This window comes from Pseudoduganella sp. OTU4001, from assembly GCF_038440195.1.
Classification (GTDB): Bacteria; Pseudomonadota; Gammaproteobacteria; order Burkholderiales; family Burkholderiaceae_D; genus Rugamonas.
Genome location: NZ_JASATG010000010.1, coordinates 112,007 through 164,783 on the forward strand (window position 1 = coordinate 112,007; position 52,777 = coordinate 164,783).

The 52,777-nt window shown below is 63.8% G+C and carries 63 protein-coding genes (2 of these 63 cut by a window edge); 29 read left to right on the forward strand and 34 right to left on the reverse strand.

Annotated features, from left to right (window positions below; all coding sequences use genetic code 11):
* The 6 genes from AAHE99_RS11735 to AAHE99_RS11760 all read right to left on the reverse strand — a co-directional run.
* Positions 1-132 carry the 5' portion of an EAL domain-containing protein gene (locus AAHE99_RS11735; RefSeq protein ID WP_342117420.1) on the reverse strand. The gene continues 3,489 nt to the left of window position 1, outside the view, so the window shows 132 of its 3,621 coding nt (coding positions 1-132); it begins with the start codon at positions 130-132; its stop codon lies off the left edge, out of view.
* A 35-nt stretch (positions 133-167) separates the two neighbouring features.
* On the reverse strand, positions 168-1,142 hold the full coding sequence (locus tag AAHE99_RS11740) for a sensor histidine kinase (protein WP_342117421.1): 975 nt from the start codon (positions 1,140-1,142) through the stop codon (positions 168-170).
* A 76-nt stretch (positions 1,143-1,218) separates the two neighbouring features.
* A complete protein-coding gene (locus AAHE99_RS11745; protein WP_342117422.1) occupies positions 1,219-2,106 on the reverse strand; it encodes an esterase/lipase family protein in 888 nt (295 codons plus the stop codon).
* Between the two features lie 3 nt (positions 2,107-2,109).
* Complete coding sequence (locus AAHE99_RS11750; RefSeq protein WP_342117423.1) at positions 2,110-3,717, reverse strand: GMC family oxidoreductase; 1,608 nt, start codon at positions 3,715-3,717, stop codon at positions 2,110-2,112.
* Complete coding sequence (locus AAHE99_RS11755; protein ID WP_342117426.1) at positions 3,714-4,211, reverse strand: hypothetical protein; 498 nt, start codon at positions 4,209-4,211, stop codon at positions 3,714-3,716. Before AAHE99_RS11755 ends, AAHE99_RS11750 begins: the two co-directional genes overlap by 4 nt.
* Before the next feature lie 65 nt (positions 4,212-4,276).
* Complete coding sequence (locus AAHE99_RS11760; protein ID WP_342117427.1) at positions 4,277-5,035, reverse strand: RNA methyltransferase; 759 nt, start codon at positions 5,033-5,035, stop codon at positions 4,277-4,279.
* A gap of 152 nt (positions 5,036-5,187) precedes the next feature.
* On the opposite strand from AAHE99_RS11760, the gene AAHE99_RS11765 reads away from it, so the two are divergent.
* From AAHE99_RS11765 to AAHE99_RS11795, 7 genes are all read left to right on the forward strand, one after another.
* Entirely contained in the window at positions 5,188-5,970 is a 783-nt protein-coding gene (locus AAHE99_RS11765; RefSeq protein ID WP_342117520.1) for an inositol monophosphatase family protein, read from the forward strand.
* A 153-nt stretch (positions 5,971-6,123) separates the two neighbouring features.
* Positions 6,124-7,545, forward strand: a complete 1,422-nt coding sequence (locus AAHE99_RS11770; protein WP_342117428.1) for a DEAD/DEAH box helicase — start codon at positions 6,124-6,126, stop codon at positions 7,543-7,545.
* A gap of 112 nt (positions 7,546-7,657) precedes the next feature.
* Positions 7,658-8,440, forward strand: a complete 783-nt coding sequence (gene otnI, locus AAHE99_RS11775; protein ID WP_342117430.1) for a 2-oxo-tetronate isomerase — start codon at positions 7,658-7,660, stop codon at positions 8,438-8,440.
* Between the two features lie 71 nt (positions 8,441-8,511).
* A complete protein-coding gene (locus AAHE99_RS11780) occupies positions 8,512-9,309 on the forward strand; it encodes a hypothetical protein (protein WP_342117431.1) in 798 nt (265 codons plus the stop codon).
* A complete protein-coding gene (locus AAHE99_RS11785) occupies positions 9,306-9,737 on the forward strand; it encodes a hypothetical protein (protein ID WP_342117432.1) in 432 nt (143 codons plus the stop codon). Before AAHE99_RS11780 ends, AAHE99_RS11785 begins: the two co-directional genes overlap by 4 nt.
* A gap of 54 nt (positions 9,738-9,791) precedes the next feature.
* Entirely contained in the window at positions 9,792-10,169 is a 378-nt protein-coding gene (locus AAHE99_RS11790; protein WP_342117433.1) for a TraR/DksA family transcriptional regulator, read from the forward strand.
* Positions 10,170-10,176: 7 nt separating this feature from the next.
* The gene (locus tag AAHE99_RS11795) at positions 10,177-11,076 is read left to right on the forward strand and encodes a universal stress protein (RefSeq protein ID WP_342117435.1); all 900 of its coding nucleotides are present in this window, start codon (positions 10,177-10,179) and stop codon (positions 11,074-11,076) included.
* On the opposite strand, the gene AAHE99_RS11800 is transcribed toward AAHE99_RS11795, so the two are convergent.
* The 3 genes from AAHE99_RS11800 to AAHE99_RS11810 all read right to left on the reverse strand — a co-directional run bounded on the left by AAHE99_RS11800 (position 11,073) and on the right by AAHE99_RS11810 (position 11,923).
* Positions 11,073-11,408, reverse strand: coding sequence for a hypothetical protein (locus AAHE99_RS11800; protein WP_342117436.1), 336 nt, complete (start codon positions 11,406-11,408; stop codon positions 11,073-11,075). The genes AAHE99_RS11795 and AAHE99_RS11800 overlap by 4 nt on opposite strands.
* Before the next feature lie 178 nt (positions 11,409-11,586).
* On the reverse strand, positions 11,587-11,742 hold the full coding sequence (locus AAHE99_RS11805; RefSeq protein ID WP_342117437.1) for a hypothetical protein: 156 nt from the start codon (positions 11,740-11,742) through the stop codon (positions 11,587-11,589).
* A complete protein-coding gene (locus tag AAHE99_RS11810) occupies positions 11,714-11,923 on the reverse strand; it encodes a hypothetical protein (protein ID WP_342117438.1) in 210 nt (69 codons plus the stop codon). Before AAHE99_RS11810 ends, AAHE99_RS11805 begins: the two co-directional genes overlap by 29 nt.
* A gap of 124 nt (positions 11,924-12,047) precedes the next feature.
* Between AAHE99_RS11810 and AAHE99_RS11815 the strand changes: the two genes are divergently transcribed.
* Positions 12,048-13,394, forward strand: coding sequence for an ATP-binding protein (locus AAHE99_RS11815; RefSeq protein WP_342117440.1), 1,347 nt, complete (start codon positions 12,048-12,050; stop codon positions 13,392-13,394).
* Positions 13,391-14,650, forward strand: a complete 1,260-nt coding sequence (locus AAHE99_RS11820; RefSeq protein ID WP_342117441.1) for an HD domain-containing phosphohydrolase — start codon at positions 13,391-13,393, stop codon at positions 14,648-14,650. The genes AAHE99_RS11815 and AAHE99_RS11820 overlap by 4 nt, the downstream gene beginning before the upstream one ends.
* Here the strand turns inward: AAHE99_RS11820 and AAHE99_RS11825 are convergent.
* The 3 genes from AAHE99_RS11825 to AAHE99_RS11835 all read right to left on the reverse strand — a co-directional run bounded on the left by AAHE99_RS11825 (position 14,613) and on the right by AAHE99_RS11835 (position 17,442).
* Positions 14,613-15,806 (reverse strand): ATP-binding protein, encoded by a 1,194-nt coding sequence (locus AAHE99_RS11825; RefSeq protein ID WP_342117443.1) that lies wholly within the window; start codon positions 15,804-15,806, stop codon positions 14,613-14,615. The genes AAHE99_RS11820 and AAHE99_RS11825 overlap by 38 nt on opposite strands.
* Before the next feature lie 6 nt (positions 15,807-15,812).
* A complete protein-coding gene (locus tag AAHE99_RS11830; protein WP_342117445.1) occupies positions 15,813-16,709 on the reverse strand; it encodes a M90 family metallopeptidase in 897 nt (298 codons plus the stop codon).
* Between the two features lie 97 nt (positions 16,710-16,806).
* Entirely contained in the window at positions 16,807-17,442 is a 636-nt protein-coding gene (locus AAHE99_RS11835) for a winged helix-turn-helix domain-containing protein (protein WP_342117447.1), read from the reverse strand.
* 218 nt (positions 17,443-17,660) lie between these two features.
* On the opposite strand from AAHE99_RS11835, the gene AAHE99_RS11840 reads away from it, so the two are divergent.
* The 3 genes from AAHE99_RS11840 to AAHE99_RS11850 all read left to right on the forward strand — a co-directional run bounded on the left by AAHE99_RS11840 (position 17,661) and on the right by AAHE99_RS11850 (position 20,223).
* Complete coding sequence (locus AAHE99_RS11840; protein ID WP_342117448.1) at positions 17,661-17,909, forward strand: hypothetical protein; 249 nt, start codon at positions 17,661-17,663, stop codon at positions 17,907-17,909.
* Positions 17,910-18,152: 243 nt separating this feature from the next.
* A complete protein-coding gene (locus AAHE99_RS11845; RefSeq protein WP_342117449.1) occupies positions 18,153-19,205 on the forward strand; it encodes an OmpA family protein in 1,053 nt (350 codons plus the stop codon).
* Between the two features lie 97 nt (positions 19,206-19,302).
* Positions 19,303-20,223 carry a YihY/virulence factor BrkB family protein gene (locus tag AAHE99_RS11850; RefSeq protein WP_342117450.1) on the forward strand — a complete coding sequence of 307 codons (921 nt, stop codon included), beginning with the start codon at positions 19,303-19,305 and terminating at the stop codon, positions 20,221-20,223.
* Here the strand turns inward: AAHE99_RS11850 and AAHE99_RS11855 are convergent.
* Together AAHE99_RS11855 and AAHE99_RS11860 are read right to left on the reverse strand one after the other, a co-directional pair.
* Complete coding sequence (locus tag AAHE99_RS11855) at positions 20,162-21,232, reverse strand: AI-2E family transporter (RefSeq protein ID WP_342117451.1); 1,071 nt, start codon at positions 21,230-21,232, stop codon at positions 20,162-20,164. The genes AAHE99_RS11850 and AAHE99_RS11855 overlap by 62 nt on opposite strands.
* 21 nt (positions 21,233-21,253) lie before the next feature.
* Positions 21,254-21,565, reverse strand: a complete 312-nt coding sequence (locus AAHE99_RS11860; protein ID WP_342117453.1) for a BON domain-containing protein — start codon at positions 21,563-21,565, stop codon at positions 21,254-21,256.
* A 155-nt stretch (positions 21,566-21,720) separates the two neighbouring features.
* On the opposite strand from AAHE99_RS11860, the gene AAHE99_RS11865 reads away from it, so the two are divergent.
* The 4 genes from AAHE99_RS11865 (at position 21,721) to AAHE99_RS11880 (ending at position 23,390) form a co-directional block, all read left to right on the forward strand.
* Positions 21,721-22,170 (forward strand): glycine zipper 2TM domain-containing protein, encoded by a 450-nt coding sequence (locus AAHE99_RS11865; protein ID WP_342117455.1) that lies wholly within the window; start codon positions 21,721-21,723, stop codon positions 22,168-22,170.
* A 12-nt stretch (positions 22,171-22,182) separates the two neighbouring features.
* Positions 22,183-22,335: a DUF3309 domain-containing protein gene (locus tag AAHE99_RS11870; RefSeq protein WP_342117457.1), complete on the forward strand. Its 153-nt coding sequence runs from the start codon at positions 22,183-22,185 to the stop codon at positions 22,333-22,335.
* A gap of 16 nt (positions 22,336-22,351) precedes the next feature.
* The gene (locus AAHE99_RS11875) at positions 22,352-22,699 is read left to right on the forward strand and encodes a hypothetical protein (protein ID WP_342117459.1); all 348 of its coding nucleotides are present in this window, start codon (positions 22,352-22,354) and stop codon (positions 22,697-22,699) included.
* 82 nt (positions 22,700-22,781) lie between these two features.
* Positions 22,782-23,390, forward strand: a complete 609-nt coding sequence (locus tag AAHE99_RS11880; RefSeq protein WP_342117460.1) for a Crp/Fnr family transcriptional regulator — start codon at positions 22,782-22,784, stop codon at positions 23,388-23,390.
* Here AAHE99_RS11880 and AAHE99_RS11885 read toward each other — a convergent pair.
* Genes AAHE99_RS11885 through AAHE99_RS11910 form a run of 6 tightly spaced genes read right to left on the reverse strand, consistent with a single transcriptional unit; the run spans position 23,387 to position 26,327 of the window.
* Positions 23,387-23,755, reverse strand: a complete 369-nt coding sequence (locus tag AAHE99_RS11885; RefSeq protein WP_342117462.1) for a hypothetical protein — start codon at positions 23,753-23,755, stop codon at positions 23,387-23,389. The genes AAHE99_RS11880 and AAHE99_RS11885 overlap by 4 nt on opposite strands.
* A 10-nt stretch (positions 23,756-23,765) precedes the next feature.
* Positions 23,766-24,158 (reverse strand): phage holin family protein, encoded by a 393-nt coding sequence (locus tag AAHE99_RS11890; protein WP_342117463.1) that lies wholly within the window; start codon positions 24,156-24,158, stop codon positions 23,766-23,768.
* Positions 24,158-24,460, reverse strand: coding sequence for a DUF883 family protein (locus tag AAHE99_RS11895; RefSeq protein ID WP_342117465.1), 303 nt, complete (start codon positions 24,458-24,460; stop codon positions 24,158-24,160). The genes AAHE99_RS11890 and AAHE99_RS11895 overlap by 1 nt, the downstream gene beginning before the upstream one ends.
* A 30-nt stretch (positions 24,461-24,490) precedes the next feature.
* Entirely contained in the window at positions 24,491-24,997 is a 507-nt protein-coding gene (locus tag AAHE99_RS11900; RefSeq protein ID WP_342117466.1) for a ferritin-like domain-containing protein, read from the reverse strand.
* A 15-nt stretch (positions 24,998-25,012) separates the two neighbouring features.
* Positions 25,013-25,927 (reverse strand): OmpA family protein, encoded by a 915-nt coding sequence (locus AAHE99_RS11905; RefSeq protein WP_342117468.1) that lies wholly within the window; start codon positions 25,925-25,927, stop codon positions 25,013-25,015.
* 13 nt (positions 25,928-25,940) lie between these two features.
* Entirely contained in the window at positions 25,941-26,327 is a 387-nt protein-coding gene (locus AAHE99_RS11910) for a DUF4398 domain-containing protein (RefSeq protein WP_342117470.1), read from the reverse strand.
* Between the two features lie 107 nt (positions 26,328-26,434).
* On the opposite strand from AAHE99_RS11910, the gene AAHE99_RS11915 reads away from it, so the two are divergent.
* Both AAHE99_RS11915 and AAHE99_RS11920 read left to right on the forward strand, forming a co-directional pair.
* The gene (locus tag AAHE99_RS11915) at positions 26,435-28,450 is read left to right on the forward strand and encodes an AsmA family protein (protein ID WP_342117471.1); all 2,016 of its coding nucleotides are present in this window, start codon (positions 26,435-26,437) and stop codon (positions 28,448-28,450) included.
* An 85-nt stretch (positions 28,451-28,535) separates the two neighbouring features.
* Positions 28,536-28,757, forward strand: coding sequence for a glycine zipper 2TM domain-containing protein (locus AAHE99_RS11920; RefSeq protein ID WP_342117473.1), 222 nt, complete (start codon positions 28,536-28,538; stop codon positions 28,755-28,757).
* Here AAHE99_RS11920 and AAHE99_RS11925 read toward each other — a convergent pair.
* A complete protein-coding gene (locus tag AAHE99_RS11925; protein ID WP_342117475.1) occupies positions 28,754-29,473 on the reverse strand; it encodes a Crp/Fnr family transcriptional regulator in 720 nt (239 codons plus the stop codon). The two genes, AAHE99_RS11920 and AAHE99_RS11925, sit on opposite strands and share 4 nt — an antisense overlap.
* A gap of 127 nt (positions 29,474-29,600) precedes the next feature.
* Here AAHE99_RS11925 and AAHE99_RS11930 point away from each other — a divergent pair, with 127 nt between their 5' ends.
* The 4 genes from AAHE99_RS11930 to AAHE99_RS11945 all read left to right on the forward strand — a co-directional run bounded on the left by AAHE99_RS11930 (position 29,601) and on the right by AAHE99_RS11945 (position 31,880).
* Complete coding sequence (locus tag AAHE99_RS11930) at positions 29,601-30,296, forward strand: glycine zipper 2TM domain-containing protein (protein WP_342117476.1); 696 nt, start codon at positions 29,601-29,603, stop codon at positions 30,294-30,296.
* A 78-nt stretch (positions 30,297-30,374) separates the two neighbouring features.
* The gene (locus tag AAHE99_RS11935) at positions 30,375-30,521 is read left to right on the forward strand and encodes a lmo0937 family membrane protein (protein ID WP_139232699.1); all 147 of its coding nucleotides are present in this window, start codon (positions 30,375-30,377) and stop codon (positions 30,519-30,521) included.
* Positions 30,522-30,616: 95 nt separating this feature from the next.
* The gene (locus AAHE99_RS11940; protein ID WP_446728916.1) at positions 30,617-31,282 is read left to right on the forward strand and encodes an OmpA family protein; all 666 of its coding nucleotides are present in this window, start codon (positions 30,617-30,619) and stop codon (positions 31,280-31,282) included.
* Positions 31,283-31,292: 10 nt separating this feature from the next.
* Positions 31,293-31,880 carry a DUF3617 domain-containing protein gene (locus tag AAHE99_RS11945; RefSeq protein ID WP_342117478.1) on the forward strand — a complete coding sequence of 196 codons (588 nt, stop codon included), beginning with the start codon at positions 31,293-31,295 and terminating at the stop codon, positions 31,878-31,880.
* On the opposite strand, the gene AAHE99_RS11950 is transcribed toward AAHE99_RS11945, so the two are convergent.
* Entirely contained in the window at positions 31,867-32,706 is an 840-nt protein-coding gene (locus tag AAHE99_RS11950) for a branched-chain amino acid aminotransferase (RefSeq protein WP_342117479.1), read from the reverse strand. The genes AAHE99_RS11945 and AAHE99_RS11950 overlap by 14 nt on opposite strands.
* Positions 32,707-32,747: 41 nt before the next feature.
* Complete coding sequence (locus AAHE99_RS11955) at positions 32,748-33,809, reverse strand: porin (protein WP_342117480.1); 1,062 nt, start codon at positions 33,807-33,809, stop codon at positions 32,748-32,750.
* 68 nt (positions 33,810-33,877) lie between these two features.
* Here AAHE99_RS11955 and AAHE99_RS11960 point away from each other — a divergent pair, with 68 nt between their 5' ends.
* From AAHE99_RS11960 to AAHE99_RS11970, 3 genes are all read left to right on the forward strand, one after another.
* The gene (locus AAHE99_RS11960) at positions 33,878-35,155 is read left to right on the forward strand and encodes an acetyl-CoA hydrolase/transferase family protein (RefSeq protein ID WP_342117481.1); all 1,278 of its coding nucleotides are present in this window, start codon (positions 33,878-33,880) and stop codon (positions 35,153-35,155) included.
* 65 nt (positions 35,156-35,220) lie between these two features.
* The gene (locus tag AAHE99_RS11965; protein ID WP_342117482.1) at positions 35,221-36,627 is read left to right on the forward strand and encodes a phospholipase D-like domain-containing protein; all 1,407 of its coding nucleotides are present in this window, start codon (positions 35,221-35,223) and stop codon (positions 36,625-36,627) included.
* A gap of 53 nt (positions 36,628-36,680) precedes the next feature.
* Complete coding sequence (locus AAHE99_RS11970; RefSeq protein WP_342117483.1) at positions 36,681-37,295, forward strand: hypothetical protein; 615 nt, start codon at positions 36,681-36,683, stop codon at positions 37,293-37,295.
* On the opposite strand, the gene AAHE99_RS11975 is transcribed toward AAHE99_RS11970, so the two are convergent.
* Genes AAHE99_RS11975 through AAHE99_RS11985 form a run of 3 tightly spaced genes read right to left on the reverse strand, consistent with a single transcriptional unit; the run spans position 37,292 to position 39,668 of the window.
* A complete protein-coding gene (locus AAHE99_RS11975) occupies positions 37,292-38,101 on the reverse strand; it encodes a metallophosphoesterase family protein (protein ID WP_342117521.1) in 810 nt (269 codons plus the stop codon). The two genes, AAHE99_RS11970 and AAHE99_RS11975, sit on opposite strands and share 4 nt — an antisense overlap.
* Positions 38,102-38,109: 8 nt before the next feature.
* A complete protein-coding gene (locus AAHE99_RS11980) occupies positions 38,110-39,003 on the reverse strand; it encodes a diacylglycerol/lipid kinase family protein (RefSeq protein ID WP_342117484.1) in 894 nt (297 codons plus the stop codon).
* Complete coding sequence (locus AAHE99_RS11985; protein WP_342117485.1) at positions 39,000-39,668, reverse strand: phosphatase PAP2 family protein; 669 nt, start codon at positions 39,666-39,668, stop codon at positions 39,000-39,002. Before AAHE99_RS11985 ends, AAHE99_RS11980 begins: the two co-directional genes overlap by 4 nt.
* A gap of 121 nt (positions 39,669-39,789) precedes the next feature.
* Here AAHE99_RS11985 and AAHE99_RS11990 point away from each other — a divergent pair, with 121 nt between their 5' ends.
* Entirely contained in the window at positions 39,790-40,017 is a 228-nt protein-coding gene (locus AAHE99_RS11990; protein ID WP_342117486.1) for a hypothetical protein, read from the forward strand.
* Here AAHE99_RS11990 and AAHE99_RS11995 read toward each other — a convergent pair.
* The gene (locus AAHE99_RS11995) at positions 40,014-40,910 is read right to left on the reverse strand and encodes a LysR family transcriptional regulator (protein WP_342117487.1); all 897 of its coding nucleotides are present in this window, start codon (positions 40,908-40,910) and stop codon (positions 40,014-40,016) included. The two genes, AAHE99_RS11990 and AAHE99_RS11995, sit on opposite strands and share 4 nt — an antisense overlap.
* A 103-nt stretch (positions 40,911-41,013) precedes the next feature.
* Here AAHE99_RS11995 and AAHE99_RS12000 point away from each other — a divergent pair, with 103 nt between their 5' ends.
* Entirely contained in the window at positions 41,014-42,030 is a 1,017-nt protein-coding gene (locus AAHE99_RS12000; protein WP_342117488.1) for a zinc-binding alcohol dehydrogenase family protein, read from the forward strand.
* Here the strand turns inward: AAHE99_RS12000 and AAHE99_RS12005 are convergent.
* The 7 genes from AAHE99_RS12005 to AAHE99_RS12035 form a co-directional block, all read right to left on the reverse strand.
* Positions 42,027-42,593 carry a hypothetical protein gene (locus tag AAHE99_RS12005; protein ID WP_342117489.1) on the reverse strand — a complete coding sequence of 189 codons (567 nt, stop codon included), beginning with the start codon at positions 42,591-42,593 and terminating at the stop codon, positions 42,027-42,029. The genes AAHE99_RS12000 and AAHE99_RS12005 overlap by 4 nt on opposite strands.
* 113 nt (positions 42,594-42,706) lie before the next feature.
* Entirely contained in the window at positions 42,707-43,429 is a 723-nt protein-coding gene (locus AAHE99_RS12010; RefSeq protein WP_342117491.1) for a hypothetical protein, read from the reverse strand.
* 41 nt (positions 43,430-43,470) lie between these two features.
* Complete coding sequence (locus tag AAHE99_RS12015; protein ID WP_342117492.1) at positions 43,471-44,157, reverse strand: hypothetical protein; 687 nt, start codon at positions 44,155-44,157, stop codon at positions 43,471-43,473.
* A 106-nt stretch (positions 44,158-44,263) separates the two neighbouring features.
* Positions 44,264-45,145, reverse strand: a complete 882-nt coding sequence (locus tag AAHE99_RS12020; RefSeq protein ID WP_342117493.1) for a ribose-phosphate pyrophosphokinase — start codon at positions 45,143-45,145, stop codon at positions 44,264-44,266.
* Complete coding sequence (locus AAHE99_RS12025) at positions 45,114-46,439, reverse strand: MFS transporter (protein ID WP_342117494.1); 1,326 nt, start codon at positions 46,437-46,439, stop codon at positions 45,114-45,116. The genes AAHE99_RS12020 and AAHE99_RS12025 overlap by 32 nt, the downstream gene beginning before the upstream one ends.
* Positions 46,436-47,737 carry a GH1 family beta-glucosidase gene (locus AAHE99_RS12030; RefSeq protein ID WP_342117495.1) on the reverse strand — a complete coding sequence of 434 codons (1,302 nt, stop codon included), beginning with the start codon at positions 47,735-47,737 and terminating at the stop codon, positions 46,436-46,438. Before AAHE99_RS12030 ends, AAHE99_RS12025 begins: the two co-directional genes overlap by 4 nt.
* Before the next feature lie 75 nt (positions 47,738-47,812).
* Positions 47,813-50,167, reverse strand: a complete 2,355-nt coding sequence (locus AAHE99_RS12035; RefSeq protein WP_342117496.1) for a TonB-dependent receptor — start codon at positions 50,165-50,167, stop codon at positions 47,813-47,815.
* 108 nt (positions 50,168-50,275) lie between these two features.
* Between AAHE99_RS12035 and AAHE99_RS12040 the strand changes: the two genes are divergently transcribed.
* Both AAHE99_RS12040 and AAHE99_RS12045 read left to right on the forward strand, forming a co-directional pair.
* Entirely contained in the window at positions 50,276-51,826 is a 1,551-nt protein-coding gene (locus tag AAHE99_RS12040) for a tryptophan halogenase family protein (RefSeq protein ID WP_342117498.1), read from the forward strand.
* Between the two features lie 64 nt (positions 51,827-51,890).
* Positions 51,891-52,777 carry the 5' portion of a LacI family DNA-binding transcriptional regulator gene (locus tag AAHE99_RS12045; protein WP_342117499.1) on the forward strand. The gene runs 133 nt beyond the window's last position, so only the first 887 of its 1,020 coding nucleotides appear in the window; its start codon is at positions 51,891-51,893; the stop codon falls past the right edge of the window.

The following is a 52,777-nucleotide window of genomic DNA, read 5'->3' on the forward strand; positions in this document are numbered from 1 at the left end:
ACGCCGCGCCGCCTCCACGCCCTCTTCGCCGTTATGCGCAAGCAGCGGCTGGTAGCCGAACGCACGGAGCAGATACACCATCAGCTCCATATTGGTGGGGTTATCTTCGATTATCAGGATGCGTGCTGACATTGGTACTCCTGTCAATGTGTCGCCTCTAGTATCCGCTATTCCAGGGGAAGTGAGAGCACAAATATGCTGCCATTGCCCGGTTTGTCGAAATACCGGATCGACCCATTCAATAATGCAGCCAGCTTGTGGCTCAAATGGATGCCCAACTGCTGCAGGCTGTCTTCCGTGACACCTTCTCCGGTATCACTCACACTCACCTGCACTACCGGCCGACCCTCCAGATAGCTGCGTTCAAGGCTGATATTAATTTCACCGCGATCGGTAAATTTGATCGCATTATTCATAAGGTTCATCAAAATCTGCTGCAAGGCGCGCCGGTCGGTGCGCAGCATCAGCGCTTCGGGCGGGGCGCGGAACTGCAGCACCAGGCCTTTCTGCCTCACTTGCGGCCGGAACAGCAGCGCCAGCTCCTCGATGATGGTGCGGCAGTTCAGCGGTTCCGGATGCAGTTCCACTTTACCCGAACCGAGTTTGGTCAGGTCCAGCAAATCGTTAATCAGCGACAGCAGGTGGCGTGCGCTCGATTGCACGGTACGCAGCTGCTTCTCCTGTTCTTCATTCAAAGGGCCGGGCAGCTGCATCAGCATGGTGCCGGTAAATCCGATGATGGCATTCAGCGGCGTGCGCAATTCATGCGACATGCTGGCCAGGAAACGGTCCTTGGCCTGGCTGGCCTTTACCAGCTCACTGATGTCGCGGATCGCATAAACCTGCAACGCCCCGTTGGCGCCCTGCATGATGCTGCGCCGCGCCTCCACGGGAAATTCTATACCGCCCTTGCGCAAGCCAAGGTTTGCAGCGCCGGCGGGCAGCAGCCGCTCAAGGGCCATGCCGCGCAATTCCATCGGCGCATAGCCGAACAGCTCCGCAGCCTGGTGGTTGGCCAGCACAATGCGGCCATACGGATTCGCCATGACCATCGCATCCGGCATGGATTCGAACAGGCTACCGAAGCGTTCTTCGGCGTCCCGGGTGTCCAGATGATCGATCTTGCCGAAGTCGGTCGCCATCGTCCAGCTTTCTGAATGAAACTCACAGAATTTCACATCCCGTACAGCAGCGCTTCTTGCTTAGCCTCAAGACAGTCTAAGTGATCCCTATAATCTCCGCAAGAATGCGCTTGGTGATTTCGGGATGGCGGCCCATGGCGACATGGCCCACGCCGGGCAAAGCGATATTGCGCGCACCGGGCAAATGGCAGGAATCCTGCGGCGCGATGATGTTGTCGTGGTAGGAGTAGATCGAAGTAATCAGGCCACGCAGCTTGCGGTCATCGGCATCGAGCTGCGCCAGCCATGCGGCATTGCGCCGCATCTGGCGCGCGTTGTCGCCCACGCCCATCTGCGCCAGGTCGGTGCCGTGGTGCGGCGTGCCAAGCGTGATGATGCGCGCCGCGCGCGACGCACCGAAACGGCGCAGCCAGGCGCGCGCCACCAGTCCGCCCATGCTGTGCGCCACGATGATGATGCGCTCGCTGCCGCTGGCGGCGCACAGCGCCTGCACCGCCTGCTCCAGCTGCGCCGCATAGCCGTCGATGTCGCCAAATACCGGCTCCAGGTCCACCGTGGCGTGGCTGAAGCCTTGCGCCTCGAGCTGCGCGGCCAGGTGCACCCAGAAGCCGCCATTGGCGCCATAACCGTGCACCAGCAGCACCGGCAAGCCGCGCGGCGCACTGGCCAGGTGCAGGCGCGGGCGGTGGCGCAGCATATGCCAGGACGTCGCCGCCATGGTCGATACATACTCGTGGAAGAACAGCTGCAGGCGCTGCCGCCAGTCCAGCCGCGCCTCCTGCGGCAGCGGCCGCGCGGCCATTCGGAAATTGTTGGCGGCGATCGCCATCCGTACCAACAGTACAACGATTACCGCCAGCAGCAGGGCCACATCGGCCGGAACAAGGCGCGACAGCAGCCAGGCGATGGCGCAAGCGGCAGTCACTTGCAAGGCCATCACCAACAGCAGCAGCCGCTTTACCATTGGTCAGCTCCGGGTGGCCAGCCGCTGCGCCAGGCCGCTCGCCAGTCGGGCAGTCACGCCGTAGATCGAGAGCTGGGGGTTGGCGCCGATCGACGTCGGGAACAGCGAGCCGTCGTGTACCGACAAGTTGCCGATGCCGCGATACAGGCCGTCCGGCGTGACCACACCGGTCGCCGCATCGCCCGTCATGGCGCAACCGCCCATCACGTGCGCCGACACCACGCGCGTCAACAGCTTTTGCATCGGCAGGGTCGCGATAGCCTGTTTGGCTTCGGCCCAGCTCTTGTACGGCTGCGCCACCAACTCGTGCACCGGAAGCACCCCTTCGGCGCCGGACGCGAACTGGATTTCGGCCATGGTCAGCAGCGCACGCCGCGCGCCGTCCCAGAAATAAGGCGTGAGCGCGTAGTCCAGCTGCGGCGAACCGTCGCTGCGCAGCGTCACCCGGCCGCCCGCCGCTTCCGGATGGAAGCCGTCGCGCAGCAGCGCCAGCAGGCCTTGCACGTGCGGCAGGCGCCGCATCAGGTTCGCGTGCGCCGGGCCGAAGGCCGATACCGTGGTACCCGCCAGCACCGGGTGCAGCGGGCCCACTTCCAGCTTGTAGCCCATGGGGCCATCGACCGGCTGCGTGTGCAGGAAGTGGTCCGAATAGACCGTCTGCGGCGCGCCGTTGAAAGCCTCCACCGGCTGCCGGTATTCGCCGATCGACAGCACCACCGGATGCAGGAAGGTGCGCTGGCCGAGCAGTTGGTGCGGGTCGGGCGCGCCGGAGCGCAGCAGCAGCGCCGGCGAGTTGATCGCGCCACCGGCAACCACGAAGTGGCGCGCCCTGAGCGTGATGCGGCGGCCGGTCTGCTCCAGGCCATCCGCCGTCAGCGCCACGCACTCCAGCGAGGTGGCCTGCCCGCCGGCCAGCGTGAAGCGCTCGGCGCGGGCACGCGTCAGCAGCACCGCGCCCTTTTCCAGCGCGGCCGGGATGGTGGTGACCAGCATCGACTGCTTGGCGTTCGTCGGGCAGCCCATGCCGCAATAGCCCAGGTTCCAACAGCCGTTCACGTTGCGGCGGATCAGGCCGGTGGTGATGCCCAGCTTCTCGGCGCCGCGGCGCAGCAGGTCATTGTTTTCATTCGGTGGCGTCGGCCAGTCGCTGATATGCAGGCGCTCTTCCATTTTCTGGAACCAGGGCGCCATCGCCTCCACGCCGTAGTCTTTCAGGCCGTACCGGGACTGCCACCAGGCCAGCGTATCGGCCGGTGTGCGGAAGCTTGAAGTCCAGTTCACCGTGGTCGAGCCGCCAACGGTACGTCCTTGCAGGATGTTGATGGCCTTGTCGGCGGTCTTGCGCGCCGCCGAGTCCTGGTACAGCGATGGGTAGGCATCGGCCTCGCGCATCTTGAAGTCCTTGGACGACTTCAGCGCGCCCTCTTCCACCATCAGCACTTTCAGGCCCGCGTTGGCGAGGATTTCCGCCGTCACGCCGCCGCCCGCGCCGGTGCCGACGATTACCACGTCGGCGTCGAAACTGCGGTCTTGCGCCAGGCTCGAGGCGTCGATGACATGCCAGCCGGCGGCGATGCCGGCCTGGATTGGATCCGGGATTGGGCTGCTCATGCGCTCAGCTCCTTCATCGGGCCCGGGTAGCCGACGGCAGCCCAGGTGGAAGGATCGGCATACCAGGCGCCGATGACCAGGTCATGCAGGCCGTGGTAAGCGGTTTGCAGCATCTCGGTGCGGTGGGTGCGCCAGCTTTGCAGGAAAGCCGCCACTTCGGCCGGTGCGGCCTCCTCCCATGCCGGCACGCCCGCCAGCAGGCGCCGCGTGGGCGCCATGGTGAGCAGGCCAAACAGGTCGCTGATTTCTTTCTGCACACGCAGCGGCAGCGACGCAATCGCGCCCGCCACGCGGTCGATGCCCGCGTTGAGCGCCGCCGGCTGCGGCGTCACGCCCGTAATGGCAGGCACCAGCGCCGCCAGCATGGTGCGGCCCTGGGCGTCCAGCGCGAATCGTTCAGCGACCGGCGGGCGGAATTGGCGGTAGACGGCGCCACCGGCGGCCAGCGCCAGGCCGCCCAGCAGCCCCGCTTTTAAGAATGTCCTGCGTTGCATCGTGTCTCCTCTTGTTATAAAGAGGATTCTAAGGATGCAGGCGGGCTACGGCTAGAGCCTGGGCTCTAATCCTTGCGGCCGCGTGTCATTTGGCGCGCAATACCGCGCAGGATATTGACTTCCTCGGCCTCCAGCCCGGCGCGGGCAAACATGCGCTTCAGGCGCGGCATCAGCTTGCGCGGATTGTTCGCATCGAGGAAGCCGATTTCGACCAGCGCCTGCTCCAGGTGCACATACATGCCCTCCACCGCCGCCGCGCTGGCCGCCTCGCCATGGAAACCGACCGGGCTGTCCGCACGCTGGCCGTCCAGCGCGGCCATGCGGCACTCGTACACCAGCACCTGCGCCGCCTGCGCCAGGTTAAGCGAGGAATAGTCGGGGTTGGCCGGGATATTCACCAGCACATTGCACGGCTCCACAATCTCATTCGGCAGGCCGAAGCGCTCGTTACCAAAGATCAGGGCCGCGTGCAGGTCCGCGCCCGCCACCAGCTGGCCGGCGAATTCGCGCGGCGTCACCACCGGCGGCGAGAACTCGCGCAGGCGCGCCGACACGGCCGCGGTAAAGTTGATGCCCTCCAGCGCCTCCGCCATGCTGTGCACCACGCGCGCCGATTGCAGGATATCCAGCGCGCCGGAAGCAAAGGCCACCGCCTCCTCGTGCTCGCACGCCCCTTCAAAGCGCGGATTGACCAGCACCAGGTCGGAAAAACCCATGGTTTTCATGGCGCGCGCCACCGAGCCGATATTGCCCGGGCGGCTGGTCTCGACCAGGATTACCCGAAGTCGTTGGAAGGCGGAAGGTGCGGATTCGGTCTGCTTCATTTATAATCGCGGGATTCTGCGTTGGGCGTGCATTTTACTCCGCCTGCACAACGCGCCGCTCTTTTTCAATCTTGTCATCATTTCCGCTGCCGGATGCGCGAAGCGTTTCCGCGGGCGGCAATGGCTATTTTACGGAAGCTAGTATGCACCCAATGCTGAATACGGCCATCAAGGCCGCGCGCCGTGGCGCCGCTGTGATCAACCGCGCCTCCTTCGATCTGGACCGCGTAAACGTAACTGAAAAGCAACACAACGACTTCGTCACCGACGTGGACCAGGCTGCTGAACAGGCAATCATCGAAGTGCTGCTGAAGGCTTACCCGGACCACGCCATCTTTGCCGAAGAATCCGGCATCACCGGCACCGTAAATGACGAGAGCGAATACGTGTGGATCATCGATCCACTGGACGGCACCACCAACTTCATGCACGGCTTCCCACAGTACGCCATCTCCATCGCCCTGCAGCAGCGTGGTGTCGTGACGCAGGCTGTGGTCTACGACCCGGTGCACAACGACCTGTTCACCGCCACCAAAGGCGCCGGCGCCTACCTGAACGAAAAGCGCATCCGCGTCAATAAGCTGGACCGCATCAGCGGCGCCCTGCTGGCCTCCGGCTACAAGCCAGGCTCGCCAGCCGCCATCGCCGAATTCGCCAAGATGTTCACCATCATGGCCGAGCGCTCGCACGGCATCCGCCGCGCCGGCTCCGCCGCCCTGGACCTGGCCTACGTGGCTTGCGGCCGCCTGGACGGCTACTACGAAAAGAACCTGAAACCCTGGGATATCGCCGCCGGCGCCCTGCTGGTGACGGAAGCGGGCGGCATCGCCGGCGAGTTCAACGGCGAATCCAACTATATGAATACCGGCCACATTATTGCCGGTTCGCCGAAAATCTTCGGCCAAATGGTTGGCCTGCTGGCAGAGTTTGCATAAAGTTAAGCCCAGATTCACTACAAAAGAGGCCCTCCGGGGCCTTTTTTATTGTTTCCGTGCGTCAAGCAGTGAGGCTTTGCTGCTATACTTCGCTCAGCGCCGAGGTTTCCGTACGGCAATAATTTTCACAAAATTTATAGAATAACTACTCATATGTCCTTCTCCGATCTCGGCCTGTCAGATGCCATCGTGCGCGCGGTAGCCGAAACCGGCTATACAGCCCCTACCCCGATCCAAAGCCAGGCCATCCCTGCCGTACTGAACGGCGGCGACCTGCTGGCCGGCGCCCAGACCGGCACCGGCAAGACCGCCGGCTTCACGCTGCCGGTGCTGCATCGCCTGTCCACTGATGCCGTGGGCAGCAAGCTGGCCAACAACACCGCGCCGCGCGCCATCCGCGCCCTGGTGCTGACCCCGACCCGCGAACTGGCGGCCCAGGTGGAAGAAAGCGTCAAGACTTACGGCAAGCACACCAAGCTGAATTCGGCCGTGATCTTTGGCGGCGTCAGCATCAACCCGCAGATCAAATTGCTCAAGCACGGCGTCGACATCCTGGTCGCCACCCCGGGCCGCCTGCTGGACCACATGCAGCAAGGCACCGTCAACCTGGACAAGGTCGAGATCCTGGTGCTGGACGAAGCCGACCGCATGCTCGACATGGGCTTCATCCGCGACATCCGCAAAGTGCTGGCCGCGCTGCCGCCGAAGCGCCAGAACCTGCTGTTCTCGGCCACCTTCTCCGACGAGATCAAAGCCCTGGCCGACGGCCTGCTGGACAACCCGAAGACCATCGAAGTCGCTCGCCGCAATTCGACCGTCGAAATCATTTCGCAGAAGATCCACCCGGTCGACCGCGACAAAAAGCACCCGATGCTGTCGCACCTGATCCGCACCCACGCCTGGACCCAGGTGCTGGTCTTCACCCGCACCAAGCACGGCGCCAACAAGCTGGTTGAGCAGTTGGGCAAGGATGGCGTGAAGGCCATGGCCATCCACGGCAACAAGAGCCAGACCGCGCGTACCCGCGCGCTGGCCGAATTCAAGGACGGCACTCTGCAGTGCCTGGTTGCCACCGATATCGCCGCGCGCGGCATCGACATCGACCAGCTGCCGCACGTGGTCAACTACGACCTGCCGAACGTGCCGGAAGACTATGTGCACCGCATCGGCCGTACCGGCCGCGCTGGCGCCAAGGGCGAAGCCGTTTCGCTGGTCTGCGTGGACGAGCACACCATGTTGCGCGATATCGAACGCCTGATCAAGCAAACGCTGCCACGCGAAGTGATTCCAGGTTTCGAACCCGACCCGAATGCCAAGGCCCAGCCGATCCAACTGCGCAGCGGCGTAGGCCGCCACCAGAACCGCCCACCACGCCAGGGTAACGGCGGCGGCAACGGCAATGGCGGCGGCAACCGCAGCCAGAACGGCCAAGGCAAGCCACGGGTCGCCGCCAACGGCAACCGCGACGGCGCACCACGCGGCGCCGCCCCAACCGGCATCCGCCGCGACGCCCGCCCCGGCGGCGGCACCGGCAACGCCCCCCGCAGCAACGCCCCCCGCCAGCGCACCCGCTAAGCAACTTTTGTCCGCCTTGGGGTCAGGAACAAAAGTGGACATTTCTTTCGCTCGCGAAAAAAATGTCCACATTCGTTCCTGACCCCAAGGCGGACAATTTATACTTTGCGGCATGCCTAGATTCGCTGCCAATCTTTCGATGCTGTTCACGGAAGCGCCGTTTATCGAGCGCTTTGGCTTGGCGCGGGCGGCGGGTTTTGACGGCGTCGAATTCCTGTTCCCCTATGCCTTTGATGCGGATGACATCAGGGAGCGCTTGCTGCGCCACCAATTGCAGCTGGTGCTGCATAACCTGCCGCCCGGCGACTGGCAGGCGGGTGAACGCGGGATGGCTTGCGATCCGCGCCGGTTTGAGGAATTCCAGGATAGCGTGCACCTCGGGCTGGAATATGCGAAAGAACTCGGCACTCCGCGCGTGCACTGCATGGCCGGCCTCCTGCCCGGCGGCCTGGCGCCGGAGCGGGCGCGCGAGGCCTATATCCGCGCGCTGCAATACGCCGCTGACCAGTTCGCCCCGCACGGTATCGATGTGCTGCTCGAGCCGATCAACCATTTCGATATCCCCGGCTACTTCCTGAACACCAGCCGCCAGGCGCTCGATATCCTGGCCGAGGCCGCGCGTCCCAACCTGTTCCTGCAGTACGACATCTACCACATGCAGCGCATGGAGGGCGAACTGGCCAACACCATCCGCGCCTGCCTGCCCAATATCCGCCACATGCAGCTGGCCGATACGCCGGGCCGCCATGAGCCGGGCACCGGCGAAATCAACTACCCCTTCCTGTTCCGCCTGCTAGACGAGCTCGGTTACCAGGGCTGGATCGGCTGCGAATACCACCCCAGCACCCGCACCGAAGACAGCCTCGGCTGGCTGAAGCCTCACCTTCCCGCCTGACCTTTGCGCTGGCGCAAACGCGCCCGCCGTGCCAAGGCGCAAGATGGTTCTGCCGCCCGAGGAGACCCATCATGAAACGCTACACCTGCTTACTGCTCTGCCTGCTGCTGGCCGCCTGCGCCGGCAATCCGCGCCTGAAAGAAGTGCGCACCCTGGCTGACGAAGCGCCGAAACTGGCAGCCTTCAGCGACCTGAGCCAGCGCTTCCGCGACACCTACCAGCGCCAGCAGCCCTATCTGAGCGCACCGGCCGCCCAGCGCGAACAAGCCATCGACCGCAAGCGCCGCGACGCCTACCCCGACTTCATCGCCCTGCACGGCGCCGTCACCACCTACTTGCGTGCGCTGGGCGCGCTGGCCGGCGGCGAAACCTACAATTACGGCGAGCAGGTCAAGCAGCTGTCGGAAGGCATCAAGGCCTGGCCGGAAACCGGCCTCACCGACCGCCACGTCAACGCCTACTCGGCCCTGGTGCGCGTACTGCTGCGCGGCCTCACCGGCCATGAGCAGGACAAGGCGGTGCAAGCCATGCTGCGCGACGGCGCCGAGCCGCTGCAAACCTCGCTCGACGCCATGCACACCCTGCTGCGCTACTTCGATAAGAACCACGACAACGAGCAGCGCATCGTGCTCGGCATGCTGGAGGTGGAAATCCCCTACGCCGATGCGCCGCGCGACCGCCTGCTGGCGGCCCTGGCGCGCGCCCACCAGCAGGAAAAGATCCGCGAATACCGCTTGCTTGGCCTGCGCCACACCCTGGCCGGCCAGCACGTCGATGAGATCCGCGAACACCATGCGGCCCTGGTCCAGGGCCTCGATCCCCAGCCCGCCACCGCCCCACCCGCCACCGTACAAGGAGCCCAGCCATGAGCCTGACCGCCAGCCTGCCGCACGACCTGGAAACCCTGGCCGACAGCCTGTCGTCCAGCGCCGACGCACTGCACGAGCGCATCATGCGCGGCATCCGCCAGCAGCAGCCGCCACTTTCGCATGGCGTGGCCCAGGCCCTGTTCGAGAACGAGGTGGCGCTGCGCCAGCAGGCCAACAGCCTGTACGTCGATGCCGCCAGCCACTCGCTGGAAGGCATGGGCGTCACGCTGGAGGAACTGCTGCAGCTGGCATCCGCGGCGCGCGACACCATCCGCCGCATCGAACGCGCCAAGGAGCTGGCCGGCCTCAGCGCCGACTTGCTGGCGATGGCGGCCGCCATCGCGGCAGCGCGGCCGGAGCACCTGGTGGCGCCGCTGCAAAGCCTGAAAAGGCAACTGGCCGCACACCACACACACGGGAGTGCGTAAATAACGCAGCAGGCATACAATGGTCTTCCGAACAACGAATTCGTGGAGACCGTCATGGGCCTGTCGCGCGAACAGCTTGCATCCCTGCAAGCCGCTCTGGAGCAACGCAAGGTTGCGCTGCTGCAGCAGCTGGCCGGCCGCATGGACGGCGAACTGGCGCGCATCCCCGCGGTGGAGGAAATTGAAACTTCACCGGCCGACAGCGCCAGCAACCGCACCCTGAACCAGCTGGAGCTGGAGGCCGAAGAACACAAGCAAGCCCAGCTCAGCAGTGTGCGCCACGCCCTGGCCAAGATCGACGATGGCAGTTACGGCCTGTGCGATAACTGCGGCAATGAAATCCCCTTCTCCCGCCTGAACGCACGGCCGGAGGCCCCGCTGTGCATCGCCTGCCAGACCCGGCTGGAGAAAGCGACGGCGGGGCTGCGCTGAGGCAAGCATGGCCTACAAAACTATCCTGGTGCATGTCGATGAGGCGCCGCACAGCGCGGCCCGCATCCTGCTGGCCGGAGAACTGGCGCTGCAGGAAGGCGCCCACGTGATCGGCGTCGCGGCCACCGGCATCTCGCGCTTCCTGTACCAGAATGAAACAGTGGACGACAGCGACCCCAACCTGGCGCGCCATCTCGACATCCTGCGCGAACGCGCCGGCCGCGCGCTGGCCGAGTTCGCGCCGCGCCTGCAAGCCATGGGCGTGCAGTCCTATGAACAAAGAATACTGGACGATGAAGCGAGCGCCGGCCTGAGCCTGATGGCGCGGCATGCCGACCTGGTGGTCGTCGGCCAGAGCGATCCGCATGGTCGCGGCCCCGACGTGCCAGCCGAAGTCCTGGCCGGCAGCGGCAAGCCGGTCATCGTGCTGCCGCTTGGCGCACGCACTTCCGCCACCATCGCCGTCACACGCGATGGGATTGCCAGCTCCGGCGGCCCGGCTCCGGCGCGCCACATCCTGGTGGCCTGGAATGCCAGCCGCGAAGCCGGGCGCGCGCTGCAGGACGCCCTGCCCCTGCTGCGCCGCGCCGACAGCGTGACGGTGGCAATCTACGATGCGGAGGCGCGCCCCGGCGTGTTCGGCGAGCCGGCCGGCAGCGATATCCTGGCCTGGCTGGAACGGCATGGCGTCATGGGCAAGCTGGTGCTTGGCCAAAGCGAGCGCCAGGGCCTGTTGAAGCGTCCAGGCGCGGTGGGCGAACAGTTGCTGGCCCAGGCGGCCGAACGCGATTGCGATTTGCTGGTGATGGGGGCGTACGGGCACTCGCGCTTCCGCGAGACCCTGATGGGCGGCGTCACACGCAGCGTGCTCGATGGCATGACGCTGCCGCTGCTGATGTCACATTAGTCGCCGGAAGCCCAAGCCTGGCTGCGGATCTTGGCGACCTGGCGCTGCGCCAGCCATTTCCAGATTTGCAGCGCAACTTCCTGCTTGCAGCTCATGTGGCGCGGCGTGGCCAGGGCGATCTCGCAGTCGCGGTCCGACCACTCCTCGTAGCGCAAGGCGCCGTCCTGGCCGACTTCCACCTGGTACATCAAGCCGTCGTCGTAGCCGAATTTAAGGGTGGCGCTGCCGTTGCCTCCATAGACATCCGCCAGTGCCGCCGCCAGCTGGTCTTCGGTCGGCGCGGAGACATCGCGCCGGTCCGGCCGTGAGAGTACTACCCATGCCTGTGTCATTGACGCTCTCCCCCTCAAAACAAAGCGATCTGCTCTTGTGGCAGATGATGTACTGGACGGCGCGCCGTGGTCATGATCCATGTCTAGTCGGACGCATGTTCGCTGCTTTTATTGTAGCAACTATCATACCGAAAATTACTTTTCACACAGGGGGCGTTTGCATTCCGCAACAGCACTCTCAAATAAATTGCGGGACTGACAAGGGATCGAAATCTTTCCAGTCGCCTTGCTCGATATTGCCCTCGGCGCGCTCGATTTGTGCCGCCCCTTGCCGGCGCATCACCTCGATCGCGCGCGCCTCTTGCTCACCCTCCACGGCGACGGCCGCCAGCATGCCAGCCTGGCGCGGCGGCGGCCCGGCGGTCGCCGCCGGTCGGGATCACGGCGTGCTGTTCCGGCGGGTTGGAGTAAAAATTGGTGACGCGGTCGGCGGCAAAGCCCGCCGCCTGCAAAGCTTCGCAAGCCTGCAGCGCAGCTTCCTGCAACTGGAAATGTCCGGCGATGATGGTACTCATGGCAGTCTCCTCAAAAGCCCCAGCCTGCCCAAGCGCACCGAATGTAACAGTTAAATGCCGAACGTACCCGGTTTCAATTTACCGCCGTATAATCGAAAACGTCCACAACAGATGCCACTTTGACATGAGTAGCTTCTTCAATGAAAGGACTATCGAAAGTACGGCGATTGCGCTGTCCGAACTGCTGGACGGACATCCCGTGGCGACGTTCGTCATCGATAACGACCACGTCATTACCCACTGGAACAAAGCCTGCGAACACCTGCTCGGCTGGGGCACCCAGGAAATGGTCGGCAGCAACCACCATTGGCGCGCATTCTATGGCTGGCCGCGCGCGCTGCTGGCGGACCTGATCGTCGACAATATCGATCCGGCCAGCGATCCCAACTTCCGCGACAAGTACAAGGTTTCCACCCTGATCGAAGGCGCCTACGAGGAAGAGGATTTTTTCCCCAATATCGGCGCCGCCGGCCACTGGCTGCAGTTGACCGCCGCGCCGCTGCGCGACCATGACGGCCGGCTGGTGGGCGCGATCCAGAGCCTGCGCGACGTGACCGAACGGCGCGTGGCGGAAAACGCGCTGCGCCAGGCGCATGACAGGCTGGAACAGACGGTCAGCCAGCGCACGGCGCAATTGATGCGTACCCAGCAGCAGTTGGTGCAAGCGGACAAGCTAGCCTCCATCGGCCAGTTGGCCGCCGGCGTGGCGCATGAAATCAACAACCCGATCGGCTACATCTTTTCCAACTTCGGCACCTTGCAGGAGTACCTGGACAGGCTGTTCTCCATGCTCGACGCCTACCAGCAGGCGGAGGTGGCGATCGTCGACCCGGCGGTCGCGGCACGCCTCAAGGCCATGCGCGAGCAAGTGGAACTGGACTTCCTGCGCGAGGATATCCCGACGCTGATGCAGGAATCGAAGGAAGGCATTGTGCGCGTGCGCCACATTGTGCAGGACCTGAAGGATTTTTCGCGCGTCGACAGCCAGCAGGAATGGGTGTGGGCCGACCTGCGCCAGGGCATCGACTCCACCCTCAATATCGTCGCCAACGAAATCAAGTACAAGGCCGACGTGGTGCGCGAATACAGCGATATCCCCGATATCGAATGCCTGCCGCTGCAGCTGAACCAGGTGGTGATGAACCTGCTGGTCAACGCCGCCCATGCCATAGGCCCGATACGTGGCCGCATTGAAATCCGCACCGGCTGCGACAACGATGAGGTCTGGTTCAGCGTCAGCGACAACGGCAGCGGCATCGCGCCGGAAAACCTGGGCCGCATCTTCGATCCCTTTTTCACCACCAAGGAAGTCGGCAAAGGCACCGGCCTTGGCCTGTCGCTTTCTTACGGCATCGTGCAGAAGCACCAGGGCCGCATCGATGTCGAATCCGTGCTGGGCAAAGGCACCACGTTCCGCGTCTGCCTGCCCCGCCATCGCCCCCCAACCGAGCAGAAGGAAGCCAGCCCATGATGACCATCCTGTGCGTGGACGACGAGCCGAATATCCTGTCCTCCCTGCGCCGCCTGTTCCGCGGCAAGGGCTACCAGGTGCTGACGGCCGAAAGCGGCGCGGAAGGCTTGCAGCTGCTGGAAAAGGAAACCGTCGACCTGGTGATCTCCGATATGCGCATGCCGGAGATGGACGGCGCGCGCTTCCTGGCCAAGGTGCGCGAGCGCTGGCCCAATACCGTGCGCCTGCTGCTGACCGGCTACTCCGATGTGCAGTCGATCCAGGACGCCATCAACTGCGGCGAAATCTACCGCTACATCACCAAGCCCTGGGACGATAGCGACATCCTGCTGATCGTGCGGCAAGCGCTGGAGCGCCACGAGCTGGAACTGGAAAAGCAGCGCCTGGAAGCGCTCACCCGGCGCCAGAACGAAGAACTCAAGACGCTCAACGCCAGCCTGGAACAGAAGGTCGAGGAGCGCACCAAGCAGCTCAAGGCCAACTTCCTCACCACCATCAAGATCCTGTCCAGCATTAGCGAAATGCGCGGCAGCAGCCTGCCCGGGCATACGCGCCACGTGGCCGAACTGGCGCGCCGCATTGCAGTCCAGCTCAAGCTCGATGCGCAGGAGGTGCAGGACGTCTTCATCGCCGGCCTGCTGCACGACCTGGGACGCATCGGCTTTTCCGATGAGGTGCTGCGCACGCCGGTGACCGCCCTGCAAGGCGAAGCGCTGGCCCAGTACCGCAAGCACCCGGTGCATGCCGAACATCTGCTGATGCCGCTGGCCGAACTGGCCGGCACCGCCGCCATCGTGCGCCACCAGCTGGAGCGCTTCGACGGCCAGGGCTTCCCCGACCGCCAGCTGGGCTTTGCTATCCCGATGGGCGCACGCATCCTGGCCCTGGCGGCCGACTACTACAACCTGCAGCAAGGCGCCCTGGTGCAGCGCCACCTGCGCGCCGACGAAGCCAAGTCGCTGATCCTGGATGGCGCGGGCAAGCGCTACGACCCCGCCGTGGTGCAAGCCTTCCGCCAGGCGGTCGAAGGCGGCGTGCGCGGCGCGCCGGAAGCGCACGACCTGGAGCTGCTTTCGGGCGAGCTGGTGCCGGGCATGGTGCTGTCGCGCGATGTGATCAGCCGCGACGGCCTGATGCTGCTCGCCACCGACCATGTGCTCGATGCGCGCATGATCCAGCAGTTGCAGGACTTCGAGAAAAAGAGCGGGGCCCGGCTGCCTATTTTTGTGCAGCGTTCGCGGGTAAATGCAGCGTGAACGCCGAGCCCTTGCCGGGTTCGGAAATCACTGCAATGCGCCCGCCATGTTTGCTGACGATGCCGTAGGCCAGGTATAGCCCCAGCCCGGTGCCGCTGCCGACCGGCTTGGTGGTGAAGAAGGGATCGAAAATCCGTCCCAGGTGTTCCGGCGCGATGCCGGCGCCATTGTCCTGGATGCGCACCCACACCCCGTCGCGGTCAGTGCCGGTGATGATGCGGATGATGCCCTGCTCCGCGATGGCCTGCACCGCGTTCAGCAGGATATTGCGGAAAGCCTGGTTCAACTGGGCCGGCTGGCAGCGCAGCAGCGGCAGCTTGCCGTAGTGCTTCTCTACCGTGGCCTTGAAGCGCAGCTGGCTGGCCAGGGCGTTGAGCGTGCTGTCCAGCCCCTCGTGCAAATCGGCCGCCTGCTGCCACTGGCTGTCGCCGGCGGCGGAAAAATCCTTCAGCGCCTGCACGATGTCGCGTACGCGGCGCAGGCCATCCATCGACTCGCGCAGCAGCGCGGCCGTGTCCTCCTTGAGGAATTCGAAGTCTGCCGCGGCGCGCCGCTCGGCGCTGGCGCTTTGCTCGACCAGTTCAAACAAGGTGTCGGCATAGCTTTTCAGCGTGCCGATATTGGACGTGACAAAGCCCACCGGGTTATTGATCTCATGCGCCACGCCGGCCGCCAGCTGGCCGATCGAGGCCATGTTCTGCGCCTGCACCAGGCGCTCTTCCATCTGCTTGCGGTCGGTGATGTCGGTCAGCGAGCCGATCACCTCCACTGGTGCGCCCTGCCCATCGCGGATCAGTCGCAGCTGGTCGTGCATCCACAGGTAGCGCCCATCGGCGGCGCGGAAGCGGTACTCGTAGGTGCGCTCACCCTCGACGAAGATTTGCGCCAGGCTGGAAAAGATGCCCGGCGCGTCATCGGGGTGGATATGGTCGAACCAGAAGTTGGGATCGGCCAGCATGTCCTCCGGCCGGTAGCCCAGCACATTCAGCGCGTTGGCGCTGACGAAGGTCATCTTGAAGTCGCCGCTCGGCACCGTGCTGTAGATGATGGCGGGTGTATTGTCGACAAGGTACTTCAGGCGCTGCAGCGGGTCGGCCGGTTCGCTGGCACGCGCCGGCGTCTCGCTGGTGATCAGGCTGAAGTCTTCGAACTCCATGCTGCCTCACCAATCGGCCCAGGCAAAGGAGCGCGCCGGCATCGGCATCGCCAGGAAGGACGGCTCCGGCACTGGTGGCGGCGGCGCCGGCAGCCAGTCGCGCGGATCGACCCGGTAATACTTCTGCAGCTCGCTGTACAAGGCGCCGTGGCGTTCGGCCAGTTGCCATGGGCGGGTGAAGAAGGTTTCCGTCGCCACCGCGAAAAACTCGGCCGGGCTGGTGGCGCCGTAGTGGTCCAGTACACTGTCGTGCCGCCCCAGCCACGCTTCGTGGCGCAGGTTGGCGTAGTCGCGCGACAGCACCTCGGACCAGCTGCGGTAGCTGTCCGGGCTGCCCAGGTAAGGCGCGCCATTGGTGTTGCCCGACTCGCTATCGAGCTGGTGCGCAAACTCGTGCAGCACCACGTTATTGCCGCCTTGCCAGTCCAGGGTGCCGCGTTCGACATCGTCCCACGACAGCACGATGCGGCCATCGCTCCACGATTCGCCCAGCATCTGCTGGCGCGCCTGGGTCACCACGCCACCGGGCCCGACTTCATCGCGACCGGCAATGAAGGCGCTCGGGTACAGCAAGATGGTATGCAAGGCGCGGTACACCTTGCTTGGTTTGTTCAACTGCAGCAGGCAAGCCTGGGCTGCGATGGTGACGCGCATTTCGTCCGTCACTTCGAGTCCGGCACAGCCGACGAATTTTTTCTGGTGTAGGAACTGCTGCACCATGCGCTGCAGCTGGCGCTGCATATCGGGCGCCATCGTGCGGTAGAAGGGAATGCTGGATTCGAGCACCGCCAGGTTGGCGGTTGGCAAGGGACGCGCCAAGGCACGCCGCAGCGCCCAGCGTGGATACAGGAAAGGCGCTGCGATTGTCAGCGCCGAGATAATAAGCCAAAGCCAAGCTTCCATGATGCCGTCCATAACAGAACTCGTTCCGCCACAGATGGGGCTACTTAACGGCATTTCAACATGCCGCTGTCACTGGAAGCTTAGCACCGTTCCCGGCTTATGGCTGGGCCTTTTGCATCGAGGCTGGGGCACCGAACAGGGCTGCTACCAGCGGGTCGCGCTGCACCGGTCCGCGGTTAACGCGGATTGCATAATGCGTGTCATCGGCCAGGATGTGGAAGTGGCGGCCGCTGCCCGCCATGCTCTGCTCACGCAGGCTGGGGCGTTCCTTGCGCGGCGGGGCGCCTTCGCGCTTAGGCTGGGCAATGGCCGCCAGGAAGGCTTGCACGCGTTCGGCATCCGGGGTCAGCTGGTAGACAGCCTTGCCCAGGTAAGTCGCCGTGCCCTCAATATAGCGAGCCAGTTCGATCACGCCTGCCTCACGCAAGTCGCGGATGTATTTGCGGGCGCCGGAAGGCGAAAACTTCAGGAACCAGGCAATTTCGTCAGCCAGCATTTCGTGGTTTTGTAATTCCGCCACCAGTTTTTGCATATTTTCGATACGGCGCAGGGTCGCCGAGGTGGAACGGACGCGTTCGATCGGCGCCAGGGACAGGGCTTTGCGCTCCGTCACGGGGCCTGGACGCTCGACCAGTGCCAGGCGTGGACGGGACGGCACGGCCGGCAACGGTGCCGGCAGTTCCTGGTTAGCTTCGATTTCGAGGCCGTGCGAAGATTCTCTGATTGCGTGCATTTGGTCACTCCTTATAGATGCCAGGGTGGATTCGCAGGCTCCAGATTGCCTGCGCGTGGCTCATCGGTCTGTGCGGCAACGAACATACAGCCGCCGTCGCATTAACCTTTTGCCAACATTGACTTGGACACCCGGGAGCTGTGTGAGTTCCCGAACAGAGATTGGCCCGACAGCGACCTATGCTGGGACCCGGCTTCATTCAAACAGGAGGAACCACCATGAAATATCCAGCCCTGCTGGCGGCCATGGCCTTGGTCGGCCTGACCGCCTGCGAAAAGACCGTCACCAATAATCCGCCACCCGTGGTGGAACCGGCGCCGCCGCCAGCGGTCGTACCTGGCCCTCCAGGGCCGGCCGGCGAGCCCGGCAAGCCAGGCCCGCAAGGCGAACCGGGCAAACCGGGCGATACCATCATCGTGCAGCCGCAAACCCCGCCGCCGCCAGCGCCGGAACCGGCCAAACAGTAGACGCGGAACGCCGCCATCCATTCCCGTTTGGATGGCGGTTTGCAAGTACTTCAACAGTGAAATTCGCTACACGTTGTAGAAAAGCTACATACTTGCTATAATCCAAGGTGATTGTGCGCTATCGCACTGATGTAGGAAGTTTTCAGCACCTACACTGAACCCACAGCAATGCAACATAGCTGGGAAAGAGAGTCGCGTCCTTTTATAGCGGCTTTACTACTCAATAATAACGGGAGTTATCTAGTGAACAAGATTAAAAACATCGCCATCGCCGCTGCGCTGATGTCGGCATCCTTCGCCGCGTCCGCCCAGGAAACCCTGCTGAACCAGAACTGGTACGTCGCCCCATCCGTTGGCGTGATCCGTCCAGACCACGCCTGGGCCGTCGCTAAAGACGACATCGCCTACGGCCTGCGCGCCGGTAAGGCCCTGAACGACAAGTGGGACCTGCAACTGGGCGGTTCCTACGGTTCGAGCACCGAAAATGGCATGCGTTACACCCAGAAGCTGCTGGGCGCTGACGGCCTGTACATGTTCTCCCGCAAGAACGTACGTCCATTCCTGCTGGTAGGTGCCGGCCTGGAGCGTGACAAGTCCAACCTGCTGAACGGCACCGAGCCTGCCCGCACCTCCCCATACCTGGCCGCTGGCCTGGGCGTGCAAGCCAACATCACCCCACGTCTGTTCTTCCAGGCTGACCTGCGCAATGTGCATGGCTTCATCCGCGGCAACGAGTTCAACAACTCCGTGTCGAACAACAAGTACCTGAACTTCTCGCTGAACTACCTGCTGGGCGCGGCTCCACAGCCGGCTCCTGCGCCAGCTCCAGCACCCGTGGTGGCGCCAGAGCCAGCACCTGCTCCAGCACCTGCTCCAGCTCCAGCACCGGAACCAGCACCAGCGCCTAAGTTCGAAAAAGTGACCATGGCTGCCACCGAACTGTTCGCCTTCGACAGCGCCAAGCTGGCGCCGGCCCAGCCTAAGCTGGACGACATGGCCAAGCTGCTGAACGACAATCCATCCATCGGCAACGTGGTCATCACCGGCCACACCGACCGTCTGGGTTCCGACAAGTACAACCAGAAGCTGTCCGAGCGTCGTGCTGAGTCCGTCAAGGCTTACCTGGTAGGCAAAGGCGTGGCCGCTTCCCGACTGTCCGCACAAGGCAAGGGCAAGACCCAGCCAGTGGTCCAGTGCAACGACAAGAAGCAAAAGCGCGCTGACCTGATCAAGTGCCTGGAGCCTAACCGTCGCGTTGAAGTGGAACAAGTGACCGTTGAGCGCCGCGTGAAGTAAGCGCTGCCGACGCAGTCTAAAAAGGGCCTTCGGGCCCTTTTGCTTTTTGTGGCCCGGCGCACGGTCAAGCGGCGCGGCGTGGCGTAAGGTCGCCTTCATGAGCTGGAGACGACTTCCCCACATAGCCCGCAAGCTGCCCACGGTCGGCTGGTGCGCCCTGACCGAATGGCTGGCGCACCGCGCCAGCAGCAAAGGCGCCGCGCTCGCCTTCTACACCCTGTTCTCGCTGGCGCCGATCCTGGTGCTGGTGATCGCGATTGCCGGCCTGTTCTACGGTAAGGAAGCGGCGCAGGGCGAGCTGTTTTTCCAGCTGCGCGGCCTGGTCGGCAGCCAGGGCGCGGAAGCGATCCAGCTGATCCTGTCCGGCGCCACCAACGAAACGCAAGGCATGATCGCCACCCTGATCGCCGGCGCCCTGCTGCTGTTTGGCGCCACCAGTGTATTTGCCGAACTGAAGTCCAGCCTGGACGAAATCTGGCAATTGCCGCCCGTTGAAGGCAATGGCATCTGGGATACCATCCGCACGCGCCTGCTGTCCTTCGGCATGGTGCTGGTGCTGGGCTTCCTGCTGCTGGTGTCGCTGGTGGTCAGCGCCGCCCTCACCGTGCTGGAAAAGAAGATGGGCGCCTACTGGCAAAATGCTGCGCAATTGCTCACCATCCTCAACCACGCGATCAGCTTCGTCGTGATCTCGACTTTGTTCGGCGTGATCTACAAGATGCTGCCGCGTATCAAGCTGTCCTGGCGCGACGTGGTGATCGGCGCCCTCGGCACCGCGGCCCTGTTCACGCTCGGCAAATACGCGATCGGCGCCTACATCGGCAACAGCGGCGTCACCGACAGCTTCGGCGCCGCCGGCTCCCTGATCGCCGTGCTGCTATGGGTCTACTACTCGGCCCAGATCTTCTTCCTCGGCGCCGAGTTCGCGCGCCAGTACGCCCTGCAGCTGGGCAGCCTTACTCACCGAGCAGCTCGGCCACCACCTCCATCCCCTCCACCTTCTCGGCCACTACCTTGAGGATCACCACCAGCGGCACGCCGAGCAGCAAGCCCCACACGCCCCACAGCCAGCCCCAGAACAGCAGGCTGACGAAGACGGCGGCGGCATTCATGCGCGCGATGCGGCCGGTCATCCAGGTCGCGATCACGGTGCCGACCAGGGTGGCGATGGCGATCGAGGCGACGGCCACCATCAGCACCGACTGCAGCGATTCGGTTTGCAGGTAGGTGGCGACACTGAGCGCGCTGACGATCAGCAGCGGCCCGAAATACGGCATCAGGTGCAGCAGGCCCGCCACGATGGCCCAGGCGCCGGCATTCTCCAGCCCGAGCGCATGCAGGGCAAACCACATCAGCAGCGCCAGCAGCACGTTGGTCACCAGCAGCATGAACATATAGCCCTGGATCGAGGTATTGATTTCGTCGAGGATCTGCACGGTGACCTTCTTGCGGGTGAGCGAAGGCCCGGCCAGCTTGACCAGCTTGCGCTTGAAGGTATCGCCTGACAGCAGCAGGAAAAACACCAGGAACACCACCATGGTGGCCTGGCTCAGGAAGGCCAGCAGGCCGCGCGAGCCGGCCCATACCCAGTCGATCACCTTGATGCGGCTGCCCTCTTCCGTCACCACCGCCACCGGTTTGCGGGCGCTACTGGCCGGCTTGCCGGCGGTGGCTTGTTCGAACTGGGTGGCGACATCCTGGATGCGGCGCAAGGTGCCGTCCTTGGCATTGGTGGTGCTGGCCACCAGGCGCGACAGCTTGCGGCCGGCCTCGGGCAGGGTTTCGATAATATTGGTAAATTCGACGTGCACTTTCTCCGCCGTCACTGCCATACCCAGCAGGATGGCGCAGGTGACCAGCGCAGTGCCCAGCGCACGCCGGAGATGCACGCGCTCCAGCCAGCCCACCACTGGATTCAGGGTGTAGGCCAGCAGGATGCCCAGCAGCAGGGGCACGAGGAAATCGCGGCCCCACTGCAAGGCGTACAGAAAGGCAACGGTGGCGAGGATGGTCTGCGCGAGGCGCATGATGCTCCATGCCACCCGCGTTTATTTGACGCGGATGTCGTTCTTCACTTCTTTCACGCCTTTGACGCCGCGCGCGATCTCACCCGCCCGGGTGATATCGGCTGGCTGCGCGACAAAGCCGCTCAGTTGCACCGTGCCTTTGAAGGTTTCGACATTGATTTCGGTCGACTTCAGCGAGGGCTCATTGAAGATGCTGGCCTTGACCTTGGTGGTCAGTGCCGCGTCATCAACATATTCGCCGACGCTTTCCTGGGTTGGGGTCGAGGCGCAACCGGCCAGGCCCAGGGTGGATGCAATGAATACAGCAGTAGCGAACTTGTGTGCGATTTTCATGGCGCTTCTCCTTTGTGTGGTGGATGGTCCGGGCCTTAGTGTCCAGCTAACAAGCCCTTCTTTCTGTTCGCTACCGAACATTGTGCGGAATCGCACAGACGAGTGCGGGGTGCAAGCCTAAGCTGCCACCAATCCCACCCACAGGAGGAGACGTGATGAAACCGACTGTATCCCTAGCAGCAATGATGGTGGCAGTGGCCGCACTGTCGGCCGGCTGCGCCAGCAATTCTTCCTACCCGCAAGCGACCGATTATTCGACCATGTCCGATGCCTCGACCTATGGCACGGTGGACGACATCCGCGTGGTGCGGGTGGATCCCGCCACCAGCGGCGCCGGCGCGGTCGCCGGCGGCTTGATCGGCGCCCTGGCCGGCAGCCAGATCGGCTCCGGTTCGGGCCGCACGGCAGCCACTGCCGCCGGCGCCATTGGCGGCGCCGTGGTTGGCAACCAGGTCGAGCAAAGCCGCAATATGCCGCGCGATGTGTACCAGATCAGCATCCGCCTCGATAACGGCGACTACCGCACCGTCAACCAGGACAGCGCCTACGACCTGCGGGTCGGCAGCCGCGTACGCGTGGTGGACGGCCGCGTCTACCGCTACTAAAGGGAGGCGTCCATGGCCACCATCCTGCTGATCGTCCTGGTCCTGATCGTCATAGGCGCCCTGCCTACCTGGCCGCACAGCCGCAGCTGGGGCTACGCCCCGAGCGGCATTGCCGGCCTGATTGTCGTGGTCCTGCTCATCTTGCTATTGACGGGCAGGCTGTAGACGAAGGAGACCCATCATGAAAACGCTGATCGGCGCCCTGGCCCTGGCTGTATGCGGGCTGGCGGGCGCCCAGGTCACGCCGCCGGAAATCGCCCGGCAGCAGCAGCAAGAAATCAAGCGCGGCGACCCGCCGCGCTGGACCAGGCCGGACCGCACCGAAGCGGCCCAGCTTGCCACCCTGCGCAAGGAAATCAATGCCGCCCTGCGCGAAGCACTCGAAGCCTGCAAACAGCAAGGCGCGGGGGCCGGGAGCGACTGCGTGAAGGAAGCGCGTGCCACCCATCATGACGATATGGCAAATTTGCGTCAAATTCACGTTGCGACGCGAGATATGTCGCGCATGTATGAGACCAGCGGTAAATAATATTCGGCAACCAGAACCGGGAGTTATGGCTGCCTAATAAAAAGTCATCCTTACCAAAGGTCAGCTCGGGTATGATTTCGGCATGCCAAATGCGTACCAATTTCATCGCGAGAAACACCGGGATGCCACCGTTAACCGGTTGGGTATCGGCAGCGATTTATACGACCGGTATACCGAGCTGAGCGCGCCGCACGTCCGCCCGGTGCGGGTCCGCAAGGGCACCATCCTGCAGGAAGCGGGCGCGCGCGCCACCCATTACTACTGGCTCGCCAACGGCGTCGCCCGGCGCGGCCACATTTCCGTGGCAGGCGAAGACCTGACCCTGGGTTTCGTCACCGAAGGCGAAAACACCGGCTCGCATTCCGACATGATGGGCGGCTTGCAGGGCGAACCCGCGCGTGAATTCTTTGTCGCGGAAACGGCCCTGGAAGCCTGGCGCATCGACTGGTCGGCCATGCAGCGCCACAAGGCCGAGCACGGCTTCGTGCACGAGTACTACCTGAAGATCCTCGAATGCAGCATCCGCCGCTATGCGGCCAACCTGCAGATCCGCAGCCACAGCTCGGCGGAGGCGCGGCTGGAGGCTTTCCGCCACCAGTTCCCCGGCCTGGAAGAACGCATCACCCAGCGCGCGCTGGCCTCCTACCTCGGCATCACCACCCAATACATGTCGCGCCTGCGCCGCGCTTAAATCTCATCGGCGGACTTGCGCCGCATCAGCCATGCCACACCGGCGGCCGCCAGCACGGCGACGGCGATGGCCGGTTTCACCAGGCGCTTGCGCCGGCTGAGCCACGACACCGCGGTCACCACCAGCGGCAGCGCCGTCTTGAAGTTGATGCTGGACAGCCCGCCGCCCTGGCCGATGAAATTGCCGAGGCGCGCCTGCAGCGCGCCGATGGCCTGGTCCACCGCCCCGTGCAGCAGCGCTTGCGGCTGCAAGGCGTGGATCACCTCATGCTTGGCGCGCAGGGCGCTGAGGCGGTACAGCTCGCCTTCCCGCACCAGCCGCTCCTTGGCCACCGCCAGCTCCGCCAATTCTTTCTTGGATGCCATGGTTCCCCTTTCACAGCAGCATGTCGCGGTCGGATTTGAGCTCCGCCATCGTCGACGACAGGCCAAGTTTGCCTTGCCGCACCAGGCTGCGCCCCCACAGCACCAGCGCCACCGCCAGCACGGCAAACAGGCCGGCCAGCAGCGCCAGGATCTTCCAGCCCATCGCTTCCCAGCACAGGTAGATCAGGGTCGCGGTGCCGAAGGCGATGGCGAACCAGGCCGCCAGCATGGCGATGGCGAAGACGATCGACAATTGCAGCAGCGTGTCGCGCACCTCGGTCAGCTCGATCGCTGCGAGTTCCAGGCGCGACAGTAAAAGGTGCAGGCAGTTCTTAGCGAGCCCGGCCAGTGAGGCGATCAGGCCGGGCGGTGGTGGAACCTGGTGTTGGTTCTCGGCGGCCATTATTTACGGCCGAGGATAACGCCTACCAGCAGGCCGACGCCAGCTGCCACGGCGATCGAACGCCAGGGGTTTTCCTTGACGTAGGCATCGGTGGAGGCGGCTGCCTGTTTGGCGCTGGCGACAGCGCTCGCCTGCGCTTCGTGGACTTTGACCAAGGCCGAGTCCAGCGCTTTCATCCCGCGTCCGCGCAGTTCATCCGCCTTTTCGCCGGTCAGGGCGGTGGCGGCAGTGAACAAGGCTTGCGCATCCTTGACCAGGGTCTTCACATCGTTGTTGACGGTACTGATGTTCTGTTCCAGCATGATAGGACTCCTCTCTGGTAAGTAACTAAATTACGCCAATAAGTCCCGCATATCGTCGGCGTGTTCTTCTTCCACCGCCATGATTTGCGTCAAGAGTTGCTTGGTCGTCGGGTCGCTGTCACCAATCTGCTCGATCATCTGGCGATAGCTCTCGATCGCCACCCGCTCTGCCACCAGGTTGGCTTTCACCATCGCCTGCACCTCCCTTGAGTCATCATACTCGGCATGGCTCCTGTCGAGCAACGTTGCTGGATTGAAATCAGGCTCACCGTTGAGCTGGACGATGCGCTCGGCCAGCCAGTCGGCATGTTCCTGCTCCTGCGTCGCGTGTTCCAGGAACTCTGCCTTGATGGACGCATTGGCCAGGCCGGTCACCGTGTAATAGTGGCGCTTGTAGCGGTTGATGCAGACCAGCTCGGTGGCCAGCGCGTCGTTCAGCATTTGCAGCACCATGGCGCGGTTGCCCTTGTAGCCTTCGGTCACGGGACCGTCGGCCATATTGCGGGCCGCCGCGCGGATCGCATTTTTATCGATCATGAAAACTCCCTATGGTTAGCGGCGCTGGGTCACCGGACGGCCGGCTTCCGACAGTACGATTTCCACACGCCGGTTCAGTTGACGCTCGCCGGCCGTCGCATTGCTGGCCACCGGATAGGCTTCGCCGTAGCCGCGCGTTTCAATGCGCGAGCGGTCAATCCCCATCTGGCTCAGGGCCGCGCGCACCGATTCGGCGCGGCGCTGCGACAGCTGCAGGTTGTAGGCATCGCTGCCGGTGCTGTCGGTGAAGCCTTCCACCAGCACCACACGGTCCGGGTTATCGCGCAGCACATCGGCCAGGCGCTGCGCCACCGCCATGCCTTGCGAGGTCAGGTTGGCCTGGTCGACGTTGAACAGCACGTCGCCGAAGGTGATCACGATGCCGCGTTCGGTCTGCTTGGCTTGCAGCTCGGACAGCGCGGCGGCCAGGGCGGCGGCGCGGGCTTGCGCATCGCGCGTTGCCGCCTCGGCGCTGGCGGCCTGGTTCTGCGCGGCCTGCGCCTGGTTCTGCGCGGCTTCGGCATCCATGCGGGCCTGGTCGGCGCGGCGTTTGGCCGCTTCCGCTTCCGCCGTGCGGGCTTCCAGGCGCACCTGGTCGCGCTGGGCGGCGGCATCCTTCATCTGGTCCTCGGCGGCCTTGGCGCGCGCGATCTCTTGCGCGCTGGCGATCTTCTGCTTGGCGACATAGGCCAGCTTGTCGATCTCGCCCAGGCTGTCGCGGCGTGCGGCGGCAGTATTGGCCTGGTCCAGCGCGCGCGTGGCGGCAGCCAGTTCCAGCGGCGCGTACTTGGCCACCATCGGATTACCCTGGGCCTCGGCATAGTTGGCGCGGGCGGTTTCCAGTTCGCTGGTGGTGGTTGGCGTGGTGCTGCAGGCCGCCAGCAGGATAGCGGCGGCCAGCGCAGCAGGTTTGAACGATGGCGTGAACATGATGGCTCCTTTCTCAGCGAGTCGTGGTGCTATTGGCGCGTTCGAGTTCTTCGCGCAGCACGCGGATGTCGTCTTGCAGCCTGTTGGCGGCCTCGGTGGCTTTGGCGCTGGTGGCTTTGCTTTGCGCCAGCTTCGCGTCGGCCTGGGCCTGCATGGCCAGGTCCTGCGCGGTACGGTAATCCTTGGCTGCCAGCGCCTGGTTGGCGCGCAGCATCTTGTCGCGCGCTGCCGCCATTTCAGCCGGCGCCAATTCCGGCGCGCCAGTCGAGGCCGCAGCTTCCACTGCGGTACGCGACGATGCGACTTCGGCCGTGGCCGGTGTCTTCATGCTGCTGCAGCCGGCCAGGGCGAACACACACCCGGCCCAGAGCGTCAGCAACAGCGGTTGGCGATTCTGCATGTTATTCTCCTCAAGCGATTGGGGTACCGCAGTTATATAAGTACTGCCCGCTGGGTTCAGTACGGTGCCGCACATTGCGGCTGCGCGGCGGGGTGTAGCCTGTCGCCATGGCACATACACTTTCGCGCCGAACAAAGATCAGCCTGGCCGTGCTGAGCTTTCTGCTGGCCATTCCGGCGCTGGCCCTCGTCATCCTGCTCAACTACGACTGGAACCGTGCGCGTCCCTGGCTGGGCGCGCGCGCCAGCGAAGCGCTGCAGCGTCCGGTGGAATTGCGCGGCAACCTGGCGCTGACCTGGCACAAGCAGCCCCGTCCTGAGCAGGCGCGCAGCTGGCGCGACCACATCCCCTGGCCGCACCTGGTGGCGCAGGACGTGCACATCGGAAACCCAGCGGGCATGCCGGCCAGCGATGCGGCGTCGGCGCGGGCGCTGGGCTTTTCGCTCAGTCCTTTCGCGCTGCTGGCACGCAAGATCGCGATACCCGAACTGAGCTTCGACCAGCCGCAGCTGGACTTGCTGCGCCAGGCCGACGGCAAGAACAACTGGACCTTGCCCAAGCGTCCGCCGTCCGAATGGCGGCTCGAGCTCGACCGCGTGGTATTCACGCGCGGCATCGTCAAGCTCGATGACGCCCTGCAAAAGATCGACGCCACCGCGCATCTCGATACGCTCGACAAGGACCCGCGCTACGGCGTGCGCTGGACCGTGGACGGCAAATGGAACCAGCAGGCCATCAGCGGCAAGGGCAAGGCCGGCGCCGTGCTGGCCCTGCGCGACAACCGCCTGCCGTTCCCGATCCAGGCCGATGCCAAGGTCGGCCTGGTCAGCGTGGCGGCGGAAGGCACGCTGACCAATCCCGCCCAGTTGGCGGCCATCGACCTGCAGCTCAAGGTCGCGGGCGCCTCGGCGGCGCGGCTGTATCCGCTGACCGGCCTGCTGCTGCCGGAAACCCCGCCCTTCAGCACGGCCGGCCGCCTGCGCGGCCACCTGGCCCAGAATGCCAGCCAGTGGACATATGAAAAATTCACCGGCCGCGTGGGCGATAGCGATATCGCCGGCACCCTGTCCTACCAGCAGCGCCAGCCGCGCGGCATGCTGAGCGGCGCGATCCACTCGCGCCTGCTGCAGTTTGCCGACCTGGGGCCGCTGATCGGCGCCGACTCCAACGCCAGCAAGGAAGAGCGCGGCGTGGCAGCGGTGCAGCCGGCCGGCAAGCTGCTGCCGGTGGAAACCTTCCGCACCGAGCGCTGGAAGGCGCTGGATGCCAATGTCAGCTTCCGCGCCGAACGCATCGTGCGCACCAAGGAGCTGCCGCTCAGCAAACTGGTCACCGAATTCCACCTGAAGGATGGGGTGCTGCGCCTGACCCCGCTGAACTTCCATTTCGCCGGCGGCGAAGTGGCTTCCAAGGCCGTGCTCGATGGCAGCAGCGGCGCGGCCGTCGTGGCCACCATCGACGCCACGGCGCGCCACGTCAAGCTGCGCGAGCTGCTGCCCAAGCTGCCCGAGCTCAAGCAAGCCACCATCGGTGAGATCAATGCCTCGGCCAAGCTGACGGCCAAAGGCAATTCGGTCGCCACGCTGCTGGCCCATGCGAATGGCGAACTGAAGACGCTGGTCAACGATGGCACCGTGAGCAAGCTGCTGCTGGAACAGATGGGCCTGAACATCGGCAACATCGTGCTCACCAAGCTGTTCGGCGACAAGCCGGTGCACCTGAATTGCCTGGCGGGCGATTTCGGCGTACGCAACGGCCTGGCGCAAACCCGCTACTTCATTGCCGACACGCAGGATGCAACGGTGCGCATCAACGGCACCGTCAACCTGGCCAATGAAAAGATCGACCTCACCTTGAAGCCCGACAGCAAGGGCTTGCGCATCATTTCCCTGCGCGCGCCGATCTACGTGCGCGGCACGCTCAAGCAGCCTGACGTCGACATCGACAAAGGCGTGATCGCCATGCGCGCCGGCGGCGCCCTGGCCTTGGGTGCGCTGGCGGCGCCGGCCGCCCTGGTGCCGCTGATCAGCGCTGGCGGCGGCGGCGACAACCAGTGCGCGGCGCTGCTGGCCGATGCCCGCGAAAAACCCAAGGCACCGCCGCCCGGCAAGACTCAAAAGTAACAAACCGTTACATCGTGAAATGGCGAACAGATCACATCGGCTGCCCGCCGTAAGCTGGAAACGTATCTCTTACGGAGGAAAAATCATGAATACCAAACAACTGACTGCCCGTATCGCCATTGCCTCTGCCCTGCTGGGCCTGGGCGCCTGCTCCTCGATGTCGCAACAGGATAAGAACACGGCAATAGGCGCCGGGGTCGGCGCGGTTGCCGGCTCGGTGCTGACCGGCGGCTCTACCGCCGGTACTGTCGGCGGTGCGGCGGTCGGCGGCGTGATCGGCAACCAGGTCAACAAGCCACGCCGCTAAGAGGGTTGGCGTACCTGCCGGTAGCACTGGCAGGACACCGTTTCCAATCCGGCCGGGTCCAATATTTCGATATTGCCCCGGCTGTAGCTGATCAGGCCCTGGCTTTGCAGCGCGCTGGCTGCCTTGGTCACACCGACGCGGCGCACACCGAGCGCCTGGGCCAGGAATTCGTGGGTCATGTGGAAGCGGTCCGATTGCAGGCGGTCGCGCGTGACCAGCAGCGAACGCGCCAGGCGCGCCTCCAGCACGTGGAAGCGGCTGCACACCGCAATCTGGATGGCTTGCGACAGCAGGCTGTCGGTGTAGCGGTGCAGCAGGCGCTGCAGCGATTCCATTTCCGCGAATTCGGCGATGAAGTCCTCCGCCTCCATGCGCAGCGCGGGACCGCTGCGCTGGACCACCGCCCGCACCTGGGCCGTACGCTGGCCGAGCGCAACCGAGGCGCCCACCATGCCTTCGTGCCCGGCCGAGCCGACTTCCAGCGTCATGCGGCCCTCGGCCACCGCCAGCAGGGACACCAAGGCGTCCAGCGGGAAATAGATGTGCTCGATCAACTGGCCAGCTTCGAACAGGACCTCGCCAGCCTCGAGCTCCACCAGTTCGCACAGGCGTTCGAGGTGTTCGAGATCGTCTTCCGGCAAGCTTGCCAACAGGCGGTTGCCGATGCGGAGGGGTGGCGATTCACTGCTTGGAACGGTATGAAGATTCAAGGTCATTGCCGTCAGCCTGATGAAGTTTAGGCGGAGCGTAGCGGCAATCCACAGGGCTGTATGTACGCTGACGCACGGAAGCATAGCGTGCCCGCCGCCACAATGCGCTATCCAAAAAGAAACGGAGTCAAGTATGGAACACCAATCCAAAACAATGCGCTTCACCACCCACCCGATGCTGCTGATCGCAGCCATTGCGGTGGTACTGTTCTGCGGCGTTGGCATCGCCGCCGTGATGGGCTGGCTGCCGCATTCGGGCGCCACCATGGGGCCGCCGGTAGCCGAAGCGCCGGTGCCAGTCGGCACCCAGGACGTGGGGCCGCCGCCGCCGCCGGCCGCCTATGCGGCCGACCGCATTACGCCGCAGCGCGCGCCGGACAGCTCAGGCTATTCCGGCGGCGGCAGCTACGGCGCCGGTGCCGACCACGCCCCGCCCGCGCCTGCGGCCGCCATGCCGGTAGCCGCTGCAGCCGAGCGCGCTCCGCGGCCGGCAGCCGTCTGCAGCAGTTGCGGCGTAGTCGAGTCGGTGCGCCAGGTGACCCAGCGCGCTGAAGGCAGCGGCCTGGGCGCGGCTGGCGGTGCCATTGTCGGCGGGCTTCTGGGCAACCAGATTGGCAGCGGTTCCGGCCGCAAGCTGGCCACCGTAGCCGGTGCTGTCGGCGGCGCCGTGGTCGGCAACCAGGTGGAAGGCAATATGAAGGCTTCCACCCACTATGTGGTGCGGGTGCGCATGGACAATGGCAAGATCCGTACCGTCAACAGCGGCTCGAGCAACTGGCAGGCCGGCGACCACGTGAAGATCGTAAAAGGCCGCTTGCAGCGCCGCTGATGTTCGGCAACGTACAGATGGCGGCCAGCGTCCCGGCAATAATGCAGCCAGAACTTCGGAATATGAGAGGAAAACATCATGCTCTATACCATCGCTGTCGTACTCATCATCCTGTGGCTGCTCGGCCTGGTAACGTCCTACACTGTGGGTGGGTTCATCCATATCCTGCTGGTCGTTGCCGTCATCATGATCTTGCTGCGTCTAATCAGCGGACGCGGCATCTAGTGAGCCGGCTCAGCCGGCATCCACTCCGGGGCGGACCTGCGGCGCAGGTTTCGTCCCGCTTTTTTTCGCGCTAATATTTCATGAAGGAGAACCCCATGCCCAATAAAACCCTGGCGGCCCTGCTGATCGCCGTACTCACCGCGACCGGCTGTGCCGATATGAATTCCACCCAGCGCGGCACCGCCACCGGCGCCGGCGTCGGGGCCGGCATCGGCGCTGTGCTGGGCGCGGCCACCGGCCACGGCGGCGGCAAACGCGCTGCCGGCGGTGCCGTACTGGGCGCGGCAGTCGGCGCTGTCGTCGGCAATGTCTGGTCCAAGCGCATGGAGGCGCAGAAGCAGCAGATGGAACAAGCCACGCGCGGCACCGGGGTGCAAGTCACCAAGACCGGCGACGACCGCCTGAAGCTGGAAATCCCGAGCGATATCTCGTTCGATACCAACCGTTCCGATATCAAGCCCGACTTCCGCCCCATCCTGGACCGCTTCGCCAGCACGCTGAACGAGAACCCGGCCACCACCGTCAATATCATCGGCCATACCGACAGCACGGGCAGCACCAGCGTCAACCAGCCATTGTCGGTTGACCGCGCGGCCCATACGCGCGACTATCTTGCTTCACGCGGTGTGGCGCCGAGCCGTATCGTGATCGAAGGGCGCGGCGAGCAGGAGCCGGTCGCCTCCAACGACGACGCCAACGGCCGCGCGCGCAACCGCCGTGTGGAAATTTACGTGGCCGAGCCACGGCCGCCTCAAGGTTAAGGAGCAAGCAATGAAAAAGACCGCCATGACTTTGCTGTGCCTGGCTGCTTTGCCAGCCATGGCGCAAACCCTGAAACCCGGACTGTGGGAGATGAACAACCGCGTCGCTTCCGCCAATCCGGAAACCATGGCGGTCATGGCGGCTGCCCAGCAGCAACTGGCGAATATGCCGCCCGAGCAGCGCGCGGCGATGGACCAGATGATGGCGCGCCACGGCGTCAACATGAGCCTGGGCGATGGTGGCGGCGTCAAGGTGACTTATTGCCTGACCAAGGAGATGGTGGAGAAGCAGGAATTGCCTACCGGCCAGCCGGGCCAGTGCAGCACCACGCGCACGCCGGCGCCGGGCGGCATGAACGTGAGCTTCAACTGCAGCAATCCGCCGTCCAGCGGCAATGGCCAGGTGATCTTCAACGGCAATAGCGCCTTCAGCATGCGCATGAACGTCAACAGCACGGCGCATGGCAAGGCGCAAAACATGGTGGTGGAAGGGAGCGGCAAATGGCTGGGCGCCGATTGCGGCAGCGTCGCGCCTGGCGCCCCCATGGCCCCGCCCAGCAAGCCGGGGCCGGATGTGAAGCCGTCTACGCGCCGCTAGCCATAAACGCCCAGTACAGCTCGCGGGCTTTGCTGGCTACCGGGCCCACCGGCAATTCGCGCCCGTTATAGCGCACGCAAGGCGTGACCTTGCCGAAATTGCCGGTGTTGAAAATCTCAATGGCGCTGTCGAGCTCTTCCGGCTTGACGCTGCGCTGCTCCACTTCGATGCCGGCCCCCGCCAGCAGCTGGATGACGCGGGCGCGCGTAATGCCGGCCAGGAAGGTGCCATTCAGGGCCGGCGTCACGACCTTGCCTTGCGGCGTCACGAAGAACAGGTTGGCGGTCGCAAATTCCGCCACATTGCCATGGCTGTCGCATACCACCGCGTTATCGCAGCCGCGCTCCCTGGCTTCGCGCAGCACGCGGGTGGAATTGGCGTACAAGGCAGAGGCTTTGGCGTCGGTCGGGGCCATGTCGGCGTCCGGGCGGCGCAATGTCGTCAGGCAGGCCGAGAAGCCGGTGAAGGGCGGCAGCGGCGCGTCGAACAGGGTCAGGGCAAAGGCGGATTTATCGCTGACGGGGATCAGCAGGCCATCGGTGGCAAACACCAGCGGGCGGATGTAGAGTTCGGCATCCGCCGGGAAGCGCGCCACGCCCTCTTTCACCAGCTTTTCCATGTCGTCCACGCTGAGCGGGCATTCCAGGCCCAGGCTTTTGGCCGAGCGCACCACGCGCTCCAGGTGGGGACGCAGGTCCGGCAATTTGCCGCGCACGGCGCGCGCACCATCGAACACCGAGGAACCGAGCCAGACGCTGTGGTCCATCGCGCCGAACAGCGGCGCATTGCCCTCGGCCCAGTTTCCGTTGAAATAAGTCAGATACATTTTTATCCCCGCTGAAAGTTTCAGCGGAAGAATGTAGCACATTAAAAAGCATGGCGCAGGCCGAAGGTCAGCGCGCGGTTGCCCTTGCCTGCTTCAGTGGCGGTGCCGGCCGTATAAGCGGCCCCGTTGCGGTTGCGGATGTGGGAGAACGATGCCTGCAGCGCAGTGCGCTTGGACAGCGCATACGTCATGCCGACGGCAACCTGGTCGGCATCCTGCCTGGTCGGGCTGCGGTCGTCTTTGTGGATGAAGGACAGCATGTACGTCGCCGGGCCGCGCGTGTATGACAGCCCGGCCAGCATGTCGTGGCTGTACAGAGAGGGCGTAGGCAGCACCAGCGCGCCGTAAGGATTCGATGGGTCCCACGGCGAGCTGCCCAGGCCGCGGTTGATACCATAGGCAGCGTACACGGTGGCCGGGCCGAAGTTAAGGTTGGCCGCCACCAGGGTGTTGCGCGCCGACAGGTCGACCGGTTGCGTCGCGCCGACCGCCTCGATCGGGTTGCGCTTGCGCTGGTGGGCGATGCGGATATTGAAGATGCCGTCCTTGAAGCCCAGCGTAGCGCCATAGGCGCGGTTGCGGGCGGTGCTGAAGGCGGATTCGCCAAAGCTGTAGATGGCGCTGGCGCTCCAGTTGTGTCCGTTGGGCGTGCGGTATTTGACCGAGTTGTCATAGCGCTTGCTGGTATAGCCCATCAGGTTGGTGGCCGTGCCGGCCAGGCCGGCGTGGAAGGGATCGGCCACGTCGGCCAGCGCTTCGTATTGCAGGTTGTACTGGCGGCCCAGCGTCAGCGCGCCCCACTGGCCGTCCAGGCCAACCCAGGCCTGGCGGCCCAGCAGGCGGCCCTCTTCGGAGCGGCCGGTATCGTTCTCGACGCCGCCTTCCAGCGTGAAGACAGCGGAGGTGCCATTGCTGCCGAGCGGCTCACGGCCCGTAATGCCGATGCGCGAGCCTTCCGCGATGCCGGGCGACAGCTTGGTGCTGGTGCAATCCTTTTTACAGCCGCGCTCGATCACCACGCCAGTGTCAACAACACCGTAGACCTGGACATTCTGGGCCATTGCCAGCACTGGCAATGTGATCAGGATGACAAGAGCTTTCATACTTGTCAGCTTAGGGTAAGCAGGGCCGTGCAATCTGTGCGGAGACAAACAAAACTATCGGAGACCGTATGTCCAGCAAGCTTTGCAGCGCCGCCGAGGCCGTCCGCCTGGTGCGCGATGGCGATATGATTATCGTCCCCACCGGCGCAGGAGAACCGCCCACCCTGCTGCATGAGCTGTCGGCCCAGCGCCGCAATTTCCGCGGCGTGCAAGTGGCGCAAATCCTGGCGATGCGCAAGTACGGCTACTTCGATCAGGAAACGGCGCAGCATGTGCGGCATTGCGCCCTGTTCTTCGGCGGCGCCTCGCGCGCGGCGGGCCAGAGCGGCTGGGCGGATTTCATCCCCGCTTATTTTTCGGAGATCCCGGCGCTGATCGAGCGCGGGCACATGCCGGCCGATGTGGTGTTTGCATTGGCGTCTGCGATGGATGAACACGGGAATTTCGCGCTCAGCCTGGGCGCGGACTACACCATGGCGGCGCTGCAAAAGGCGCGCGTGGTCGTGCTGGAGTCCAATCCCAACGTGCCGTTCGCGCACGGGCAGTGCCATATCCATATTTCGCAGGTCACGGCGGTGGTGGAGAGCACCGAGCCGGTGATCGAGGTCGGCCTGCCGCAGATCGGGCCGGTGCAGGAGGCTATTGCGGCCCACGTGGCGCCGATGATCGAGGATGGCTCGACCTTGCAGATCGGCTACGGCGGCATTCCCGATGCGGTGGTGATGCAGCTAACCAACAAGCAGGACCTGGGCATCCATACGGAAATGATTGGCGACGGCATCCTGCAGCTGGTGGAAGCCGGCGCGGTGACCAACCGCCGCAAGAGCTTCATGCCGGGACGCATGGTGGCGACGTTTGCGCTGGGCTCGCGCAAGCTGTACGACTTCATGCACCACAATCCAATGCTGGAGATGCATCCGGTCAGCTTCACCAACGATCCCTATATCGCCGGGCAGAACGACAAGCTGGTGTCGATCAATGCCAGCCTGCAGGTGGACTTGCTGGGCCAGTGCGGTTCGGAAAGCCTGGCGCACCTGCCCTATTCCGGCACTGGCGGCCAGGTGGACTTCGTGCGGGCTGCCAACCGTTCACGCGGCGGCAAGTCGTTTATCGTGCTGCCGTCCACCGCCAAGGATGGCAGCATTTCGCGCATCGTGCCGACCTTGTCGCCCGGCACACATGTGACAACCAGCAAGAACGACATCAACTATGTGGTGACGGAATACGGCGTGGCGCAGCTGCGCGGCAAGTCGGCCAAGCAGCGCGCCGAGGCGCTGGCGGCCATTGCCCATCCCGACTTCCGCGCCGAGCTGCGGCGCGAGGCAGCCCGCCTGAACTACACCTGATTGTGTACGCCAGCGAACAATCAAACGTTCGCTGCAGGCATAGACTGGCCCTCGGAGGTATACCGATGAGGGCAAACCGAGTGCTGGTGATCATTCTTGCGAGCTGGTCGCTGCTGGCTTGCGCATCGCTGCCGGAGGTGGATGCCGAGCGCGCCAAAGCCCGCGCCGCCGCGACGCCGGAGGTGGTGAATGCCGCCGGCAAACTATCGCGCCAGACCACCGAGCAATTGCTGAAGAAGCGCTGGGCCAAGTCCACCCTGGACATGAAGGCGCAGGCCGCGCTGGAGGAGGCCGCGACCGGCGTGCCGCTCATCGCCGGCAACAAGGTGCAGCTGCTGTTCGACGGCCCGCAAACCATGGCGGAGATGATGAAGGCCATTGCGGCGGCCAAGGACCATATCAATTTCGAGACCTATATCTTCGACCAGGATGAACTGGGCGAACAGTTCGCCGAGCTGCTGGTGCAGAAGCAGCGTGAAGGGGTGGTGGTCAACGTTATCTACGACAGCGTCGGCACCCTTGGCGTGCCGCAGGAATTCTTCGACCGGATGAAGGCGGGTGGCGTGAAGCTGCTGCCCTTCAACCCGGTCAATCCGGCCAAGACGCGCGGCAATGGCTGGAAGCTGAATAACCGCGACCACCGCAAGATGCTGATTGTGGATGGCAAGATCGGCTTCACGGGCGGTATCAATATCAGCGATTCCTATTCCAAGAGTTCGCCGTTCCGCTCGCGCTCGGGTTCGGGTGGCGGCTCGGCGCCGGCGCGGGCGAAAGGCGAGACCGACGTTGGCTGGCGCGATACGCATGTGCGGATCGAGGGGCCGGCGGTGCAGGCCATGCAGTGGCTGTTCGTGCAGACCTGGATTGAGCAGGATGCGGACGACTTGCGCGATGCCAAATATTTCCAGCAAGTGGCGCCGGCGGGCGACAAGGTGGTGCGGGTGCTGGGTTCGCGGCCCGAGGGGCGCTACGAGATCTACAAGGCGCTGCTGCTGGCGATCCAGGAGGCGAAGAAATCCATCCACATCACCTGCGCCTATTTCGTGCCGGACGACCAGACCTTGCAGGAACTGCTGGCCGCCGCACGGCGCGGCGTCGATGTGCAGCTGGTGCTGCCCAGCGTGTCGGACAGCGGGCTGGTATTCCATGCCGGGCGGGCGTTCTACCAGCCTTTGCTGGAGGCTGGCGTCAAGATCTACGAGCTCAAGCTGTCGGTGCTGCACGCCAAGACGGTGGTGATTGATGGCGTGTGGTCGACGGTCGGCTCCACCAACATCGACCGCCGCAGCTTCCTCCACAACAGCGAGGTCAACGTGATCGTGATGGGCGATGCGTTCGGCCTCGAAATGGAAAACGCCTTCAGGGAAGACCTGCGCAACTCCACCGAAGTCACGCTCGCAAAATGGAACAAACGCCCCGCCCTCACCCGCCTCAAGGAATGGCTGGCGCGCGTGTGGGACTACTGGCTCTGACGTTTGATCTATGTCAAGCACCGGCCCGGCGCGCGGGCTAGGCTGAAAGGGCCATGAGCGACCATGAACCGCCCACCTCGCTTGACAAGCCCCCACCTGGCGACGACCATGCAAATATCCCCACGCGCGTAACGAGGCTGGAGGTAATGGTGGAAGTCGTCATCCAACGGCTGGACAAGCTTGATGCCAAAGTGGATCGGCTCGAAAAGAAGCTGGACGACGGCCTTGAAAAGCTCAACCAAAAGATCGATTCTGGCCTGCAAAAGCTGAATGACAAAATCGACGCTGGCCTGGAGAGGCTGACGGACAAGATGGACGCCAGCCAGCAGGCACTCAGCGACAAGATCGATGCCGGTCAACGAGCACTCAACGATAAGATCGATGCCAGTCAACGAGCACTCAACGACAAGATCGATGCCGGTCAAAAGGCGCTTAACGACAAGATCGATGCCGGCCAAAAGGCGCTCAACGACAAGATCGATGCCGGTCAGAATTCGCTCAACAACAAGATCGAGGAGAGTTCACAACGGCTTCTTGACAGGATGGACAGCCGTTTCGAGGCCCTGAATAACCGCCTCGATAGAATCTACTACCTCATATTCATGCTCCTGACGGCGTTAATCGCGGGTCTGCTGGCCCTGCTGGCGAAAGTCATGGGCGTGTTCTAAGCCGCGGGGTGCCAGACGCCGCCCTGGCGGCGGAAGGTGTCGGTGGCGGCGACGGTGAAGGCGTTGTTTTCGCTCCAGGCGTACCGTTCGACCTGGATTTCGTCGTGTTCAACGCGCAGGACGTTGAACGAGTTGGTTTCGCCGCGGCTGCGGGTGGAGGTAGCGGTGCCGGCCTGCACGGCCAATGCTGCATAGCCGTCGATCTCATAGCGTTCGGAAGTATTGTGCGAGTGGCTGGTATGCATATGCCCCGCCAGCAGCAAATCCACGCCGCAGCCTGCAAAGGCTTCCATCGCCATCGGCGCGCGGTCCACCAGGTCGTCGCGGTCGAGATGCTGCGGCAAATCGAAGGGATGATGGGTCACCACGACGCGCGTGACTTCGCGCGGCAGGCGGGTAAAGCGCTGCCGCAGGTACTCGACCTGGCGCCGGTTGACGCGCCCATCCTTGAAGGTCAGCGAGCGCGCGGTATTCAAGCCCAGCACGGCAATCTCGCCATCGACATACTCCGGCGCCAGGTCGCGCGTGATATAGCGGCGATATTTGACCAGCGGCTGGAAAAAACGCGCCGCCACGTTATACAGGGGAATGTCGTGATTGCCCGGCACCACAATCTGCGGCTCGGGCAGGGTATCGAGATAATGGCGCGCCTGGCGGAACTGGGCGCTGCGGGCGCGCTGGGTCAGGTCGCCCGACACCACCACCACATCCGGCCGCAAATCCCCGATCAGTTGCCGCAAAGGCGCCAGCAGCTGGTTGTCCACGCGGCCAAAGTGCAGATCGGAGATATGGACCAGGGTTCGCATCATCGCTCCTACGGACGTGGCACAATCACCGGCAAGGCCGCCGGCCGGATTCGGTAACGCAGCGGCGGCGCCATCACCGTCACCTCCCCGTCTGTCGCCACCCGCAAGCGGCGATGCCGGGTTTCAATCGCCAGTTCGCCAGCCTGGAAAACGTCAAACTCGCGCGCCTGCCGCAAGCGCCCGAACAGTGCCCGGATAGCCAGCTTCAGCAAACCAAAGCGCGTAGGACGCTGCGCCACATACACACTCAGACTGCCGCCATCAAGCCGCGCCCGCTCGCCAATATTAAACCCTTGCATTTGGTACTCATTATTGCCGATGAATACGAAAGGCGTGCGCCGCGCATGGCCGGCCTGCCCCAGCGTCAGGCGCACGCTGAGGAAGGGATAGCGCCGCAGCGCCGCCAGCGTCGCCCAGCCAAACGCCGTCCACTTGCCGCGTCCCAGGCGGCGCTGCTGCCGCTGGCGGTCGCGCACAATGTCGGGATACAGGCCAAGGCTGGAGTTGTTCAGGAAGATGCGGCCATTGACCTCGCCCACGTCCACCATCGCCACATGCCCGGCCGCCAGCGTGGCGATGGCAGCATCCAACTGGGGAGGAATCCGCAAGTCCCGCGCGAAGTGGTTCAAGGTGCCCATTGGCAGCACGCCGAACACCGCACCGCTATCCAGCACCACCGATGCCACGGCGTTGATGGTGCCGTCGCCACCGCCGGCCACCACAAGCTGCGCGCCGGCGGCCAGCGCCGCGCGCGCCGCCTCCATCAAATGGTTGGCATCGGCCGCCAGCGTCACGTCGGCGGCCAGGCCGTGGCCGGCAAAGCGCGCAACCAATGCGTCCCGCCAGGCCGCGCTGTAGCCGTTGCCTGCGCCGGCATTGATGATGACGGCCATGCGGCTCATGGCAGCCCGCGCTCCCGATGCCTGCGCAGGCTGGAGACCGCCGTCACGCATACAGCCAGCCAGCCCAGCCCTTCCGCCACGCCCGCCACCACATCGGTCAGGAAATGCACGCCAAGATAAAGGCGGCTGAACGCCACCAGCCCCACCATCAGCAGCGCCGCCACGGCCACGGCCGCACGCTGGGCCGCGCTGCGCGCACGCGTCCACAGGTAGCAGGCCAGCACGCCGTAGAACACGGTGGCCGCCAGTGCGTGGCCGCTGGGAAAGCTGTAGGTTGGCAGGCTCAGTAACGGCGCATCAAAGCTGGGCCGCGCACGCTGGTAGCTGTGCTTGAGCAGCACATTCAGCAGCATGCCCGGCGGCACCGCCAACAGCAGGGTCAGCATCCAGTAATGCGCCTGGCGCCGCCACAGGTGCCAGGCAAACAGCAGCGACAGGAAGGCGATGCCCGGCGTGCTGTGCAGGTGGCTGAGGGCCAGCAGCATGCTGGTCAGCGGCTCCCCGGCGCGCGTGTGCAGCCACTGCGCCACGCCGATATCCAGCGCCGCCAGGCGCGCCCCCGGCCCCAGCGCCGCCCCGGCAATTGCCTGGAAAACGGCCGCGGCGGCGATCAGCAGGACCAGCCCCGCCACGAGATGCAAGGGAAGTCGGACGGAATCTCTCATCGTGTGCGAAATACAACGCTTAATAAAAAAACCTGATTTTTCATCCAGTACTGTTGATTCATACAGTATTTGTGCTATTCTGATGACTCGTTAATCAACAACACAGCAAAAGGAATCAGTCATGACCACGATGAACAGCACCTTCGGCTCCCGCTTTGGCCTGGAATACGCCCCTATGTCTTTCCTGGTTCGCTTCGGCAAACGTGAAGTGCTGGTGTGCCGTGACTTCCGCAAGCGCTTCTACGCTGTGAACCCAATCATCGAGTGCGATACCGGCGTGCAGCCCGGCCACCTGGAAGTTCTGCTGTTCAGCCGCTGGCTGCTGATCTTCTCCAAAGCCGGCCACTAAGTCTCGCACAGCTGTTCATACTGAGCGCGTAAATAATCGCGCAAACGAATCACGACGGGCGTGACCTGCGAGCGATGCATGCAAACCAGATGTAATGGCACCTCTTCACCCATTACATCCGGTAGCAGCAATTGCAAGCGGCCGGCTTTGAGGTCGGCGGTCACGTCCAAACGTGATTTGTAAGCAATACCCTCTCCCGCTACCGCCCAGCGGCGCACCAGGTCGGCATCATCGCTGCTGCGATTGCCCCGGACCTGCACTACTTTGCCCTGGGCGGGGAAGGCCCAACGGTCGTACAGCATGTCATCCAGCGCAAAGCGCAGGCAATTGTGCCGCGCCAGCTCGTCCAGGTTGGACGGGCTGCCATGCTGGCGCAAATAGCCGGGCGACGCGACTAGCACACGCCGGTTGGACGGCGCAATCGGCATCGCCACCAGGCTGGAGTCATCCAGTTTTCCATAACGCAGGGCCAGGTCGACCGGCTGGCGGTACATATCGGCCACGCGGTCGCTGACAAACAGCTGCAGGCTGATGGCCGGGTACGCCTCCTGGAAGCCATCCAGCCAGGGCAGCAGCACGTTACGCCCCAGATCCGAGGGCATCGAAATCTTCAGCAAACCACCCAGTTCCTGCTGGCCCTGGCGTATCGCCTCATGGCCTTCGCGCAGCTGGCGCACCGCTTCCCGCGCATGGCGCAGGTAGTGCTCGCCTTCCGGCGTCAGGCGCAGCGAACGCGTGGTACGGGCGAACAGGCGCAGTTGCAGGCCCTCCTCCAGCCGTTTCAGGGCGGCACTGGCCAGGGCCGGCGAAATATCGCGCACCCGGGCGGCGGCCGACAGGCTGCCCTGGTCGGCCGTGATGACGAAGACTTCCAGATCATCGAGGCGCAGCATTTTCAGCATTTCCTTGAAAGAGTTTCCAGAATTTTAGTCTTTTTCTTGAAGACGCGACGGCGGAAGATGCACACATCGCCACTTTTTACGAAGGACACACGAAATGAAAGCTGTTGCCTACCGCGCCTCCCTGCCAATCGACCACGCCGACGCCCTGCTGGACGTGGAGCTGCCGGCGCCAGTGGCCACCGGCCGCGACCTGCTGGTCGAAATCAAGGCCATCTCCGTCAACCCGGTCGATACCAAGATCCGCCGCAACGTCGCGCCGGCTAAAGGTGAAAGCAAGGTGCTGGGCTGGGATGCCGCCGGCATCGTGCGCGCCGTCGGTCCCGATGCCAGCCTGTTCAAAGTCGGCGACGCGGTCTGGTACGCCGGCGCCCTGACCCGCGCCGGCACCAATGCCGAGCTGCACCTGGTGGACGAACGCATCGTCGGCCACAAGCCCGCCAAACTCAGCTTTGCTGAAGCGGCCGCCCTGCCGCTGACCGCCATCACCGCCTGGGAATTGCTGTTCGACCGCCTGGGCGTGAGCCGCGACGTGGCGCGTGAATCCGGCAAATCGCTGCTGGTGACGGGCGCTGCGGGCGGCGTCGGTTCCATCCTGGTCCAGCTGGCGCGACAGATGACCGGGCTGACCGTGATCGCCACCGCCTCCCGTCCGGAGACCGTGGAATGGGTCAAATCGCTGGGCGCCCACCACGTGATCGACCACAGCAAGCCGCTGGACGAAGAAATCCGCCGCCTGGGCCTGCCACCGGTGAACTACATCGCCAGCCTGAACGAGACCGGACACCATTTCGCCGCGCTGGCCGAGCTGGTCGCACCACAAGGCAAGCTGGCCCTGATCGACGATCCGGCCCAGATCGATGTGAGCCTGCTCAAGCGCAAGAGCGTATCGCTGCATTGGGAATTCATGTTCACCCGTTCCATGTTCGAGACTGACGACATGGCGCAGCAGCATGCCCTGCTGAACGATGTGGCGCGCCTGGTCGATAGCGGTGTGCTGAAAACCACGCTGGGTGAACGCTTCGGCGCCATCAACGCAGCCAACCTGAAGCGCGCGCACGCCCTGCTCGAAAGCAATCGCGCACGCGGCAAGATCGTGCTGGAAGGTTTCTAAGCGTCCAGCGTCGCGGCAGCGCGTGCGGCGTGGGCCGCCGCGCTTGCCACTCCGGCCTGTTCGATCGCATGCTCTTGCTGGCGGATGGCCAGGGCGCGGCGGTCGTGGTCGGTGACCGCCTCCACCAGTGTTTGCGACAGGCGGCAAGCTTCCTTCACCGTTGCGTCAAAGCGGTCGCGGCCCCGCTGCAGCATGCCCGATTCATGGCCTACCGCGCTGAACATCGCGCAGATATCCACGCACAAGTCGCGCAGGCTGCGCATGGAATCGCAGGCGCCTTCGATATCGCCGCGCATCTTGTGGTCGAGGTCGATGAACTCGCTACGGCCGCGTTCATGTGCCGACAATTCCTGCACCGTCGCCAGCCAGCCTTTGATACGCCCGCTGATGCGGCTGATGCTGGCATTCTTCTCGCGCAGCATCAGGGCGTATTGCAGCGCCAGCAGTGTAGTCGGCAGGCAGGCCAGGAAGGCCGGAATGCCCACTTTCCGCATCGCCTTTTCCAGCTCTTTGCAGCGGCGCAGCACCGATGCGATATTGCCGCTCAGGGATTGGTTGCGCATGACCGTCCTCCCGCCAGTCCGCTGTGCGAAGGCACGGCGCGACAAACCAAGTATAGGCAGCCGCGCGCCTGCGCGACCACGCGCAAGTTTGATGCAGATTAAAGGGGCAACGATTAGGCGCCGTTGAGCCAGGCTTGTTCGTGCTCGCGCTCGCGGCGGCGGCGCTCGGCCGGCGCATCGAAGTCGCGCAGGAACTGGACGTGCCGGCGTTCCAGCGCCTGCAAATCGCGCTCGATGGCGTCGATTTCGGCGCGGTCGGGGGAATGGTGCAGATAGCTGGCCTTTTCGCGGCGGATGCTTTCCTGCTCATCCAGCACGGCTTGCAGCCGCGCTTCGCAGCGCTGCACCGTGCGGCGCAGTTTTTCCGGGGTCAGGCCCTGGCCGCGCAGGTCGGTCTGCACCGCCAGGTCGACGCGCACGGCATTGGTACGCTTTTGCAGCTCCGCGATTTCGGCGTTGACTTCCTCGATGGCGGCGGCATCCTTCTCGGCATAGGCATTGCGGCGGCGCTCGCCCAGCAGGGACATTTCCGCTTCCAGCAACTGGTATTCGTCGCGGAAAGGACGTTCGAAATTGGTCAACTGGGCACGGCAGGAATCGATCTGTTTTTCCAGCGCCACCACTTCCAGCTGCAGCTTGGCGATCGGCATGTCGAAGCGGCGCTGGGCGCGTTCTTCCAGCGCCTTGTTGGCGGCCAGCAGGCGGGCTTCATAGCGTACGGTTGAAAACTTGCGGCGCGCTTCTTCTTCATGGGCGGCACGCAGCTCGCGCTCGTAAGCGCGGAAGGCTGCGGGCATGCGCAGCTTGCGATACCAGTTTCGGATCCAATTCAGCATAGCGACAAATATAAACGCTATGCTGAAATTAATGAAGACCTTTAAACCGAAGCGACAACTTTAGCGCTACGCAGATTGCGTTCAATTTTAAGTAACACAACCAGCAGGATCAAACCAACAAAGGCCACAAACAAACTGCCCGCCCCATACAAGCCCTGTGTGGCGCTAGCACGTAGCTCCGTAGCTTCGCTTTCTGCGGCTGCCTTTTTGTCTCCAATGTTCGCGCCCTGCTCTTTGTATTCATTGCGCAAATGGCCAAGAATCGCATCAAACTCCCCGCCAACATCACGTTGCAGTCGCGCTGTAACCTCCGGACGCGCAGCAATCTGTGGCAATACCTTATTGGTCTGCTCAATAAAGTCTCGGCCAAGTTTTGGATCATGAAGCAACTGATCATAGATGTTCCGTACCGCCTCGCGATTAACCGAAAAATCTGGAACAGCGCTTTTCCCCACTTTGACGATCATATTGGAGAACTGTTCGAACAATGCATCCTTTTCAATACCCTTTTCCTGCGATGGGCGCGGCGCCTCACTGTCTGCGTGGACTTTATAACTGGCAGCACTGAGAACAATTTTTTCATTGACCGGCTCAGGTTTCGCGTTATGCCGCGCCATATATTGAACCCCAAGTAGAACGGCGAAGCCGATTGCAACGGTGGCAAAAATCAGGAAGAGAATACGCAAAAGTTGAAGATATGCGGACTCGACTTTGTGGATCAAAGACATATGATTTTTTTCCCAGATAAGATTTAAAAATGATCGCCTAGAAAGTATTTTTCCAAATTGGCAACCAAGTGTAAGTCAAATAATTAGGCAAGAAAATCTCGAATTATCACATTGCACGCAATGCCACTGCGAGCAAGGATGCGACAGCGATGGCATTGGTGCTGTGCGGGACGGTGTCGCAACTGGCGGTGCGGGCGACGCCGGAGGCGGCCAGTTCTTCATAGGCGGTGCCGGCGAATAGCGGGTGCACCGCGATGCAGACCGGCGCAGGCAGGCCGGCCTTGCGGACGTGGCCGACGGCGGCAATCATGGTGCGGGCGGTTGATGCAATATCGTCAACGATAACGGGGGTGTGGTGCAGCCAGCGTTCGGTGTCCGGCACCGAGACTTCCACGTCGCGGTCGCCACGGCGCACCTTTTCCAGCACGATGCAGGGGCAATTGGCGCCGCGCGCCACTTCGGCTGCCCATTGTTCGCTTTCGGCATCCGGGCCGATGACCAGGGGCTGCGGCACGTTGGCGGCGATCCATTGCGAGATGGCGGGTGCGGCGCGCACAACGCGGGTCGGGATGGCGTAGATCTCGGCCAGGTCGTGGTGGCGGTGCAGGTGTGGGTCGATCGTCACCATCCAGTGGAACACGCCCGACACCAGGCGCGCGAAGTGGGCGGAGGTGATGCCTTCGCCGGGATTGAAGATGGCGTCGTGGCGCATATAGGCCAGGTACGGCGCCACCAGCCCGACGCTGGCCGCGCCCAGCTCGCGCGCAATGCTGGCGGCGAAATACATGGGCATGAAACGGTCGTCGGGGCGGTCCAGGGTGCAAACCAGGACCACCTGGCGGCCCTTCACCTCCGAGAGGTAGCGCACGTAGGATTCGCCGTCCGGGAAACGCCTGACCTGCAAACTGCCTTGCTCCCAGCCGAGCAATTCCGCCAGCTGGGAGGTTGTCGCTTCGTTACCGGGCAGCGCGAACAGGATCGGCGTCATCGTGGGCTCCTGAAGATGGAAGCCCCAATTCTACCTCTGTCTGTTCCGCATGGTGGAACGGCGCGTACCAGGTGACGATAAACGACGGGATGGTGGCGACCATCACCAGCCAGAAGTAGCTGACATAGCCCATCGCTTGCTGCAGGTGGCCGCTGACCATGCCGGTCAACATGCCGCACATGCCCATCAGTCCCGTGCCGAAGGCGTAATGGGTGGTGGTGTACTTGCCAGGCGCCAGCTGCTGCATCAGATAGATCATGAAGCCCACCGAGCCGAAGCCGAAAGTGAACTTCTCGACCACCACGCCGGCGCCGATCACCCACAGATTGGTCGGCTGGTAGATCGCCATCAGCAGGAAGGTGGCGATCGGGATATTCAGCACGCAGCACAGTTTGAACAGCACAGGCTTCAGGCCATGCCGCGCCAGGTACCAGCCGCCAGCCAGCGATCCGGCCAGCACGGCCAGCAGGCCGTAGGTGCCGTACACGATGCCAAGCAGCTCGTTCGACATGCCCAGGCCGCCCTTTTCGATCGGATCGACCATGAAGAAGGGGCCGATTTTCTCCAGCAAGCCGATCGACACGCGGTACAGCAAGGCAAAGGCCATCATGGTCCAGACGCCGCGCTTTTCAAAGAAGGTCTTGAACGCGTCGCGCAGGATGAAGGCCGCCTGGCCCAGGCTTTCCGGCGTTTCGGCGGCGCGTGCGCCTTCCGGCATGACGCGCCAGTGCCAGGCCGTCATCGCCAGCAGCAGTACCGACACGGACAGGAAGACAATCTGCCACGCGCCTTCCCAGTCCATGCCGTAGTCCGTATGCAGCCGCCCGCTCAAGTAGACCAGCACGCCAGAGGCGACCACCGGGCCGATATTCCAGCTCAGGCCCTGCACGCCGCAATACAGCGACTGGTTGCGCGAGTCCAGCGACGTGACGTAGACGCCATCGCTGGCGATGTCCATGGTGGCGCCGATAAAGGACATGATCCAGAACAGCGCCATCATCAGCGCCATCGAGCCGGGCATGCCCATCACGAGCGCCACCGCACCGAAGCCCAGGCCAAGCAGCATTTGCGTGACCAGCACGAAGAACTTCTTGGTGCGGTACATCTCCACCACCGGCGCAAACAGCGGCTTGATGGTGTAGGCCAGGATCAGCATGCTCGAATACTGCGCGGCGCGGCCATTGTCCATGCCCAGGTTCTTGAACATGATGGACGTGACGCTGGTCAGCATCACATAGCCCATCGCCATGGCGAAGTAGCCGGAGGGCACCCACTGCAGCGGGGAACGGTTCATGAGCGCTGGGCCTTGATAAAGTCGCGGTACCAGTGCGCGCTGTCCTTCAGGGTGCGCTCCTGGGTGGCGTAGTCGACATGCACGATGCCGAAACGCTTGGCGTAGCCGGAATCCCATTCGAAGTTATCGAGCAGGCTCCACATGAAGTAGCCCTGCACGTCCACGCCCTGCTCCATCGCGGCGGCCAGCGCCTCGAAGTGGCGCGAGACGAAGGAAATGCGCTCCTGGTCATGCACCGGCGTGCTGCTGGCCATGCCGTTCTCGGTGATATAGATAGGCGGCAGCTCATACTCGCCTTTCAGCTTGAGCAGCAGCTCGGTCAGGCCCTGCGGGTAGATCTCCCAGCCCATATCGGTGCGGCCGTTTTCCAGCGGCGGCGTACGCGGCGGGTCTTCGGCGCTGCAGAAGGCGCGGAAGTAATAATTCACGCCCAGGAAATCAATCGGCTGGTGGATGGCGGCCATATCGCCCGGCTCCACATGCGGTGCGTTGGCGCCGTGGCCGCGCAGTGCCAGCTCGGGGTAGTGTCCTTTGAAAATCGGGTCCATGAACCATTGTACCGAACGCGCGTATTCCCACTCGGCCAGGGCGCGGTCGTCCGCACTGTCGGTGGCCGGGTCCGCGGTCCACTGGTTCAGGACGATGCCCAGTTTGGCCTTCTTGCCGACGGCGCGCATGGCGCTCATGGCCAGGCCATGCGACAGCAGCAGGTGGTGCGATACCTGCACGGCAGCCTTGGCATCGCGCACGCCTGGTGCGAACTGGCCGTTGCCGTAGCCAAGATTGGCGGTGCACCACGGCTCGTTATGGGTGGCGATGCTGGCCACGCGGTCACCGAAGCGGCGCGCCACTTCCGCCGCATATTCTGCGAAGTGGTAGCAGGTGTCGCGATTGAGCCAGCCGCCCTCTTCCTGCAGGCCTTGCGGCAAGTCCCAATGGTACAGCGTGACGTAGGCTTGCTTGCCCTTCGCCGCCAAAGCGTCGATCAGGCGTTCGTAGAAGGCGAAGCCGGCTTCATTCCAGGCGCCCTTGCCTTGCGGCTGGACGCGCGACCAGGCGATCGAGAAGCGGTAGGCGTCAACGCCGAGGGAATCGATGATCCCCACGTCTTCCAGGTAGCGGTGGTAATGGTCGCAGGCGACGCTGCCGTCGCTGCCATCCTTGATCTTGCCGGGCGTGCTGCAGAATACGTCCCAGATTGAGAGGCCTTTGCCGTCCTCCTGGTTGGCGCCCTCGACCTGGAAGGCGCTGGTGGCTACGCCCCAGAGGAAGTCGGGCGGCAGGCGGGTGTCTTTCATGCTTTGTTCACTGTAGATGCAGGGGGAAAAAGGTGGCCTGCCCCGGGGGACGAGGCAGGCCGAGTTGCCGCGGGCTTAGAAGTCGATGCCCGCGTTAACACCGATGGTGCGTGGTGGCAGGTACTGCGCCACCCACACATTCGCGCCGTTCATGGCGCTGGTCTTGATACGCTTGTCGCCGGCGTTACGCACGAATACGTCAACCCAGAACTGGCGCGGGCCCTGGTAGCGCAGGCCGAGGTCGAACTTGGTGTAGGCGGCCTGCTGGTCTTCCGGCCCCAAATTGAAGACCGACAATTCGGACTTGGTTTCGTAATGCGCCGAGATGCGCGGCACCAGGGTATTGCCGTCCGCCAGGCGGAAGGTGTGCTGGTAGTTCACCTGCGCCGAGAATTTCGGTGCGTGCGGCATGATGTTGCCGGTGACTTCCAGGCAGGTGGCGTTCAGCTCTGGGCAGAACGGCAGCGAGTAGTCGTTGGAGCCGGCCACCAGGTAACCCAGCTTGGTCTTGGTGTAGGCCAGGGCCAGCGCCAGCTTGTCGTCCGGCGACAGCTTGGCCTGGATTTCCGACTCCACGCCCCATACCTTGGCGCCGTCCACATTGCTGGTGACGAAGCTGTGCGAGCCGTCCGGATTGGTGACCGGGGAGCTGAACTGGAAGTCCTTGAAGTCTTCGTAGTACACCGCGTTGTTGACGCGCAGCGCGCCGCCCAGGAAGGAGCTCTTGCTGCCGAACTCGTAGTTGGTCAGGGTTTCCGCGCCGTAGGTGCGGCCGCCATCCTGCAGGCCGCCAGCCTTGTAGCCGGTGGAGAAGCTGGCGTACAGCATATGCGCTTTATCCAGGTCATAGCTCAGGCGCGCCAGGCCGGTGGTCTTGCTGCCTTTGTAGCGGCCGTCGTTGGATGGCACGCTCGGGTTGTAGCCCTGGCCCGGCTTGGTCGGGTCGATGTTCGGCGTGAGCGGAACCTGTGGCACATTGGCGTCGTAGTTCCAGGTGTAGCCGTTGCCGCCCTGGTTGGTGCGCTTGTCCGAGGTGTAGCGCAGGCCGCCGGTCAGGTGCAATGCGCCGCTGTTCCAGGTAGCCTGGCCGAACACAGCGCGCGAATCCACGGTTTCCTTCGGCTGGATGAAGGAGCCCTGCCACGCCACGCTACCCTGCTGGGTGCCGTGCATGATCGGGATGTCGAAGCGGATGCCATTGTCTTCCGCCGCGTAGTAAGCGCCCAGTTGCCAGTCGACTTCTTTCTGGCCGACCGACTGCAGCTGCAGTTCGTGGCTATTGCTGCTGTACTTGGACCAGACGGTGTTATTGGCCTGGAAGTCGCCGCCGGTGGTGAAGCTGGTCGGCAGTACGCGGCCGCCATCCTGGTCGTAGGTGGAGGAACCGGCGAACTTGGAGTGGCCGGCAATATAGGCCAGGGCAATGTCCGGGCTCACCGCGTAGTCGACGCGGCTGCGGAAAGTATTGACGTTACGGTGCAGGAACGGCGCGGTATCGATCAGGGCCGACCATTCGTCCTGGCCGGCGCGCGGGGTCTGCATCAGGTTCATGTTCGGGGTGCCGCGGTCCTGGAAGCGCTCGTAGGAGATGTTCCACTTCAGGCGCTCGCTCGGCTGGTACAGCCAGCTCACCCGCACGCCGCTCTGGTTCTGCGCGTTGTAGCGCGGGCCGTTGGTGATGTAGTTGTTCGGGTTGATCGGCTGGAATTTGGCCGGATCGCCGCCGCTGGCCAGATAGGCTGCGCGCTGCTCGGCGATGGAAATGTTCGGCAAGGTCTGGTACTTCACGTAGCCGTCGTGCTGTTCATGGATCAGGGCGACGCGCAGTGCGGAGTTGTCGCCGGTCGGCACGTTCAGCGCAGCGCGCGCGCCCAGGCGGGCGTAGTCGCCGATGCCGCCGGACACGGTGCCGGAGTATTCCTTCAGTTTAGGCTTGACGGTCTGCATATTGACCGCGCCGACGGTGGAGTTGCGGCCCCACAGCGTGCCTTGCGGGCCGCGCAGCACTTCAATCGCTTCCACGTCGAACAGCAGCGCGGTGGCGCCTTCCGGACGCGGCGAGTAGATGCCGTCAACGAAGAAGGCAACTTCCGGGTCGGCGTATTCGGTCTTGGCGGAGTCGTTGCCGATGCCGCGCATGGTCATGGTGATGACGCCGTGGTCGCCCTGGCCGGTGGCCTGGAAGCTTGGCACCAGGTTGGTCACGTCCTGGATGGTCTGTACGTGTGCATCTTCGAGCGCCGCTGCATCCAGGGCGGTAACGGCCACCGGGGTCTTTTGCAGGGAGGTGGTGCGCTTGGTCGCCGTGATCAGGACTTCCGGCACGACGGTGGATTCGTTGGCAGCTGGGGCCGGGGCTTGCTGGGCGTATGCGCCGTTCATGGACGCGAGCAGGGATAGCACCCCGACCTGGATTGCAGAAAACTTCATATTGTCTCCGTTGTAGGTATGAAAACGATTTCTTATTTCTTGAAAACGATTTCATGGTACATTTTTGAAAAATAAAAAGTCAACAGATTTTTTGTAGGAGACCAAAAAATGACGCAACGTGTATTGATCGTCGGCGGCGGCAGCGCCGGCTGGCTGTGCGCCGCCTACCTGGCCAAAATGTTCGGCGCCAGCAAGGAAATCACCCTGGTGGAAGCCCCCGAAATCGGCGCCATCGGGGTGGGCGAAGGCAGCTTCCCCTCCCTGCGCGCCACACTGGCAGCCATCGGCATCCCCGAAGCGGAATTCGTGCGCGAAGCCAGCGCCACCTTCAAGCAGGGCATTACCTTCAACAATTGGCAGCACGGCGCCGACAGCTACTTCCATCCTTTCTCGATGCCGAGCCAGCGGCCCGGCGCGCCCGAACTGCTGCCCTACTGGCTGCAAGGCATGGCCGGCAACACGCCCTTTGCGCAAGCGGTGACGATGCAAAAACGCGTGGTGGATGCGCAACGCGGACCAAAGCGCGCCGGCGACAGCGACTACAACGGCGCCATGAACTACGCCTACCATTTCGATGCCGCGCGCTTTGCCGCCCTGCTGGCACGGCACGCACGCCGGCTGGGCGTACGCCATGTGCAGGACCATGTGGACGGCGCGCAGCTGGACGAGCAAGGCGCCATCGCCAGCGTCCAGACACGCGAACACGGCGCATTGACGGCCGACCTGTACATCGACTGTTCCGGCTTCCGCGCCCTGCTGATTGGCGGCGCGCTTGGCTCCCCGTTCCGCAGTGTGGGCGACACGCTGTTCTGCGACACTGCCCTGGCGGTGCAAGTGCCCTACCCGGCGGCCGATTCACCGATTGCCTCCGCCACCATCTCCACCGCGCACGAAGCGGGCTGGACCTGGGACATCGGCCTGCAGGAACGGCGCGGCATCGGCTACGTCTATTCGAGCCGCCACACCAGCGACGAACGCGCCGAACAAGTGCTGCGCGCCTATGCCGGCCCCGCAGCCGATGGTCTGCACGTGCGCAAGATCGCCATGCGCGTTGGCTACCGCGAGCAGCAATGGATCCAGAACTGCGTGGCCATCGGCCTGGCCGGCGGCTTCCTCGAACCGCTCGAGGCATCCGGCATCGGCCTGGTGGAAACAGCGGTGCACATGCTGGGCGCCCTGTTCCCGCACAACGGCGAGATGGCGCCGCTGGCGCGCCACTTCAACCGCTTCATGAGCGAGCGCTATGCGCGCATCGTCGACTTCATCAAGCTGCACTACTGCCTGAGCCAGCGCAGCGAAAGCTTCTGGACCGACAATGCCGACCCGTCCAGTTGGACCGGCAGCCTGCGCGACAAGCTGGCGATGTGGCGCTGCCGCCCGCCACAGCGCATGGATTTCCTGAACGATTTCGAGATGTACCCACCCACCAGCTGGCAGTACGTGTTGTACGGCATGGGCTTCGAGCGCAGCATGCCGCCGCTGCCGGGCCTCGCGCCGCTAGCCTCCGTGGCACGGCAGGAATTCGCCAATATCGCCCGTTTTGCCGAGCGTGCCGTGGCCGACCTGCCCTGCCACCGCACCTTGGTGGCCCAGCTATGTCGCCATGAAAACGCTTTCAGAAATGATTTTCATAGTATTCATGCAACAGCGGTACGCTGAGCGCATTCCACCAACAAGTTCTATGGTAATCTCCATTTGAAAAGCATTTCATGATGAGAAGCCCTTGAACGACCACGCCACGATTGCCCCGCCTGCCACGCTGACCGACGTCGCCCGCCGCGCGGGCGTTTCCCCCAGCACCGTCTCGCGCATCCTGAACGGCACCGCCAAGGTGGCCGACGACAAGCGCCAGGCCGTGCTGGCCGCCATCAGCGAGCTGAATTTCGCGCCGAACCTGATGGCGCAAAGCCTGAAGCATGGCCGCACCATGACGATCGGGATTGTGGTGCAGGATATCGCCTCGCCCTTCTTCGGCGAGATTTTGCACGGTGTGGACGATGGCCTGAAAGGCACCGGCTACGCCTCGGTCATCGTCAGCGGCCACTGGAATGCCGACGAAGAGGCGGAGCGCATCCGCCTGCTGTTGGCGCGCAAGGTCGATGGCATCATTTTGCTGACGGGACGCATGACCGATGCCACCGTGCTGGGCTTCGCGGCGCAGCGTCCCATCGTTTCGCTGGGGCGGGTGCTGCAAACCAGCCGCGCCATCGGCTTCAAGCTGGATAACGAGTACGGCGCCTGGCTGGCGGTGCGGCACCTGATCGAACAGGGGCACCGCCGTATCGCCCACTTGAGCGGCCCCGTCGACAATCGCGATTCTGTCGAGCGTCTGGCCGGCTACAAACGCGCCTTGAAGGAGGCGGACATCGCGTTCAACCCGGCGCTGGTGGTGGAAGGCACGCTGCATGAAGGCGGCGGCCTGCTGGCGATGAACCGCCTGTACGACAGCCGCCAGCCATTCACCGCCGTGTTCGCCGTGAACGACCAGACGGCTTACGGCGCGCGGCTGTTCCTGTACCGCAAAGGCATCCGCGTGCCGGACGACGTCTCGCTGGTCGGCTTCGACGATTTGCCCGGCTCCTCCTACACCACGCCGCCGCTGACGACGAT

Bases quoted from the DNA above. Each gene is read 5' to 3' on its own strand.
- AAHE99_RS11940 (WP_446728916.1), top strand. From the start codon at position 30,617: ATGCCCAATAAAACCCTGGCGGCCCTGCTGATCGCCGTACTCACCGCG.
- AAHE99_RS11945 (WP_342117478.1), top strand. From the start codon at position 31,293: ATGAAAAAGACCGCCATGACTTTGCTGTGCCTGGCTGCTTTGCCAGCC.
- AAHE99_RS11770 (WP_342117428.1), top strand. From the start codon at position 6,124: ATGTCCTTCTCCGATCTCGGCCTGTCAGATGCCATCGTGCGCGCGGTA.
- AAHE99_RS11850 (WP_342117450.1), top strand. From the start codon at position 19,303: ATGAGCTGGAGACGACTTCCCCACATAGCCCGCAAGCTGCCCACGGTC.
- AAHE99_RS11965 (WP_342117482.1), top strand. From the start codon at position 35,221: ATGAGGGCAAACCGAGTGCTGGTGATCATTCTTGCGAGCTGGTCGCTG.
- AAHE99_RS11880 (WP_342117460.1), top strand. From the start codon at position 22,782: ATGCCAAATGCGTACCAATTTCATCGCGAGAAACACCGGGATGCCACC.
- AAHE99_RS11840 (WP_342117448.1), top strand. From the start codon at position 17,661: ATGAAATATCCAGCCCTGCTGGCGGCCATGGCCTTGGTCGGCCTGACC.
- AAHE99_RS11870 (WP_342117457.1), top strand. From the start codon at position 22,183: ATGGCCACCATCCTGCTGATCGTCCTGGTCCTGATCGTCATAGGCGCC.
- AAHE99_RS12010 (WP_342117491.1), bottom strand. From the start codon at position 43,429: ATGCTGAATTGGATCCGAAACTGGTATCGCAAGCTGCGCATGCCCGCA.
- AAHE99_RS12015 (WP_342117492.1), bottom strand. From the start codon at position 44,157: ATGTCTTTGATCCACAAAGTCGAGTCCGCATATCTTCAACTTTTGCGT.
- AAHE99_RS11810 (WP_342117438.1), bottom strand. From the start codon at position 11,923: ATGAGTACCATCATCGCCGGACATTTCCAGTTGCAGGAAGCTGCGCTG.
- AAHE99_RS11980 (WP_342117484.1), bottom strand. From the start codon at position 39,003: ATGAGCCGCATGGCCGTCATCATCAATGCCGGCGCAGGCAACGGCTAC.
- AAHE99_RS12040 (WP_342117498.1), top strand. From the start codon at position 50,276: ATGACGCAACGTGTATTGATCGTCGGCGGCGGCAGCGCCGGCTGGCTG.
- AAHE99_RS11860 (WP_342117453.1), bottom strand. From the start codon at position 21,565: ATGAAAATCGCACACAAGTTCGCTACTGCTGTATTCATTGCATCCACC.
- AAHE99_RS11820 (WP_342117441.1), top strand. From the start codon at position 13,391: ATGATGACCATCCTGTGCGTGGACGACGAGCCGAATATCCTGTCCTCC.
- AAHE99_RS12035 (WP_342117496.1), bottom strand. From the start codon at position 50,167: ATGAAGTTTTCTGCAATCCAGGTCGGGGTGCTATCCCTGCTCGCGTCC.
- AAHE99_RS11925 (WP_342117475.1), bottom strand. From the start codon at position 29,473: ATGACCTTGAATCTTCATACCGTTCCAAGCAGTGAATCGCCACCCCTC.
- AAHE99_RS12030 (WP_342117495.1), bottom strand. From the start codon at position 47,737: ATGAAAGACACCCGCCTGCCGCCCGACTTCCTCTGGGGCGTAGCCACC.
- AAHE99_RS11975 (WP_342117521.1), bottom strand. From the start codon at position 38,101: ATGCGAACCCTGGTCCATATCTCCGATCTGCACTTTGGCCGCGTGGAC.
- AAHE99_RS11960 (WP_342117481.1), top strand. From the start codon at position 33,878: ATGTCCAGCAAGCTTTGCAGCGCCGCCGAGGCCGTCCGCCTGGTGCGC.
- AAHE99_RS11950 (WP_342117479.1), bottom strand. From the start codon at position 32,706: ATGTATCTGACTTATTTCAACGGAAACTGGGCCGAGGGCAATGCGCCG.
- AAHE99_RS11890 (WP_342117463.1), bottom strand. From the start codon at position 24,158: ATGGCCGCCGAGAACCAACACCAGGTTCCACCACCGCCCGGCCTGATC.
- AAHE99_RS11790 (WP_342117433.1), top strand. From the start codon at position 9,792: ATGGGCCTGTCGCGCGAACAGCTTGCATCCCTGCAAGCCGCTCTGGAG.
- AAHE99_RS11805 (WP_342117437.1), bottom strand. From the start codon at position 11,742: ATGCTGGCGGCCGTCGCCGTGGAGGGTGAGCAAGAGGCGCGCGCGATC.
- AAHE99_RS11830 (WP_342117445.1), bottom strand. From the start codon at position 16,709: ATGGAAGCTTGGCTTTGGCTTATTATCTCGGCGCTGACAATCGCAGCG.
- AAHE99_RS12005 (WP_342117489.1), bottom strand. From the start codon at position 42,593: ATGCGCAACCAATCCCTGAGCGGCAATATCGCATCGGTGCTGCGCCGC.
- AAHE99_RS11780 (WP_342117431.1), top strand. From the start codon at position 8,512: ATGAAACGCTACACCTGCTTACTGCTCTGCCTGCTGCTGGCCGCCTGC.
- AAHE99_RS11835 (WP_342117447.1), bottom strand. From the start codon at position 17,442: ATGCACGCAATCAGAGAATCTTCGCACGGCCTCGAAATCGAAGCTAAC.
- AAHE99_RS11900 (WP_342117466.1), bottom strand. From the start codon at position 24,997: ATGATCGATAAAAATGCGATCCGCGCGGCGGCCCGCAATATGGCCGAC.
- AAHE99_RS11935 (WP_139232699.1), top strand. From the start codon at position 30,375: ATGCTCTATACCATCGCTGTCGTACTCATCATCCTGTGGCTGCTCGGC.
- AAHE99_RS11755 (WP_342117426.1), bottom strand. From the start codon at position 4,211: ATGCAACGCAGGACATTCTTAAAAGCGGGGCTGCTGGGCGGCCTGGCG.
- AAHE99_RS11875 (WP_342117459.1), top strand. From the start codon at position 22,352: ATGAAAACGCTGATCGGCGCCCTGGCCCTGGCTGTATGCGGGCTGGCG.
- AAHE99_RS11905 (WP_342117468.1), bottom strand. From the start codon at position 25,927: ATGTTCACGCCATCGTTCAAACCTGCTGCGCTGGCCGCCGCTATCCTG.
- AAHE99_RS11855 (WP_342117451.1), bottom strand. From the start codon at position 21,232: ATGCGCCTCGCGCAGACCATCCTCGCCACCGTTGCCTTTCTGTACGCC.
- AAHE99_RS11895 (WP_342117465.1), bottom strand. From the start codon at position 24,460: ATGCTGGAACAGAACATCAGTACCGTCAACAACGATGTGAAGACCCTG.
- AAHE99_RS11920 (WP_342117473.1), top strand. From the start codon at position 28,536: ATGAATACCAAACAACTGACTGCCCGTATCGCCATTGCCTCTGCCCTG.
- AAHE99_RS11885 (WP_342117462.1), bottom strand. From the start codon at position 23,755: ATGGCATCCAAGAAAGAATTGGCGGAGCTGGCGGTGGCCAAGGAGCGG.
- AAHE99_RS11955 (WP_342117480.1), bottom strand. From the start codon at position 33,809: ATGAAAGCTCTTGTCATCCTGATCACATTGCCAGTGCTGGCAATGGCC.
- AAHE99_RS11815 (WP_342117440.1), top strand. From the start codon at position 12,048: ATGAGTAGCTTCTTCAATGAAAGGACTATCGAAAGTACGGCGATTGCG.
- AAHE99_RS11915 (WP_342117471.1), top strand. From the start codon at position 26,435: ATGGCACATACACTTTCGCGCCGAACAAAGATCAGCCTGGCCGTGCTG.
- AAHE99_RS11740 (WP_342117421.1), bottom strand. From the start codon at position 1,142: ATGGCGACCGACTTCGGCAAGATCGATCATCTGGACACCCGGGACGCC.
- AAHE99_RS12020 (WP_342117493.1), bottom strand. From the start codon at position 45,145: ATGACGCCGATCCTGTTCGCGCTGCCCGGTAACGAAGCGACAACCTCC.
- AAHE99_RS11825 (WP_342117443.1), bottom strand. From the start codon at position 15,806: ATGGAGTTCGAAGACTTCAGCCTGATCACCAGCGAGACGCCGGCGCGT.
- AAHE99_RS11750 (WP_342117423.1), bottom strand. From the start codon at position 3,717: ATGAGCAGCCCAATCCCGGATCCAATCCAGGCCGGCATCGCCGCCGGC.
- AAHE99_RS11970 (WP_342117483.1), top strand. From the start codon at position 36,681: ATGAGCGACCATGAACCGCCCACCTCGCTTGACAAGCCCCCACCTGGC.
- AAHE99_RS11930 (WP_342117476.1), top strand. From the start codon at position 29,601: ATGGAACACCAATCCAAAACAATGCGCTTCACCACCCACCCGATGCTG.
- AAHE99_RS11910 (WP_342117470.1), bottom strand. From the start codon at position 26,327: ATGCAGAATCGCCAACCGCTGTTGCTGACGCTCTGGGCCGGGTGTGTG.
- AAHE99_RS11785 (WP_342117432.1), top strand. From the start codon at position 9,306: ATGAGCCTGACCGCCAGCCTGCCGCACGACCTGGAAACCCTGGCCGAC.
- AAHE99_RS11765 (WP_342117520.1), top strand. From the start codon at position 5,188: ATGCTGAATACGGCCATCAAGGCCGCGCGCCGTGGCGCCGCTGTGATC.
- AAHE99_RS11990 (WP_342117486.1), top strand. From the start codon at position 39,790: ATGACCACGATGAACAGCACCTTCGGCTCCCGCTTTGGCCTGGAATAC.
- AAHE99_RS11760 (WP_342117427.1), bottom strand. From the start codon at position 5,035: ATGAAGCAGACCGAATCCGCACCTTCCGCCTTCCAACGACTTCGGGTA.
- AAHE99_RS11795 (WP_342117435.1), top strand. From the start codon at position 10,177: ATGGCCTACAAAACTATCCTGGTGCATGTCGATGAGGCGCCGCACAGC.
- otnI (WP_342117430.1), top strand. From the start codon at position 7,658: ATGCCTAGATTCGCTGCCAATCTTTCGATGCTGTTCACGGAAGCGCCG.
- AAHE99_RS11745 (WP_342117422.1), bottom strand. From the start codon at position 2,106: ATGGTAAAGCGGCTGCTGCTGTTGGTGATGGCCTTGCAAGTGACTGCC.
- AAHE99_RS12025 (WP_342117494.1), bottom strand. From the start codon at position 46,439: ATGAACCGTTCCCCGCTGCAGTGGGTGCCCTCCGGCTACTTCGCCATG.
- AAHE99_RS11995 (WP_342117487.1), bottom strand. From the start codon at position 40,910: ATGCTGCGCCTCGATGATCTGGAAGTCTTCGTCATCACGGCCGACCAG.
- AAHE99_RS11985 (WP_342117485.1), bottom strand. From the start codon at position 39,668: ATGAGAGATTCCGTCCGACTTCCCTTGCATCTCGTGGCGGGGCTGGTC.
- AAHE99_RS12000 (WP_342117488.1), top strand. From the start codon at position 41,014: ATGAAAGCTGTTGCCTACCGCGCCTCCCTGCCAATCGACCACGCCGAC.
- AAHE99_RS11865 (WP_342117455.1), top strand. From the start codon at position 21,721: ATGAAACCGACTGTATCCCTAGCAGCAATGATGGTGGCAGTGGCCGCA.
- AAHE99_RS11800 (WP_342117436.1), bottom strand. From the start codon at position 11,408: ATGACACAGGCATGGGTAGTACTCTCACGGCCGGACCGGCGCGATGTC.